42 protein-coding genes, 2 rRNA genes and 1 riboswitch (2 of these 45 running past the window's edge) are annotated in these 57,671 nt (G+C 58.2%); of the genes, 9 read left to right on the top strand and 35 right to left on the bottom strand.

The genetic code is table 11. The features are described from left to right. Both HMPREF9241_RS06610 and HMPREF9241_RS06615 read right to left on the bottom strand, forming a co-directional pair. A protein-coding gene (locus tag HMPREF9241_RS06610; RefSeq protein WP_006681513.1) for a hypothetical protein crosses the window boundary here: on the bottom strand, positions 1–4,911 show its 5' portion. It extends 882 nt beyond the left edge of the window; only the first 4,911 of its 5,793 coding nucleotides appear in the window; the start codon lies at positions 4,909–4,911; its stop codon lies beyond the left edge, outside the window. Between the two features lie 132 nt (positions 4,912–5,043). Further along, positions 5,044–6,474, bottom strand: coding sequence for a hypothetical protein (locus HMPREF9241_RS06615; RefSeq protein ID WP_006681514.1), 1,431 nt, complete (start codon positions 6,472–6,474; stop codon positions 5,044–5,046). A 124-nt stretch (positions 6,475–6,598) separates the two neighbouring features. Here HMPREF9241_RS06615 and HMPREF9241_RS06620 point away from each other — a divergent pair, with 124 nt between their 5' ends. After that, a complete protein-coding gene (locus HMPREF9241_RS06620; protein WP_006681515.1) occupies positions 6,599–7,261 on the top strand; it encodes a restriction endonuclease subunit S in 663 nt (220 codons plus the stop codon). After that, on the top strand, positions 7,242–8,168 hold the full coding sequence (locus HMPREF9241_RS06625) for a site-specific integrase (RefSeq protein ID WP_006681516.1): 927 nt from the start codon (positions 7,242–7,244) through the stop codon (positions 8,166–8,168). The genes HMPREF9241_RS06620 and HMPREF9241_RS06625 overlap by 20 nt, the downstream gene beginning before the upstream one ends. On the opposite strand, the gene HMPREF9241_RS06630 is transcribed toward HMPREF9241_RS06625, so the two are convergent. The 4 genes from HMPREF9241_RS06630 to HMPREF9241_RS06645 form a co-directional block, all read right to left on the bottom strand. Beyond that, complete coding sequence (locus HMPREF9241_RS06630) at positions 8,165–8,701, bottom strand: restriction endonuclease subunit S domain-containing protein (protein ID WP_207326476.1); 537 nt, start codon at positions 8,699–8,701, stop codon at positions 8,165–8,167. The two genes, HMPREF9241_RS06625 and HMPREF9241_RS06630, sit on opposite strands and share 4 nt — an antisense overlap. Positions 8,702–8,797: 96 nt before the next feature. Continuing rightward, on the bottom strand, positions 8,798–11,392 hold the full coding sequence (locus tag HMPREF9241_RS06635) for a type I restriction-modification system subunit M (RefSeq protein ID WP_006681518.1): 2,595 nt from the start codon (positions 11,390–11,392) through the stop codon (positions 8,798–8,800). Continuing rightward, a complete protein-coding gene (locus HMPREF9241_RS06640) occupies positions 11,393–11,965 on the bottom strand; it encodes a DUF4357 domain-containing protein (RefSeq protein WP_006681519.1) in 573 nt (190 codons plus the stop codon). Continuing rightward, positions 11,962–12,180, bottom strand: coding sequence for a hypothetical protein (locus tag HMPREF9241_RS06645; protein ID WP_006681520.1), 219 nt, complete (start codon positions 12,178–12,180; stop codon positions 11,962–11,964). The genes HMPREF9241_RS06640 and HMPREF9241_RS06645 overlap by 4 nt, the downstream gene beginning before the upstream one ends. A 478-nt stretch (positions 12,181–12,658) precedes the next feature. Here HMPREF9241_RS06645 and HMPREF9241_RS09420 point away from each other — a divergent pair, with 478 nt between their 5' ends. After that, the gene (locus HMPREF9241_RS09420) at positions 12,659–15,049 is read left to right on the top strand and encodes a serpin family protein (RefSeq protein WP_006681521.1); all 2,391 of its coding nucleotides are present in this window, start codon (positions 12,659–12,661) and stop codon (positions 15,047–15,049) included. Positions 15,050–15,227: 178 nt separating this feature from the next. Here HMPREF9241_RS09420 and HMPREF9241_RS09500 read toward each other — a convergent pair whose 3' ends face one another. From HMPREF9241_RS09500 to HMPREF9241_RS06680, 6 genes are all read right to left on the bottom strand, one after another. Beyond that, positions 15,228–15,470 carry a hypothetical protein gene (locus HMPREF9241_RS09500; RefSeq protein WP_207326477.1) on the bottom strand — a complete coding sequence of 81 codons (243 nt, stop codon included), beginning with the start codon at positions 15,468–15,470 and terminating at the stop codon, positions 15,228–15,230. Positions 15,471–15,779: 309 nt separating this feature from the next. Further along, positions 15,780–17,051, bottom strand: a complete 1,272-nt coding sequence (locus HMPREF9241_RS06660; protein ID WP_006681523.1) for a relaxase/mobilization nuclease domain-containing protein — start codon at positions 17,049–17,051, stop codon at positions 15,780–15,782. Beyond that, positions 17,039–17,485: a plasmid mobilization protein gene (locus tag HMPREF9241_RS06665; protein ID WP_006681524.1), complete on the bottom strand. Its 447-nt coding sequence runs from the start codon at positions 17,483–17,485 to the stop codon at positions 17,039–17,041. Before HMPREF9241_RS06665 ends, HMPREF9241_RS06660 begins: the two co-directional genes overlap by 13 nt. 210 nt (positions 17,486–17,695) lie before the next feature. After that, a complete protein-coding gene (locus tag HMPREF9241_RS06670; protein ID WP_006681525.1) occupies positions 17,696–18,652 on the bottom strand; it encodes a ParB/RepB/Spo0J family partition protein in 957 nt (318 codons plus the stop codon). Continuing rightward, the gene (locus HMPREF9241_RS06675; RefSeq protein WP_006681526.1) at positions 18,639–19,403 is read right to left on the bottom strand and encodes a ParA family protein; all 765 of its coding nucleotides are present in this window, start codon (positions 19,401–19,403) and stop codon (positions 18,639–18,641) included. The genes HMPREF9241_RS06670 and HMPREF9241_RS06675 overlap by 14 nt, the downstream gene beginning before the upstream one ends. 204 nt (positions 19,404–19,607) lie before the next feature. Then, positions 19,608–19,979, bottom strand: coding sequence for a YraN family protein (locus tag HMPREF9241_RS06680; RefSeq protein ID WP_006681527.1), 372 nt, complete (start codon positions 19,977–19,979; stop codon positions 19,608–19,610). Between the two features lie 548 nt (positions 19,980–20,527). Here HMPREF9241_RS06680 and HMPREF9241_RS06685 point away from each other — a divergent pair. Continuing rightward, positions 20,528–20,779: a hypothetical protein gene (locus HMPREF9241_RS06685; protein ID WP_006681528.1), complete on the top strand. Its 252-nt coding sequence runs from the start codon at positions 20,528–20,530 to the stop codon at positions 20,777–20,779. Between the two features lie 83 nt (positions 20,780–20,862). On the opposite strand, the gene HMPREF9241_RS06690 is transcribed toward HMPREF9241_RS06685, so the two are convergent. The 3 genes from HMPREF9241_RS06690 to HMPREF9241_RS06700 are packed head-to-tail and all read right to left on the bottom strand — an operon-like array spanning position 20,863 to position 22,569. Next, complete coding sequence (locus HMPREF9241_RS06690) at positions 20,863–21,288, bottom strand: plasmid mobilization protein (protein ID WP_006681529.1); 426 nt, start codon at positions 21,286–21,288, stop codon at positions 20,863–20,865. A 5-nt stretch (positions 21,289–21,293) separates the two neighbouring features. Beyond that, the gene (locus HMPREF9241_RS06695) at positions 21,294–22,364 is read right to left on the bottom strand and encodes a site-specific integrase (protein WP_006681530.1); all 1,071 of its coding nucleotides are present in this window, start codon (positions 22,362–22,364) and stop codon (positions 21,294–21,296) included. A gap of 1 nt (position 22,365) precedes the next feature. After that, positions 22,366–22,569: a hypothetical protein gene (locus HMPREF9241_RS06700; protein ID WP_006681531.1), complete on the bottom strand. Its 204-nt coding sequence runs from the start codon at positions 22,567–22,569 to the stop codon at positions 22,366–22,368. 140 nt (positions 22,570–22,709) lie between these two features. On the opposite strand from HMPREF9241_RS06700, the gene HMPREF9241_RS06705 reads away from it, so the two are divergent. Further along, the gene (locus HMPREF9241_RS06705) at positions 22,710–23,123 is read left to right on the top strand and encodes a helix-turn-helix domain-containing protein (protein ID WP_006681532.1); all 414 of its coding nucleotides are present in this window, start codon (positions 22,710–22,712) and stop codon (positions 23,121–23,123) included. A 618-nt stretch (positions 23,124–23,741) separates the two neighbouring features. Here HMPREF9241_RS06705 and guaA read toward each other — a convergent pair. Beyond that, complete coding sequence (gene guaA, locus HMPREF9241_RS06710) at positions 23,742–25,310, bottom strand: glutamine-hydrolyzing GMP synthase (protein ID WP_006681533.1); 1,569 nt, start codon at positions 25,308–25,310, stop codon at positions 23,742–23,744. Between the two features lie 311 nt (positions 25,311–25,621). Between guaA and HMPREF9241_RS06715 the strand changes: the two genes are divergently transcribed. Continuing rightward, positions 25,622–27,004: a hypothetical protein gene (locus HMPREF9241_RS06715; RefSeq protein WP_006681534.1), complete on the top strand. Its 1,383-nt coding sequence runs from the start codon at positions 25,622–25,624 to the stop codon at positions 27,002–27,004. Positions 27,005–27,230: 226 nt separating this feature from the next. Here the strand turns inward: HMPREF9241_RS06715 and purH are convergent, their stop codons facing one another. From purH to HMPREF9241_RS06755, 8 genes are all read right to left on the bottom strand, one after another. Further along, on the bottom strand, positions 27,231–29,069 hold the full coding sequence (purH, locus tag HMPREF9241_RS06720; RefSeq protein ID WP_006681535.1) for a bifunctional phosphoribosylaminoimidazolecarboxamide formyltransferase/IMP cyclohydrolase: 1,839 nt from the start codon (positions 29,067–29,069) through the stop codon (positions 27,231–27,233). A gap of 26 nt (positions 29,070–29,095) precedes the next feature. Next, a riboswitch (ZMP/ZTP riboswitch) is annotated at positions 29,096–29,181 on the bottom strand. Between the two features lie 373 nt (positions 29,182–29,554). After that, a complete protein-coding gene (locus tag HMPREF9241_RS06725) occupies positions 29,555–31,063 on the bottom strand; it encodes a cell division protein PerM (protein WP_243440789.1) in 1,509 nt (502 codons plus the stop codon). Between the two features lie 278 nt (positions 31,064–31,341). Next, complete coding sequence (gene sucD, locus HMPREF9241_RS06730; protein ID WP_006681537.1) at positions 31,342–32,262, bottom strand: succinate--CoA ligase subunit alpha; 921 nt, start codon at positions 32,260–32,262, stop codon at positions 31,342–31,344. A gap of 27 nt (positions 32,263–32,289) precedes the next feature. Further along, positions 32,290–33,489, bottom strand: a complete 1,200-nt coding sequence (gene sucC / locus HMPREF9241_RS06735; protein WP_006681538.1) for an ADP-forming succinate--CoA ligase subunit beta — start codon at positions 33,487–33,489, stop codon at positions 32,290–32,292. A gap of 91 nt (positions 33,490–33,580) precedes the next feature. Next, the gene (locus tag HMPREF9241_RS06740) at positions 33,581–36,520 is read right to left on the bottom strand and encodes a UvrD-helicase domain-containing protein (RefSeq protein WP_006681539.1); all 2,940 of its coding nucleotides are present in this window, start codon (positions 36,518–36,520) and stop codon (positions 33,581–33,583) included. Positions 36,521–36,828: 308 nt separating this feature from the next. After that, entirely contained in the window at positions 36,829–38,319 is a 1,491-nt protein-coding gene (locus HMPREF9241_RS06745; RefSeq protein ID WP_006681540.1) for a DUF1846 domain-containing protein, read from the bottom strand. Between the two features lie 174 nt (positions 38,320–38,493). Further along, on the bottom strand, positions 38,494–39,144 hold the full coding sequence (locus HMPREF9241_RS06750) for a LuxR C-terminal-related transcriptional regulator (protein WP_006681541.1): 651 nt from the start codon (positions 39,142–39,144) through the stop codon (positions 38,494–38,496). A 70-nt stretch (positions 39,145–39,214) separates the two neighbouring features. Then, positions 39,215–40,375: an ATP-binding protein gene (locus HMPREF9241_RS06755; RefSeq protein WP_040318668.1), complete on the bottom strand. Its 1,161-nt coding sequence runs from the start codon at positions 40,373–40,375 to the stop codon at positions 39,215–39,217. Between the two features lie 247 nt (positions 40,376–40,622). Here HMPREF9241_RS06755 and HMPREF9241_RS06760 point away from each other — a divergent pair, with 247 nt between their 5' ends. Then, positions 40,623–42,563 carry a PspC domain-containing protein gene (locus tag HMPREF9241_RS06760; protein WP_083856956.1) on the top strand — a complete coding sequence of 647 codons (1,941 nt, stop codon included), beginning with the start codon at positions 40,623–40,625 and terminating at the stop codon, positions 42,561–42,563. Beyond that, on the top strand, positions 42,560–42,895 hold the full coding sequence (locus HMPREF9241_RS06765) for a hypothetical protein (protein ID WP_006681544.1): 336 nt from the start codon (positions 42,560–42,562) through the stop codon (positions 42,893–42,895). The genes HMPREF9241_RS06760 and HMPREF9241_RS06765 overlap by 4 nt, the downstream gene beginning before the upstream one ends. A 162-nt stretch (positions 42,896–43,057) precedes the next feature. On the opposite strand, the gene HMPREF9241_RS06770 is transcribed toward HMPREF9241_RS06765, so the two are convergent. Next, positions 43,058–46,756 carry an alpha-L-fucosidase gene (locus HMPREF9241_RS06770; RefSeq protein ID WP_050998803.1) on the bottom strand — a complete coding sequence of 1,233 codons (3,699 nt, stop codon included), beginning with the start codon at positions 46,754–46,756 and terminating at the stop codon, positions 43,058–43,060. 481 nt (positions 46,757–47,237) lie between these two features. Next, a complete protein-coding gene (gene metG / locus HMPREF9241_RS06775) occupies positions 47,238–49,079 on the bottom strand; it encodes a methionine--tRNA ligase (protein WP_006681546.1) in 1,842 nt (613 codons plus the stop codon). A 295-nt stretch (positions 49,080–49,374) separates the two neighbouring features. Between metG and HMPREF9241_RS06780 the strand changes: the two genes are divergently transcribed. Next, positions 49,375–49,950 (top strand): isochorismatase family protein, encoded by a 576-nt coding sequence (locus HMPREF9241_RS06780; protein ID WP_006681547.1) that lies wholly within the window; start codon positions 49,375–49,377, stop codon positions 49,948–49,950. An 85-nt stretch (positions 49,951–50,035) separates the two neighbouring features. On the opposite strand, the gene rsmI is transcribed toward HMPREF9241_RS06780, so the two are convergent. The 9 genes from rsmI to HMPREF9241_RS06825 form a co-directional block, all read right to left on the bottom strand. Beyond that, complete coding sequence (rsmI, locus tag HMPREF9241_RS06785) at positions 50,036–50,893, bottom strand: 16S rRNA (cytidine(1402)-2'-O)-methyltransferase (protein ID WP_006681548.1); 858 nt, start codon at positions 50,891–50,893, stop codon at positions 50,036–50,038. A 117-nt stretch (positions 50,894–51,010) separates the two neighbouring features. Beyond that, complete coding sequence (locus tag HMPREF9241_RS06790; RefSeq protein WP_040318582.1) at positions 51,011–51,850, bottom strand: metal ABC transporter permease; 840 nt, start codon at positions 51,848–51,850, stop codon at positions 51,011–51,013. Then, on the bottom strand, positions 51,847–52,773 hold the full coding sequence (locus tag HMPREF9241_RS06795) for a metal ABC transporter permease (protein ID WP_006681550.1): 927 nt from the start codon (positions 52,771–52,773) through the stop codon (positions 51,847–51,849). The genes HMPREF9241_RS06790 and HMPREF9241_RS06795 overlap by 4 nt, the downstream gene beginning before the upstream one ends. Next, positions 52,770–53,531: a metal ABC transporter ATP-binding protein gene (locus HMPREF9241_RS06800; RefSeq protein ID WP_006681551.1), complete on the bottom strand. Its 762-nt coding sequence runs from the start codon at positions 53,529–53,531 to the stop codon at positions 52,770–52,772. Before HMPREF9241_RS06800 ends, HMPREF9241_RS06795 begins: the two co-directional genes overlap by 4 nt. Before the next feature lie 9 nt (positions 53,532–53,540). Then, entirely contained in the window at positions 53,541–54,722 is a 1,182-nt protein-coding gene (locus HMPREF9241_RS06805; RefSeq protein ID WP_006681552.1) for a metal ABC transporter substrate-binding protein, read from the bottom strand. Between the two features lie 172 nt (positions 54,723–54,894). Beyond that, a complete protein-coding gene (locus HMPREF9241_RS06810) occupies positions 54,895–55,452 on the bottom strand; it encodes an NADPH-dependent FMN reductase (protein ID WP_006681553.1) in 558 nt (185 codons plus the stop codon). A 262-nt stretch (positions 55,453–55,714) separates the two neighbouring features. Then, positions 55,715–55,915 carry an Rv0909 family putative TA system antitoxin gene (locus tag HMPREF9241_RS06815; RefSeq protein WP_006681554.1) on the bottom strand — a complete coding sequence of 67 codons (201 nt, stop codon included), beginning with the start codon at positions 55,913–55,915 and terminating at the stop codon, positions 55,715–55,717. A 323-nt stretch (positions 55,916–56,238) separates the two neighbouring features. After that, positions 56,239–56,355 (bottom strand): 5S ribosomal RNA (gene rrf / locus HMPREF9241_RS06820). A 109-nt stretch (positions 56,356–56,464) separates the two neighbouring features. Continuing rightward, a 23S ribosomal RNA gene (locus tag HMPREF9241_RS06825) occupies positions 56,465–57,671 on the bottom strand; it runs 1,914 nt beyond the window's last position.

Genomic DNA, 57,671 nt, shown 5'->3' on the forward strand with positions numbered 1-57,671 from the left:
GAAAACCTTCCTGGGTTTATTGGCAGTTCCGCCGTCACCCACAACGGGCGCGCAGAATGTGGCGCTAGTCAGGTCAGTGTCCGTCGCGCTATGGCCAGTTATCGCAACCGGGTAGCTACCCTTGCCGTCGTTGTCTTTGACATAGACGTTGTTGATAACTGTGTCGGCAGCAACCTGGCCGTTCTCGCCAAGGTAAACCTCTTGATCGTTTATCCCGTCGATATTCGGAGGCGTGGCGTCCTCAACCGTCACCGTTATCGGTAGCTTGGCGACCTTCACCACGGTGCCGTCCTGGTAGGTCCAGCGAGCAACCATCTTGTATTCGCCGACGTTATTCAGCTGACCCTTGAACACGACATCGGTTAGGTTGCCGCGGGCGTCGCGCACTTCCTCTAGCGAGAGCACCGGATATTTATTCAGCTCGGCCGCATCAGCCGGTGGCGTCTCGTATTCCAGCGTGAACCCGCTACCCTTCTTCATGTTGGCCGTGACGCCATTCATGCCAAACAGGGAGTACGACTTGTGCCCGTCTTTCGAGTTGATCGGCTTGCCAACGTAGTTGGTCTCGGTCTCCAACAAGGTGCCTGCTTCACCGGTTATTGTCTGCGCGGTAAGAACGGTCTCGTTGTTGGCGACCGTCATGTTGTACCTGGCGGTGACAGTTGCGGTCTTGCCGTCATTGTTGCGGACGGTCAACTCGACGTCAACCCAGGTTTGTTGTTCTTTAGTCGGCGTGCCGATGAAGTAGTAGCCGTACTTCTTACACGGCTCGCCTTCGCCACCTGGGATCTCGCATCTAGTGCCGAAACTGACGCCTTCGGGTAGCTGAGCAGGGTTCACCACTCTCATGGAGTCGAGCTTCTGGTCGGTGCCATCGGAGTTCTTGCCCAGGGTGTATTCAAGCGGGCCCCACGTCACCGGGTTGTTTACCGTGCCGTAGAAATCGGCAGGTTTAAGCGTCGGCTTTGCAGCGGGCTCGGCCAGTACCTCAATGTTCATGATGAACGAGATCTCTTCGTGCTCGCCGTGGTCGGACGAGTTGGTGCTGGTCGCCGTCACCTTGTACTGGTAGACGCCCAGCGTGGCATCACCCGCGACCGTGCCGTCCAGCTTGATAATGCGCTTATTGCACGTCGCCGGATCGCCAGTGGCAAGCAAAGCATCGCCCTCATCGGTGAGACACTTGCCGTTGTTAGCTTCACCGAGGTTCACGCCTTTAGGACGGTTGTCGCCCATCGGCTCGAACTTCTTGATCTGGTATGCCGCCTCGCCAGCCTTAGGCCCAGCCAAGAACTTCAGGTCGAAGTTATCTCCGCGATGCACACGATAGGTGTCACCCTGCTTCCAGACGGTGGTGCCCGAAGCAGGCTGCTCCCCATCCATAGCCGGTGAGAAAGCGCCTTCGCCGGTCCAGGCTGTAATGACGGGATCTTTCAGGTCGACGTCAGGAAGAACCTCGATGCGCCAAGGCTCGGGAAGCGTTATGCGACTATTGGGAGTGCCAAAGGCGAATTGCGGCTCGTCAATGACGTCGACCTGCAGGTCGTGGATGCCGAGCGGAGCGCCGTAGCGCAGGCGACCCGTGGGCTTATTAGCCGCGCTATGCGGATTGAAGTTGGCGGGTTTGCCGTTCCATTCGTCAGGTAGCGATTCCTCAAGATTCTTGTCGTAATTCTGGGCCTCGAAGCCTGCTCTACCACGAGTGTTTCGGTACTTATCCATGAAACTGCCCTTGGAATAGATCGGCACGCCGTCCTCGGCGTCTGTGGAGATCACACAGCCGACGCGTTCGCTGGGCAGGTTATTGTTATCGCCGTTGTACATAACCGTGACGATGTCGAGGCCAAGCTCACGCCAGAGCTTTTCCTGCTCGTATTTCGGAATGAACTTTAACTTCTGGTTGTTGTAGCCATTAGAAATGGTGCCAGCATAGTTGGTTCCGTTGTGGTAACGGAATATGTACTTGCAGAAGCTGCCTTTTGCATTCCAGTCGACAAGACTATCCGTCTTAAATACCTTATTTTGGGCGTCCCACGTCCAATCGGAGGTGTCCCACTGCTTCGAGGCCCAGTCGCCACCTTCGGTCTTGTCAGTGGATTTCGTGTTGAAGTCCTTGGTGTTGTACTGTCCGACAATCCAACGCCCGTCAAAGCCGACCGGCTCGCCCCAGTGGAACTGGTGCGGACGCGGGTTCGACCAGTTCTCGTTGTAGAACCTGCGGGCGTTGTAGGGAACCAACACAGCCTGTTTGGTCTGGGCCTTGGGTAAAGCACGCTCAGAGTTAACGCCCTTGTGGATCACCTCGTTGCCGTTTGAATCCAGCACGGGGTTGCCGTTCTTGTCCAGCACCTTCGTTTCGGACATCCACTCGCGACTGAGGTAGTCGCCGGCCTTCTGGGTCTGGTAGTCGAAGGTGAGCACCTGAACACCGACGTTCAGCTCGGACTTGTTTGGAGGAGTAACACAACCATCAGGTGTATTGAGTTTGCCGGTGATCTGGTCTACAGGAATACTGCCGTCATCATTCCTTTGCATCTTGGGGCTGCACAGGACGATGTCTTTGTTCGGCATCTTCTCGCCACCGGGACGAACCAGGAAGTAGCCGGGATCCTTGTTTGTACCGACCTCGTTTTCCCAACGTTTCTTATCACCTTGTAAGCCTCCCCAGACAGTCTTATTACTCCACCAGGTGCGGGAGTCGTCTGACCCGCCACCTGGCTGGTTTCCCCAGACAAGTGTCGGCCAACGCTCGCCCGTGTTTCCGGAGACAGCATCGTAGTATTTGCCGTTGCCACGCACGCGCCAAACTATGTCATTAAAACCATCGACTGGCTTGCCGGTGACTTTGTTGTAGAACTGCCATGCACCGTAGTCAATGTTCGAGCTACCACCGGCAGCCGATGAAAAGTCTCCCTTGGTTTGGACGCTGTTCTTCAACTTGCCGTCACTGTTCCACACGATCAACTGGCCGGAACTCTGGCTACCGCCCTTAGTACGATCACTTAATACGCTGCCGGGCTGGTAGTCTTTGCCGTCGCGCACCTCCACGCGAATCGGGCCGTTACGGTAAGCCTCTTTAGTGCCCGCAACAGCATTTTCCGTAGCAAGGGCACCACTGTTAAGGCTGCGGCGATACGGGGTCAGATAGACCGGCGTACCATACGGGGCCCCGTAGAGCTGCTGGCAAGAACCCTCGCCGGTGCCCTCCGTGCAGGGGATGTGGCAAAACGAGCTGTTATTCTTGTCTTGATCTCGATTCGCTTCACCATTAGTGTTCAGTTCGCCGACGGTCGGGTTCTCCACGCAGTTTGTTTCGAAGTCGGCTTCGGTAAGCGATTTTCCGGCATCTGCCGTTTCGGCATCGGTGCCTTTTTTGTTGTATCCGTTCTTATAGAAACCACCGTATTTAATGCGATTGAACTGAGTGTAGGTGTCGGGATCCGGTATTATCTCCGTCGCGTAATCGGCATTTTGCTTTGGCGTGTAGCCCAGGTGAATCTCGGTATAGGGCAGGACAATCTCCGGCTGATCCCACTCCCAGCCGTCACCCAGCGCCGACCCGCCGGTGGTTTCACACTGTTTCTGGGAAAGCACCCTCATCGAGTCGGTGTCTAGCTTCGTGTCACCCCGCGCCAGCGTCAACGCGCCGCGCCCGGTGTTCGCCTCGTTAGCGCGGATACCGTCCAGCTCTGCCTCAGTGAAAGTCACCTGCTGTGAGCAAATGCCGTCACCATCGCAAGACGCCGTGATCTGCTTGGAGATCTCGGTGCCGTCGCCGTTGGGCTTAAACGTGAGCGTGTAACTGGTGCCCTTGTGCAGGCCCTTTAGAGTCACGGAAACATCGCCGGCGGTCTTGCCGTCTTCGCCACACGGCTTGCTGACCGCATCGATGAACGGCTCAAGAACCGTGAACGGACGCTGATCGACGACCTCATCGCGCGGGATGGTCATGCCCTTGAGCGGGTAGTTAGTGCCTACGTCTATCGGCTTAGTAACATCAAAATCCTGCTTAGCTTTAGTGTGCACCAACCGCATCAGATAATTGCCCGCAGCAAGGTCGACCGGCACATTCCACTCGCCCATTGACTTGTGGGCGAACTGGTCTTCAATGACTTCAACTACGCCGTTGGCATTCTTCTTGGTGTCGGGGCGAATCTGCGAATCGACCTCGCGGCAGGTTGGCTTGCCTTCAGTCAGCTTCAGTTTGCCGTCGGCATCTGCATCGCACAGCTCGACGCGGTGCGTGCCCTCATCGGCGTCACGCGACTCGCCCAAATCGAGATAGCTGGTGTACACCTTCTGGCCAGGCAGTGCGGTGTAGCTGGCTTCGCCCTCCTGAGACTTGCCGTAAGCGTCGTCGCGGGCCTGCCGCGCTTTATCGTTCTCGGCGGCCTCGTCAGAACCCTTAGTTATATTGCCCGTGTAGGTGAAAACCTTGGAATCGGTGACCCGCAGTGGCGCGATATTGATGACGTCGTACTCAGTCTGGCCCTTTGAATTGCCCAAAGCATCCTTCTGCGGCTCGCGCTTGGAGACCAGCGCCATCTGGTAATCGCCGGTCGGGAATCCCTCCGGCACTTGCATCTTCATCAGGCCATTATTTTTGGTAGCCACATCCTCGGAGGTGACCCAACCCTCTTCGTTGGCGAAATACCAAGACCCTCGCTCTGAAGCAATGGAATCCCAGGAGGAACCACGCGGCACGGCGACCAAACGGTAGCTGAAGCCAGGCATCGGCACCCTGATATTCGCCCAGATAGTCTTAGCGTCTTTGCTCTCCTGCTCATCAATGGTGCTCTCGTTTGCCAGCACCGACTCGGTGGAGTGCCGCGAATAATCCACCTCGGGCAGGGTTGGGATCAGACCCAGATCGAGACCAGTTCCAGCCAACTGGTAGTTATTCTGACCCACAGCCTGCGCAACCTCCCAAACCAGGAGGTCGGGCAGACAGTAGCCTGTGCGGAACTCACAGGCGCCATCGACTGAAGAAACACCAGTGCCAAACGGGGCGCCTGCGTTACCATAAGCTGGGCGGATCGTGCCCTACCAGCCATTGGCACCAACCGCGGCGAAACCTTCGGGCAAACCACTGCCCGAAGAACTTGCCTTCAGGATGCGGCTCTTATTTTCAGGCTTCAGCAGCTCGTTATAAAGCCCTTCCGACTTGGCTTTTTCGGTGCCAGCATCCTCAGCCTGCGGGCGACGATCCTTGTTAATCAATGCCTTGATATCGGCCTCTGCCTCTTCATAGTTCGCTGGCGGCTCGATGGTCACCATGAACTTGGCAGGCGAAGCACCCGCCGAAATCGGGCGGTTATGAACTTCGGATACATCGTCCCAGCCGATGCAGAACGCGCCGTCCATATCGGTGTAGTCGTAGCGGGTCTGCAAAATGTCCGTCGGCTTGCCGAGGCCGTCCTGGGCATAAGAAGAAACCACAACTCGCACGCCAGGCACAGCCGGGTCTTTAGCTGCAGTTCGGTCTCTCTTGCCCGGCGCGCTATCCCAGCGGTCAAATCTGAACGTGCGGTCGGCATAAACGTGGCCGCACAGGAAAAGGTTAGTGTCAACGTTGCGCTTACCTGGCGCAACGTGACGCGACGAAGGCACCCACTGGTTCTTCGGCAGGTGCTTGCCCTTCTTGTCGTACTCGTCGCCCAGCGGGTCGGCGGGAGACTGACGGCTGGCAGGGTGGCCGTTCACATCATCCTTGTTCCAAGCGTCGTTCTCGTCTGCGGCGGTCTTCGTTTTGGGGCGGAAAGCCATGTTGAAGTTCGAGATCGAACCATGAATGTAGTTTGTGGTTCCCAACCATGACAGGGTTAGCGTGTCAACGACGTTGAAGCGGCCGCCGCCGTTGAGGCGCTTGGGGGTGAAATCTGCAAGCGGGCCACCAGGGTTGTAGTTGGACTCATCAACCCAGACCCGAACCCGGTCGAAGCGCTCGATACGTACGCGCGGGTTCTCTGCATCGGCAGGCAAGTTATACGCTTCGCGCAGCGCTGGACGGAAGTTGAAAGTGTAGTCACCATCCGCGTTGGTGGTGGCCTCGAACGGCACCGGGTTGTTGAACTCGTCGCGAGACATAATCACCGTGCCGTCAGACTTAATCAGCATGGCCTTCATCTTGACGCCTGCGATCGGCCAGTCCTGCGGGTCGAGACGCGTGGAAGCGTTGTAGATCTCGGGGTTGTGGCGGTGGTCATCGTAAACCTTGCCCCTAATCGTGCCGGGTTGCCCGCCCTCTAAGCCATCGTTGCCCAGGGATCGCGGTGCCGCGATCGCCTCAGCAGGTGTAAGTGTTATCAGCAGCAGGCAGCAAAGAAGGGCTGCTAAAAGCCCGCTCCCCCTCATGCGGAAGATCCCCTCCTTAGGTCGAGCTGCCCTCAAACGCATCCCAAACGCCCCTTCTTTGTTGCTTAGAACGGTTCCATAGTAAAGGTACTCTTCCAAAGAGAAGTTCGCAAACCCCATTTGCGAACACCGATAACTCTATTGAGCCGGTGAAAAATCAAATTTTCACAGAGGCTCTTCCCAAAAAACCGGGGTTAATACCCAAAACTTCAAATTCAGTGAAAGATGTTTCACTTCCCTAGCGATGGTCGCTAGTGCCTGCAAAATTATTGAAGGATTATTAGCAATTCGCGAATTCACGGTAACTCGAGATGCTGAGAGCACACAGCGACAATCGCCTTCGACGCCAGCTTGGGAACAGCGTAAGTTGGGGGATACAGTAGGATCAACTTATGGTGGTGGCACTCCAAGCACATTGCATGATGAGTACTGGGGTGGCGTCATACCATGGATTCAATCCTCGAACGTCGTAGAAAACGAACTGTTTGACATCGATATCCCAAAGGCTATAACGCCGGAAGGGCTGAACAAATCAGCAGCCTTGCTTGTCCCCAAAAACTCTATCGCTGTGGTTACTCATGTCGGTGTTGGTAAGCTCGTTTACCTGCCTTTTCCCTATACAACGAGCCAAGATTTTGTCTCGCTTTCCGAGCTGAAAGGCGACGCGTCGTTCCTTTGTTATTCGATTTACAAGAAGCTTAATTCTGAGCTTCATATGGTTCAGGGTTCGGCAATTAAAGGAATTACAAAAGAAGAATTCCTCAGTAAAGAAATCAGCCTTCCGGGTGTCGAAGAGCAGGCTGCAATCGGCGATTTCTTCTCCCGTCTCGACCGCCTCATCACCCTTCATCAGCGTGAGCCACCCCACATGATGAAAGAGGGTAAAAATGCCAATCAGTATCAATGAAGAGTCGCTTTTCTGCGATTACTACTCGCAATGGATTAGCGTCTACAAAGAAGGGGCCATCCGTGAGGTCACCATGGGAAAGTACCGTCTCACGCAGTCTTGGCTAGCCAAACTGATTCCAGACCTGAAGATAAAAGATCTGGACCGGACCTCGTACCAGCAGCTCATTAATGGTTATGCAGAGCACCACGAACGCCAGACAACCATGGACTTCCACCATCAGCTTAAGGGGGCGATCCTTGACGCAGTTGACGAAGGATTCATTCCCCGCGACCCTACGCGCAAGGCTATTATTAAAGGAAAACAGCCGCGTGCGAAAAAGATCAAGTATCTCAATCAGTTTGAGCTTCATGCCATGCTCGGCGACCTTGATTTATCAGGCGGGCCGAGTTGGGATTGGCTTATTCTCGTAGTCGCTAAAACGGGCCTTCGCTTCTCCGAAGCCCTTGGGCTTACCCCCGAAGACTTTGACTTCGCTCATCAAACGCTTTCGGTGAACAAGACCTGGGATTACAAGAACGGCGGTGGATTCGTCCCCACGAAAAACGCCTCCTCGGTGCGGAAGGTTCAACTCGACTGGCAACTCATCATGCAACTTTCTGGGCTACTCAAAGATCTTCCGCCGACTGAGCCCATATTTGCGAAGGGAAAGGTCTATAACTCGACGGCTAACAGCGTTTTAGCGCGCCACTGCAAAAATGTTGGCGTGCCTGCCATATCCGTCCACGGGTTGCGGCATACACATGCATCACTTTTGCTGTTCGCTGGCGTATCCATCGCCAGCGTATCCCGAAGGCTCGGGCATGCAAGCATGACCACCACTCAGGAAACCTATCTGCACGTCATCCAAGAGCTCGAGAACAAGGACATTGACATCGTCATGAGGGCTCTTTCGACTCTTATTTAACCTGTATCAGCAAATCGTGGCTCACGCTGATGAAGGGTGATGAGGCGGTCGATCTCACTCAACGCCGCGCCTATGGCAGTTTGCTCCGACAAGCCAGGAAATCTTACTTGTGTATCTTGCAGTGCGGCCTTTGAAACGGAAATCACCTTGATCCCCTGCATTAAGGGAAGAAGCTGTCTGTGGTATGCATCGGAATTAAGGTAGTGCCCCAGGTAACCCGCCCCAAAGGGGAACCGAGGCCGCGCCGGTATCGTATGTAACCCCGAGATAGTTGGCTCTTTGGGTAGTTTCCGCAGTTCAACACACTTGCCAGCCGCTTCGTCCTCTGCTGTGTCGGCGAAAATGACATCACCTTCGCGAAGTATCGACCCAGCAAATTTGGGAAGCACTGTATCGTCGGTAATGAACGGCAAATCGCTTCGTTCGCCATCGAGGCAATCACCGAACTTAATAAGAATATCTCCGTAATGAACATTGCGAGCAGTGCCATTCTCGCCATTCAAACCAGCGCGTGAAAGAGTGTTGTTCTTCAAGAACTCGAAGCAGTCTCCTAACTTACGCTGTTCCCAAGGGTCAGTGAAACCCTTGAACCTGATCTTTGGTTTTCTGCTCTCCACGTTACTCACCACTTACTCACCACCAAGGAGCTTCTGAAGCTCAGCCAGTCCGGCCATGTCGAACTCGTCTCCCACGAGGTTGTCGATCATGGTGGAAAGCTCCCTCTCGCTCGCCTCGATCTGCTCGCTGAGGTCTTTCAGCGTCGTTTCGTATTTGGAGCTGAGGGCGTCTACCTTCGAGGCCAGGTCATCAACGAGGACGCTTGGCATTCCGTACACGGCGTTTGCGAACGGCGCAATCCATTTCTTGGAGAGAAGCTCTTGGACTTGCTCGTCAGTCAACGCTTCAATGGTCTCCTTGCATGATGCATGAAGCTCGGCCCCGGCAGTCTTGATCTGACCCTTGAGCTTCTTCTGCTCATCGATGAGATCCTGGACGCGTTTCAGCGTTGCGACATAGCCCTTGAGCTCGGGATCTGTTTTGACCTCAGCAGCAAGAGCCTTCGCGAGTTTCTTGACCTCGGCGACCTTCCACGCCGCATTGTCGTCGTCGAGCGCCTCCGAGAGGGCCTCGCGCTCCTCTTCGGAGAGCTCCTCGGCGCTTTGGTCGATGTCGGACGTGCATGCGCTCAGCTGTTCTTCCAGTGCCTTGATCGCATCGGATTGATCCTTGAGCAGCGTCGCCTCGATCAGATAGAACGGGATGACGCGCCCCTCCCAGCCGTCTTGAACCTCGACTTCCTTGTTGTTCTTCTTCTTGATCACCATGTGCGGGTCAACCTTGGTGGCGGCGGACATACCTTCGGTTTGGAGCACCTCCAGGTCGAGAGATACATTCGCTGTCCATGTGTCGTCAAGCGCTTGGTATGCAGCATACGGATCGGCAAGCTCGATGCCTTCGAGAGCCTCGAACAGCTTGGAGGCGATCGACTGCTCCATCCTTGCGGCATCTACCGCGCACGGGTCGGAGACAAGCGCATCGTGGACCCAGTCGATGACGGGCTCCATGCATGCGTTGAACGACTCGCGGTACGCCACCACATCAGGATTTGCCTCAATCGCCGCACGGACGTCCTCCACAGCGGGCATCACGTACGCGCCGTCGCCCGCGAAGAGCTGGTCGCGCAGGCTCGGCCAAGCATTCCAATACCGCTCAAGCTCATCGACTTCACTAGCGGGAATCCCGCCAAACATGCTCGCATAGATGTCCCAGCTCTCGGGTCTATCCGACGAGTCCACATAGCGCGGGATGTTCAGGTTGTAGTCGTTGGAGCGGATCTCATCAAGAGAGACGAGACGGCTGAAGCCTTCGACGCTCTTACGTTCACACACGACGTCGGAGATTCGCTTGATGTCACATGCGCGCAGTTTGTTGTTCTTGCCGACCTTCTCAAAGCCCTTGGAGGCGTCCACGATCAGTACATCGGACTCGTCGCGCTTCTGGCGCAACACCATGATGATTGTGGGGATACCGGTTCCGAAGAAGATATTGGCCGGCAGGCCGATGATGGCTTGGATATGGCGGTTCTCCAACAGGTTGCGCCTGATCTGGCCCTCCTCACCACCGCGGAATAACACGCCATGGGGCAGAACGATGCACATGATGCCCTCGGGGCGCAGATGGTAGAGGTCATGCAGGAGGAATGCATAATCGGCCTTGCTTTTGGGAGCTAAACCGTATGCATAGCGCGGATCAACCTCCTTGTCGGTAGGGTCCCAGCGCTGGGAATACGGCGGGTTAGAGACAACCGCGTCCACATAGAGCGGGTTGTAAGTACCCGCGGGATCCGACTCGTCGAAGTAGGGCCAGTCATCTTCCAGGGTGTCGCCATTTCGCGCGGTGATGTTTGAGGGAAGGATGCCACGCATGATCAGGTTCATGCGTGTGAGGTTGTAGGTGTTCTCCTTGAGCTCCTGGGCGAAGTACTTGATGCCGTCCGAGCTGCCCACGCGCTTGGCGACGGCCTTACCAATGTTAATGAGCAAAGAGCCGGAGCCAGAGGTCGGGTCGCAGATGGAGATCTCGCTCTTCTCCTTGCAGTGCTCAGCCACAATCTCGCTCATGAGCTGGCTAACTTCGTGGGGCGTGTAGAACTCGCCGGCCTTCTTGCCGGCGTTCGCGGCGAAGTTGGAGATGAGGTATTCGTAGATGAAGCCCAGGACGTCGTAGTCAGCACGGCCACCCATGGGGATATCCTTGATAGTGTCCAGCAGGTCACGGATGGCCTTCGTTTGAGCGGCGGCGTTCTCGCCGATCTTGGACAGGCCGGTCTCAAGAGTCTCGAAGATACCCTCGAACACCTTCTTGTGAGCCGGGTTAATGTTGCGATTGAAGGCCGAGATGGAGGTTCGCACGTCGTCGACGGAGAACTTACGACTTGTGTCTGCGAACTCCTCGGACAGCCAGGTGGAGAAGAGGCTCTCGTGTCTGATGAAGTAGCCGATGTTCTTCCGGATGTACTCAACAGTCTCGCGGTCGTCCTCGGAAAGCGCTCGGATGTCCTCGTCCTCGAAGTCGTGCGCCTTGCACCAGCGAATCTCTGTTTCCGACAGGAACTTATAGAAGATGAAGCCCAGGATGTAGTCCTTGTACTCGTTAGCCTCGATCTTGGAGCGCATCTTGTTGGCTGACTCCCAGATCTTCGATGCGAGCTGATGCTTGTTCATCTACCCCATTCCCTTCCTGTAGACAGCTTCTAGTGTGTCGCCGCTAGTGTTTATCCATTCTGTCCAGCCGTTTCGCCTTCCGCCCAACGCGAATACGGCAGTGGCACTGGGAGAATTGAATTCGAGATTGTCTTCGAGGATCGAAGATTCCTCTTTATCAGGGCCTATCTGGGAGTGAGGAATGTTCGCGTTGTCCGTTTCGTATGAGCCGTGGGAAGTGATGGAAGAAATCGATGTTGCCTCAAGAGCGTCGAGGACACCTCTGTCGATGCTGGCCTCGTGGTCCAGGAATATGATGGCCCTGTTCCAGATTGATTTCCTTGCCTTGTGCGCGTCCAATCGGGTCACGCCTTGAGTTGTCTGGCCCGTGTAAACGCGGTTTAGGTTCCCGTGGTCTTCATCGAGAAGGTAGCAGATCCCTCGAGGCGGGATATCCGGCAACTGTTTGGCCTCTAGGAGATTATCCCTGGGGATAACGCTGGTCACCAGAGACTCACCCTCGACACGGCAGATGCGAATGCCGTCAAGATCGCCTCCGATGAGCTGCATTGTGCTGGTTTCGAGGCTAATCATCGCGTCACCTCCTCAGCCCAATCAGCAAGTTGTGCGATAAGCCCGGCTCGGACCATCGCACTGAAGTTCGTCCCTTGGAGTGCAGCTGCGGCCTTTGCAGCATCACGTAAGTTCTCGGGAAGCCTGATGGTAATGGCAACCTGCTCACCTTGTGCGAGGTATTGCTGTATTTCAGCAGGATCAGCACCATTCTTCACTAGCTCTATGTAACTCATCGAATGCTCCCGAAACATTACTTTTGCAATACAAGATATTTTAACTCAAAGCAAACACCGCACAACATCGTTAGCGCGACATTCGACGACGAACGCTTTCGAAGCCTTAGCGCGCCTTAGCGTGCGCCAGAGATTCGCGGTGCAACCTAGTAAACGAGCTGACGGAGCGGAGGAAGGAATTCGCGCCCTTCGGAATAGGGCTCCTCATGGGGCTCCTCACGCTCACGGCCTACGCCTGCTGCGCCGCCGGCGACGACAGGGATTGAGCACGGCGTAAACAACAAGCAGCAACCGAATTCATCGCCCAAAACCTCTCATAACGCGGAAGCATCCATGCTTTTTGGCATCTATAAGACGCCAACACCCACTGTCTGACATGCGCCCGTCACATACGGTGGAATAATCACGAACGAAGCAGGTCCCACGCGAGAATTACATCCCCTACAGAGAATGCAGTTCTCGAAACCAGGAGGCGAAGATGGACGACGAAATAGTCGATTCGGGCCATATGAAGAAAGGCGGCCTTTTAGACAGGTTGGTAGCCGGCGTTGCAGATGCCGCGGATGCGGGTGCAAAAGCCGTGAATGCCGGCGCCGAGGCGATCAAGGCCGGAGCAAAAAAGACCCACCAGGCATTCGGGGGCGAATACGGAGAGGTATTCGAGGGAAACCTCGTCGGCGAGGACGGCTCGTATATCATGCCGGACCCCGCGCTCGACGAGCGAGAGTTCAACGAGATTGAAACCCTCGCGAAACGCTACGAGAAGCTTACATCGCCCGGCACACTCGCGAAGGCTGGTAAGCAGATCGGCGAGGCGGTGCCCGCGCCCATGAAGGCCCTCGCCAATAAGGCTGGGAAGGCCGCGAAGGACGCTCTCAACGGGTTAACCGAGCAGGAACTTATGGCAAACGCCATCAAGGCGGCAGCAGAGGGATTCGGGGAACTCGAGAAGCAGGCGGCGAAGGCGAGCGTCAGCAGGGAGTACGTCATTTCCCGTATCAACGAGGGCAAGCAGGAACAGAAGGTCTCCTCGCTCTCCGAGATATGCCTGCTGCGCGCCTACGACGTCGCCGCAGTGTCCGCGAACGAAAGGCTGCACCACATGGGCATAGCCCTCGCCGAAGGCGGAGGCACGGGCGCCGCGGGCTTCTGGGGTCTGCCCGCCAACCTCGTCCTCAGCATGCTCATCTATTTCAGGGCCGTCCAGTCAGTCGCCATGTTCTACGGCTACGACGTCAAAGACGACCCGTCCGAGCTCGTCATCGCGAGCGAGGTGTTCAAGAGCGCCCTCGCTCCCAAGGCCAAAGTCGACGCCTCGAGCGAGTATATCGGCAAGGCCCTCGTCTACGCGGAAGCGGCAGTGGTCAAGCAGACCGCGAAGAAGGGCTGGTCGGCGATGGTCGAGCAGGGCGGCGCCGCCCTCGCGATAGCCCAGATCCGCGCGCTTGCCAACGGCGCTGCCCGCAAGGCGGTCGAGAACGGCGGCAAGAAGGCGCTCGAGGCTGGAGTGTTCAAGAAGGCGCTCACCCAGATCGGGCAGAAGATGACGCTCGAGACCGTCGGGAAGATGGTCCCCGTCATCGGCGCGGGCTTCGGGGCGCTGTTCGACAGCGCGCAGATGAAGAGAATCCTGGATTTCGCGGACCTCTTCTACCACAAGCGCTTCATCGTCGAGAAGGACCAGCGCGCCCGAGCCCTCGCGGAAAGGGGACCCGAGCCGTCAGTGTCCGATAGCCCCGCGGAGATGAAAGAAATCGCCTTGGCGCCCAGCCCAGAACAGGGGCTCGACTCCATAGCCGCACGGCTTCTCGAGATCGGTCTCAGAGACGGCAAGAGCTTCGTTTCCTCGCCCGCGTGCCTCCAGGTTGCGCTCGAGGCGCTCGCAAGGGGTGCGGAGGCGGAGACGCTCGCCGAGATCGATACGGTGCTCGGCGACGCGGATGCGCGAGAAGCCGCCCACGCCGCGCTCTTCGGTGAACCCTCTGAAAGCCTGCCTGACAACTACAGCTTCACCATCGGCACGTCAATCTGGGCCGATCCCGACCGAGCGCCGCTTCACGGATCGTACGCAGAGTCGATTAGCGATATGAATGGCAAGGCGGTCGAGGCGAACCCCGCCAGCGAAGAAGCTCATTCGCGGATGTCGAGCTGGCTCGCCGAGAACACTGGAGGCAAGTTCACTTCGGCTCCGCAGCTCGATGCCTCGACGACGCTCGCCCTCATGAGCGCGATGCGCTTCAAGGACACGTGGATCAACCGTCTGGACGATGAAGAAACGGATATGCTGTTCCATGCCGCCAGCTCCACTCCGACCGTCACGATGATGGGCGGGTTCAGCTTCTATGAAGACCTTATCAGGGAAGCGGGCGGCACCGCAGTGACCTGGCACATGGAGTCGGGAGCGCAAGCCGTGTTTGCCATGCCCGATGAAACGGCCAGCATCGAAGAGTTCATCGGGAGCGGTTCGGCGTGGAGCTTGATCTCCCGATGCCGTGATAGGAAGGGCGTCGAGCATCCCGAAGGAGGCATCGGGCTTGTCGTCCCCGAGCTCGACCTGAAGACGGAAGGCATGAGTCTCGATTCCACCATGAAGGCCATGGGAGTGCGGCGGCTCTTCTCGCCCGAGGCCCAGCTCGGCAGCCTCACCGAGGCGGACACAATGCTTGACAGGGCGATACAGAGCTCGATGCTCAAGCTCGACCCCAACGGGGCCGAGGGCGCAGCTTTCACGCTGTTTGCCTGCCGCGCTGGGGCTCTGCCGATGGACCCGCCCGAGCCCGTCAGGCTCGTCTTCAACCGACCCTTCGTGTTCGCGCTGTTCAACGATGCCGATGCGCCGCTGTTTGTCGGCGCGTACACGGGAGAATAAACCACCCGTTTAACGAATAAGGTCCCATGCTCGAGCATGGGACCTTATTCGTTTTCCTGCTTTCCGAGGTTGCTTCCACACGGTTTTCGTTTCCTCTTCTCACATCACCCACTTGAACACAGCGCGGAACAGTCAGACGAAAAAGCCCAGCGTGACCTTCAGCGCCGCCTTGAGGAACCTACCAAACCTCTTCATCGACGTCACCCCAATCTTCCTTGACCTTGCGGGCGCCCTCCTCGGCGCCCTCTTCCTTCTCTTCGGCGAGCAGCCTCGCCAGCTCGTCCGGCACGCCCGGGACCTCCGCTCTCCCCAGCGCGCGCTGCAGGTCCCTTATCTGCGACTTCAGCGGTTTTGAGGGAGGGCCCACGTACTCGCGGTAGCAGGCGCCGATCGCTGCCGCGTCGCACAGGAAGCCGCGCACCCGGGCGAACGCCTCGTCGCCGTCGAGCAGGATGCGGCCGGGCTTGGGCGAGCTCGGCCTCCGAGGCCAGCATGAAGCGCCAGCCGCGGGACCTGCGCGCCGCCGGGATGCCGTCCGCGGGCGCGTCGGCGCGCCAGTCGTCGCACACCTGATGCCAGTTCGCCGTGAGCCAGAGCCCCTTCTCGGGCTCCTCCCGCATCTCGAGCTCGAACTCCGTGAGCATGTTCGCGCCGGAGAACGGCGACCCCTCCGTGAACGAGAGCGTGTCGAACAGCGTCGTCCTGCCGCCCTCGTACTCTATCCTCACCATCATCTCCGGCCCCTCTCCCTGCGCTGGTCCTGCTGGGCCCGCTGCCGCTCGGCGGCGAGTATGCGCTGCTGCTCGTCCCCGCGGCGCCCGTCGCGCAAGCTCCCCTCGGCCGCACCGCGCCCGCCATCATTCCCGTATCGGGTCTTGAGCGGCATGAGCCCGTTCTCTGCCATGTAGGCGCGCGCAGCCTCGAGGCGGCGGTACCCCTCGCCGCCCGCCTGGCCGCGCCGCTCGAGCGTCGACATCCTGAGACCGAACTCCTCGATGGACTCGACGTCGAACTTCGCGCAGGTCTCGAGCGCCGAGGAGAGCCTGCTCAGCTCCGAGAGGTCGTTGAGCTCGAGGGCTCGCTCGGCGGCCTCGCGGATGCGCGCGGCGCTCGCGTCCGTGGGGCGGTAGGCCCCCTCGCGCTCGAAGCGGCGGCGCAGCATCTCCTTGCCGTAGACGAATCCCAGCCGCTCGCCGCTGACCTTCTTGGACGGCTCCTCGGCCAAGCTGAACACCCAGTCGTCCCGCCTCGCCTTGGCCGAGTTGTCGGCGACGTGCACGCCCAGGGCGTCGAGGATACCGAGGAACTCCGCCTCGTCGCGCGCCGTGGTCTTGGCGAGCGCGACTCGAGCGCGGATGTCGCCGACCCACGAGTAGCCGCCCGAGCGCATGATCTCCTTCTCGGCACGGCCCAGGTAGACGCTCCTGCGGCTCCTGGGCCCGCCCGCGCCGGCATGCCCGCGCGCCCTCGAGGGGGATTCGGGAGCTCGGTCGTTGGAGAGCCCCGACAGCCCGCGCTCGCGCGCCATGTCCTGAAGGTCGCGGTTGAGGTCCTCGGGGTGCTGGGTCTGCATGCGGTAGCCGGTGCGGAGATTCGCGTTGTTCACGACGATGTGCGCGTGCGGTATGCCGCGGGCGTTGTCGTCGTGGTACACGATGGCGATCTCGTGGTCGCCGAAGTGCTTGAGAGCCCACGAGCACGCGAGCTCGCGCAGCGCCGCCAGGTCGATGTCGTCGCCGGGGTCCGGCGAGAGCACGAAGTGCTTGAACGTCCGCGCGGGCTTTCCCCTCCAGGGGGCGTCCGTGCCGAAGGCGGCGCGCGTGGCGTCCATCTCGGCGTCCCAGGCGCAGGCCTCCTTGGCCTCGTCTCCCAGCGCTCCGCCGTCGCGCTCGTCGTAGCTCAGGTTGAACAGGTCGCGCGCCAGGGCGCGGCCTCCCTTCTCGAGGTAGCGGCGGATTCCGCCCGTCGAGCCGTGGCCGCTTATCGGCTTCAGGATCGGCATGGCGAGCCCTCCACGAGCGAGTCGGCCCCGATGCGCCCGAGCTCGGCCGCCATCTCGCGGGCCGCGGCGTTCACGTCGGCGAGCTCTCGCTCGATCGTCGGGATGCTCTCCGCGACGAGGTCCCGGTCGACGTGCCCGTGGCGCGCATGGAAGTTGATGAGGTTCATCGCGTGCACGGCCTGGTTGTAGTGGTAGCCCCACTTCGTGAGCTCGCGCGACATCGCCCACAGGGCCTTCCGGTCGACGAGTATGCGATGCTCGTCTCCCGCGTTCGCCTCCGTCGCCAGCGGTATGCGCACGAGGTAGCGCAGGTACTCCGACTTGCTTAGGCCCGCGCGCTCGCACCGCTCGCAGAGCGCGTCGTAGTCGTCTCCCTCCATGCGGAACGTGACGCGGCGCTCCTTGCCTTTGGCGGCGCCGGCTTCCTCTTCCATGGCGGATTCCTTTCCTCGGGCCCGCCGCGCGGCGGGCGCGTCTCTCTAGGGGCGCGGGGGATCCCCCGCAGGCGGCAGCCCGGCTCGGGCGCCGCCTCTGGGACCGGGCCTCGCGTAAGCGGGCTCCCCAACGGCCCGCGGCATGACGGGTCCGAGGCCGCCCGGTCCCCAAGTGCTATGGACGCCCGACGCGATGTCGGACGCCATAGGCTACTTGCTGGATTTCGAACCTGAGGCCCTTCTTCGAACCTTCTGGGCTCCTCCGCCCGCCTCCGCGTAGGGCGCGGTCATGATCGCCATCTCGCGCAGCAGCGAGAGGTCGGCCGCGCTCGGGCTCTCGGGCGGGCTCTCAAGGAAGTCGGCGACGAGCCTCGCGGCCTTCGCGATGCGCCCGTCGGGGCCGGCCTGCGTCTTGCCCTCGCTCCTCACGTAGTCGGAGAGCTCCCGCTTGGTGCGCCGCCAGGGCTCCATGGCGGCGTGCATCTCCGCCTGGCGCTCCTTCGACATGCCCGCGAGCGAGCGCACCGCCTCGGCGCTGAGGTTGCCGCGGTCGGCCTCGGCGGCCCACTCGGGCGAGAGGTCCTCGGCGATCCGGCGGGCCAGCCTCTCCTCGCGCGCGATGGTCTTGCCGGAGACCTTGCGGCCCGTCTGCCGCTCGATGATGGCGGCCTTCACGTCGTCGACGCGCATGCCGGAAAGCGACGGGTCCTCGGAGCGCAGGCGCACGGCGTCGCCCCTGAGCGCCTCCGTCGCTGCGGCGCGCTCGGTCACGGTGAGGGCGCGGGTGAAGTAGTTCGCGGCGTGGAGCAGCGTCACCGCCCGCTCGTCGTCGATGCCCTCTATCACGCGGCAGGGCATCTTCTCGTAGGCGGGGTCGTCCTTGGCGAGCAGCGCGTAGGCGGCCTTGCGCCGGTGCCCGGAGACCATCTGCCACGAGCCGTCGCCGACCTTTCGCACGAGCGGCAGGTCGGTGAGGCCGTCCTCGCGTATGGACTCGGCGAGCTCGGCTATGCCAGCCGGGTCCATGGAGTAGGCGGCGTTCGCCGGGTGGTCGGCGATGTCGGCCACCGCGATTTCGGACACCGGGTAGCGCCCGCGGGTGCGCGACGCGCCGTCGAGGAGCCCCGTGATAGTGAAGCCCGCGGCCACCTGGCTAGGCGAGCTCACGGGACACCTCGTCTGCGAGCGCCTCGTAGTCGCGCGCGGGGCGGCTCCCCGGCTCGAAGGCGGCCACCGGCTTCCACTGCCAGCTGCCCTCGCAGACCTTGCTGCTCGCGTGGATGACCGTCTCGAACTGCTCGCCAGGGAAGAAGCCGTCGAGCACGGCCGCGCCCGTGGCCTCGGCGTTGGTCATGCGGCCGGGCACGCAGGTGCGCAGTATCTTCCATCTGGGCGTGGGCATGCGCAGGGCGTCCGCGATGGAGCGCGTCGCCTCCACGGTGAGCGCCGTGCCGCGCATCACGGTGGAGTCGAGCTTGACGGGGATGACGACCATGCCGCCCTCCGCCGCGGCGAGGTAGGCGTTGAAGGCGAGCCTGCGCATCACGGGGCTGCAGTCGATGAGGCAAACGTCGTAGGAGCCCGAGGCGTCGTCGAGGGCGAACTTGAGTCGCTGCTCGCGCAGGAGCATCTCGTTCTGGTCGACGAGGTCGATGGTCGAGGCCACCACGTCGAGGCCCTCCCCGGCGGCGTAGGCGACCTCCTCCACGGGGGCGCCGCCGTAGAGCAGCTCGACCGAGGTGCGGCGCTCGGAGGCCGCCCGGTCGTAGAGGCCGAAGAAGTCCGTGGCAGACGCCTGCGGGTCGAGATCGACGAGCAGGGTCCGAAGGCCCCGGGCGGCGAAGATCGCCGCCAGGTTCACGGCGGTCGTCGTCTTGCCGACGCCGCCCTTGTAGTTGGAAATGGCTATCGTGCGCATGGGTCGCGTCCTCTCTAGTGTGGGGCGCGCCTCGCCGCATCAGGTCCGGCGCGCCCCGAGTCTCGGAGCGTCGGGACAAAACCGTACGGATTTGTCCGACAAGCGGAGTGTACCACGAAAACGTACGGATATGTACGCTTTCGTGGTACAGGGGCCGGATTCGGGAAAAGCCCGGCCCCGGGAGCCCGGGACCGGGCGCGCCGCCTAGGAGAGCGGCTCCATCTCGCCGAAGCAGTTGACGTGGTGGCGCAGGAGCGCTCGGTTCTCCTTGACGACCATCATCGCCACCTCGTCGAAGCGGACCGGGGTGTCGGCGTAGTCGTCGCCGTTGCCGGAGAGCCACGTCGCCGCCAGCGCCTCGCGCAGCCCGCGCGCCCTGTGGGCCTCGGGGAATCCGTCCGTCCCGATGCGGACCGTGGCGTCGACGAACACCAGGGTCCCGTCCTCGTCCACCGCCACGAGGTCGATCCCGCCGATGCCCTCGGGCCCCTGCCAGGCCTCGTCGACGATCTCGTAGCCCTTGCGCTCGAGGAAGGCCTTGACCGCGCCCATCGCCTTTTCCTTCATGTCGTTCATGTCTTGCTCCTTAGACTCTTAAGGCCCGCCCCTGTGGCGTGCCTTGCGTCGCGTGAGTCGCATGCAGCGCGGGCGCGCCTGCAAGGGAGGAAGCGAAGTCGGGCGTGGATATAGAAATCTCCCGACGGCAGTTTTTCGCGTTGTTCGCGCGCGGAGCGCATGGGGCGAAGAACCCGAAAAAGTGTCGCGACCCTTGCTGGCCGCCCGCCGGCGTGCGACCCTGCGCGTCCAAGGAGCGCCAGGGCGGGTATTCGGATCAAAGGGGCGCAGGCGTGCGGCATGGAATCCGGCGTGGGCGCCGAGACCCTCCGGGCGTGGGATGCGGCCCGTCGGCGGTTGCTGGGCTCCTGCGGGGATTGACGACGACGTCGTGGCGGGGACGGCGGCGTAACCTCAGGTTGAAGTGCCGCAGCATGAATCGGGACGGACGGCTTTCCCGCGCCGCTTGCGGACGATATGCGCACGAGATCGCTGGCGGCGAGATGGCTCTCCACATGGAACGGCTACGGTGCTGCGCGACACGTCCGTTGAGAGAAGGAGTCGAGCTGATGTTGGGTTACGAAGAGAAGTTGGAGCGCATGGAGCTGATTGATGCCGTGTGCGATGCCGGGAGGCTGGCGAGGGGCCTGGACCAGTTGCTCGAGTCCCTGGCACACGCCGACCAGCTGGACCCGCTCGACGTCGAGGGAATCCTGGCCCTGAGGTCGATAAGCGAGAGGTGCGCCGAGCGCATCGGCGACGCCGCGCGCATCCTGGAGGCGCAGAACGAGATCCTCTACGCCGAGGAGCGAACCGCTTAACTTCCTTTCCCGGAAGATTAACTATTTGCTTTGCGATCATCGCACTAAAGAATCGCAGCCCTAGGTCTACGTTTAGACGAGTGTTAACCGCGTCCCATTCCGAAGATGCTTGCGGTGTTGGATTCTGCATCCATTACGGCTGTCGCTGGCTCTTCCAGGGGTGCGACCCGCTGCAACTGTTCAGGCGCTGAATCGTCAACCCCCTCGCCGAGTGCCAGGAAGAACCTCATCACGAGCTCGACTCTCTGCTGCAGGGAATCGCTCAGCTCGCCGTAGGAGACCGCCAGCCGTACTTCCTTGGCCAACTCCGCCATCGAGCCCCTCAGCGCCTTCTGAACGCTCACGGAGGGCCTCATCTCGACCTGGGTATCGGTGAGCTTGGCGATGATGTAGTCCTGCCTGCTCATACCGCTCCAAGCTGCCATCTCGCATATGAGCTTGTGCTCCTCGGGCGTGCAGCGGAACGCCATCGTCTTGCTGCGCTTGCGGGCGCTGTTCTCGCACGGCATCCTTCTTACCCCCTCGCTCCGTCGAGCGCGGCGGCCATCTCGTCCTGCTTCGTGGGGAACAGGTGCGCGTATCGGTAGGTGATGTCAACCGCCTCGTGGCCCATGCGCTCGGCGATGGCCAGCGCGGAGAAGCCCATCTCGATCAGCAGGCTCACGTGGCTGTGGCGTATGTCGTGTATTCGGATGCGCTTCACGCCCGACGCCTTGCACCCGCGCTCCATCTCGTGGGCCAGGAAGTGCTTGGTCACGGCGAACAGGCGCTCGTCGGGGGCGACGTCGTCGCGGAGCTCTATGAATTCCGCCATCTCGTCGCGCAGGAAGGCGGGCATGACGATTGTGCGCACCGACTTGGGCGTCTTGGGGTCGGTAACGGTGTCCACGCCGTGGAGGCTCTGGTACGACTTGTTGATGCGCAGCCGCGAGCTCTCCAGCATGAAGTCGGACGGAGTGAGCGCCAGGAGCTCGCCGCAGCGGATGCCCGTCCAGTAGAGCAGCTCGAAGGCGTGGAACGACAGCGGCTTGTCCATGACTGCCTCGCTGAACCTCAGGTACTCGTCCTTGGTCCAGAACTGCATCTCGCCGCCCTTCTTCGAGCCTATCTTGTCGACCCTGCGCACCGGGTTGTCGGTGAGGCCGTAGTAGCGCTCTGCGTGGTTGAAGATGGCGTTCAGTTGGTTGTTCACCGTGCGCAGGTACGTCGGCGCCCAGGGCTTCCCGTCGGCGTCCCGGTGCTCGGTGAGCTCGTTTTGCCACCTGATGACGTCGATCGGCCTCACGTCGCACATGCGCATGTCCCCGAAGAACGGCACCAGCTTGTCGTTGATGATGTACTCCTTGGTGATCCACGTGTGCTCGCGTATGCGCGGCTTCACCTCTGAGGCGTACACCTCGACGAACTCGGAGAACGTCATGTCCATGGCCCCGCCGTTAAGGCTCTTGAACTGGCCTTCCCACACGGCGGCCTCCACCTCGGAGGAGAAGCCGCGCTTCGTCTTGTGGCGCTTCGAGCCGCGGGCGTCGCGGTAGTAGCACTGCACGTAGAACGTGCCGTTGCTGTCGTCCTTGTACACCGGCATGTCAGTCCACCTCCGGGAAGTACAGGGCGTCGAAGACGTCGCTCCGGACGCGCCCGCGGATCACCACGCGCCCGCGCGCCTCCTGCTCGGCGTTTATCTTCCTGATCACCTCGTAGGCGCTGCCTTTCTTGATCCTCAGCAGCTCCGCGACCTCGTCGGCGTCCAGCATGTGCGGCCTCGGCGTCTTCGCCACCTTCTCGTCCATGGCTCCTCCTATCATTAGCGTACATATACGTACGGTTTACAGATTCAGAGTAAACGTACATATCTGTACTGTCAATAGAATTGCGTACATTTGCGTACGCTGATAAGATGTGCGAATACGTAATTCCAGGAGGAGGGCGCATGTCCGTAGGCGAGAACATAAGGCGGTACCGCAAGTTACGAGGCATGACTCAGGCGCAGCTCGCCGAGGCGGTCGGCTTGACCGAGGGGGCCGTGCGCCACTACGAGAGCGGCATCCGCGCGGTGAAGCCCGAGCTGCTGGAGTCCATCTCCGCGGCGCTCGTCGTTTCCGTCAACGCCCTCAAGGATTACGGCGTCGAGACCGCGGGCGACCTCATGTCGCTTCTCGTGCGGCTCGAGGACTCCTTCGGCATCGTGCCCGCAGCCGACGGCTCGGGCCTCTCCCTGAACCCCATGGCGCCGCACGCGCCCAAAGCCGCGATGGCAATCGAGCTGTGGGCAGAGAAGCGCGCGCAGCTCGAGAACGGCGAGATCGACGACAGCGAGTACGAGGACTGGAAAGCCTCGCTGTAGCGACTCCTAGCTTTTTGCAATCAACGCAACCAAATCAGAACGCCAGACTAGGCGGTGATCGCCGCCCGCTCCTGCGTCTGCTGAGTTTTTACTCCCCATTGCATGCCAAGGCATTTCCGGCGTACATAGGGAGTAAAAAACGCGGTGGCTTACATGGCGGTACGCGGCAGTACGCAGCGGCATTTCCCCTGATTACTCCCGTTTTCCTTGAGACGGCGAGATTCTTTACTCCCCATTAACCAACTGGGGAAACGCTATACGGAGACCTTCAAAAAGCCCATTGAGTTCGATTTGAGTTTCACAGACCCCAAAACGGCCCCGATTCGTTCTCGGGGACAAAAATCGCGCGTCTACTCACTTGGGATGAATCCTTACTCCCGTTCCTCCGAATGCCGCACCGTGCCTTGCCGTCTTGAAACACGGGGGAGTAAATTGCGAAATCGCAGGTGAAAGGGAGTAAAACGACAAAGAAAAAGCCTCCGTCCCAACGCGGGAACGGAGGCTCGGTTATCGCATTTACTCACCAACATCGCTGGTGGCTTTGCCATGACTCTCGTACGAAACGAAACTCAGCGGCACAGTGCGGCACTCAAAAATGCAGGTCAGAACCCTATCGGCCTACTCCCACTCGATCGTTGCCGGCGGCTTGGACGTCACGTCCAGCACCACGCGGTTCACTTCTGCAACCGAGTTGGTAATGCGCGTCGAGATCTTCGCCAGCACGTCATACGGCAGGCGGGTCCAGTCTGCGGTCATCGCGTCTTCCGAAGAAACGGGACGCAGGACGATCGGGTGGCCATAGGTGCGACCATCACCCTGAACACCCACGGAACGAACATCTGCAAGCAGAACGACCGGGCACTGCCAGATTTCAGAATCGAGGCCAGCAGCAGTCAGCTCTTCGCGAACAATCAGGTCAGCTGCACGCAGGATGTCGAGGCGTTCCTTCGTGACCTCGCCGATGATGCGAATACCGAGGCCCGGGCCCGGAAAGGGCTGGCGCTCAACCAGGTAGTCGGGCAGACCGAGCTCGCGACCAACAGCGCGGACCTCGTCCTTGAACAGCGTGCGCAGGGGCTCAACGAGCTCGAACTTCATGTCGTCGGGCAGGCCACCAACGTTGTGGTGGCTCTTGATGTTTGCTGCGCCCTCGCCACCGCCGGATTCGACAACGTCCGGGTACAGGGTGCCTTGAACGAGGAACTTGACCTCGCCACCTTCCGCACCGATCTGTTCAATGACCTGCTTCTGAGCAGCCTCGAATGAGCGAATGAACTCACGACCGATGATCTTGCGCTTGGTTTCCGGATCGGAAACGCCCGCGAGCGCGCTGAGGAATCGTTCGGATTCATCGCAGGTCACAACGCGGATGCCCATGCCTCGCGCATAGTCGCCTTCGACCTGTTCGCGTTCGCCCGCGCGGAGCAGACCGTGGTCGATGAAGAAGCAGGTGAGCTGGTCACCGACTGCCTTGTGAACCAGCGCTGCTGCCACGGAAGAGTCAACACCGCCGGAGAGCGCGCAGATCACCTGAGCGTCGCCAACCTGCTTGCGGATCGCCTCGACCTGTTCGTCAATGATGGAGCCTGCGGTCCATGAGGGTTCCAGTCCAGCGCCTTCGTAGAGGAAGTTCTTCAGAGCGTCCTGGCCACACTGCGAGTGGCCGACCTCGGGATGCCATTGCAGACCGAACAGCTTGCGGGAGCGATCTTCGAACGCTGCAACCGGGGTTTCGGAGGTGGATGCGGTGACCTCGAACCCTTCGGGAGCCGCCTGGACTGCATCACCGTGGCTCATCCACACGACCTGGTCAGCGGGAGTGCCAGCGAAGAGGCAGGACGAGGTGCCGACGGAAGCATCCGTATGCCCGTATTCGCGGGTGCCGGTGCGACCGACGGTTCCTCCGAGGACAGCGGCCATTGTCTGGAAGCCGTAGCAGATGCCAAGCAACGGAACACCGGCATCAAAGATTGCGGGGTCAATCGACGGAGCGCCCTCTTCATACACGGAGGACGGGCCACCCGACAGGATGATCGCTGCCGGGTCCTTCGCCAGCATGTCGGCGACCGACATGGTGTGAGGAACGATCTCAGAGTAAATGGAGGCTTCACGAACGCGACGGGCGATCAGCTGCGCGTACTGTGCACCAAAATCAACGACGAGGACGGGGCGAGGAGTTGAATTCATGGCTCAATCGTACCTGTCGCTCGTCAGCGAAACGACCCGCGCGAGCGTTCAACGCGTCTCAACCCGCTCCCCACCACCGCGCTTGTTCACCAATCCCACCCCACTCACCACCCCGCTTGCTCACCAATCGCCACTCAAAAATACGAGGCTGCGCGTCCCCGTCTCGCCCCCCATCCGGTGAACAAGCGCGGCCAAAAACCCACAGATGCTTGAACAAGCGCGGTCAATGAAGCCCGTTCAAGCACCTCGTTTCTTGAACAAGCGCGGTCGGTTGAGCGCAAGAAAACCTAGAGGTACGACACAATAGACTCATGCCTGCCAACGACCACCAGATGCCAGCCTTCGGCGCTTTCATGCTCGAACGTGGCAAACACGGCAGTCATAAACGCTTCCCGGACGGTCGCAAGCTTTCCAACGCAGAGCGTCAAGCGCTCCCACTCATCGCGGAATTAAACGCTCCCCTGCAAGTGGCTCGAGACCAGATCGCCAGCATCGCTCACTCCCGAGACGTCCCATGGTTGATCGATCAGTTCCTCAGCCCCGTCGCACTCGCCTCGAAGAAGCGCGTAAAGCTTCCAAACTGGAACCTCCTCTTGAAAGCAGTTGCGCACATCGAAGGAGCATTTGATGCCCAAGACCCCACGATCGCTCCGGCCCACACCCCAGATGTTCCACGTAAGAAACTGCTGGCCGGCCTCGCGAACTGGGCCGAGGCAACCCGAACGAGAGCCAGCGACCCACGCTGGGGCGACATCGACGGCCAGCCTGTCACGCACGCGCAATTTGTTGCTTGGCGAGCGTCAACGGCACGGCAGGAGCTTGCAGTCATCCCTCACCTCGAAGTACCCGCACCATTCGCTCACGCCTTGGAAATCGTGCAGGCATGGGACACCGTGCTTGCTGAACGCGGTTATGTTGGCGAGCAGTTTTCTCTGCGTGAAGAGGTTGTTCGACTGCACAACTGGCCGGGCGATCAGTGGGTTGACGGCGACGACTATGCTTCGGCGCAAAAGCGTTTTCACCGTCGCTTGAAGAAGGCGCGCAAGCTCGCCGATGATCCGGTGCGCGACGCGGTAATGCAACGCGCTCTTTACCTGCGCGAGGGGCTCCTCCTTGATGGAGTTGACCCGTTACAATGGTTCCTTGCAGTTTGTAAGTTCCGCTGGTCGGTACCGGATATGCTCGACGTCCGCCCGGAGATTTTTACGTGGAAACTCGCCGAACAGCTCGCTCATCTTGCCGGAGCTCCGGGGCACGATGATCAGTCGGCAAGTATCGACCTGTCGACGCTGACCGTGAATGACCCGCGCGAATTGGGGCAAGGTAACCTGCGTGCAGTCAGCGGCCCGCGGATCATGATCGACTTGGATGAAGATGTCGTGACAGCGCTTCCACCAGGGTGCCGAGTACGACGTTTCATCGTTTCGGGGCAGTCTGCTCTGGGCCCGGATTGGACCGTGTATTGGGTTGATTCAGAACGCGGGGATGCGCGCGTTATCTTGGATCTCGTCGAGTCCGAGAAGCTGCACCCGAACGTCATCTTCGTCTCCGACGGACAGCCTGACGACCTGGCGAATCTACTGCGCCCATTCTTGGAAGTCGCTTTCGAGATTCCCACGAACCCTCTGACTGCGCACAGTCACATCCCGGGCGTCATGCCACTCTTCCCCGAACATCCAGACGCGGGGCTGTAGCTTCGAGCCTGATTTCAGGGTGTCAGAGGCTCAAAAAGAGGCACCACAGTCTCTCGGTTCCGCGTGCTCTAGGTGTTCCTTGCAACTCGCCACTTTACCGCGCTTGTTCACCTTTCCTTCGCACACGGCAGTGTACTCAGATGAAATTCCCCCTGCCGGAGCGCTCCAGCAGGGGGATAATCAGTGGACGATGTCGCCGTTTCCAACAACCTCGCCGAAATGCAGGTCAGTGTGCGAAGTGGCGCGTGCCCGTCATGTACATCGTGATGCCAGCAGCCTTCGCAGCTTCGATGGATTCCTCGTCGCGGACGGATCCGCCAGGCTGAACGACAGCCTTCACGCCGGCATCAATCAGGACCTGCAGGCCATCAGCGAAGGGGAAGAACGCATCGGATGCGGCAACCGCGCCGATGGAACGCTGCTCAGTTTTTGCGCCAAGAATGTCTTCTGCGCGCGCACCGCCAGCGGACTGAATATCTGCGCCCGCATCCTTGGCCGCGTCACCGGTAGAGCGACCTCCCAGCGTGTTTGCGCGTTCGACTGCAAGCTTGCAGGAATCAACGCGGTTGACCTGTCCCATACCAACGCCGACCGAAGCCTCATCCTTAACCAGCAGGATCGCGTTAGAGCGGACGGCGCGAACCGTGCGCCATGCGAACTCAAGGTCAGCTAGGGTTGCAGCATCCGCGGCTTCACCTGCGACGAGCGTCCAGTTTGCCGGATCGTCGCCGACTGCATCGACGTCATCGCGGTCCTGAACCAGCAGGCCACCAGAAATCTGCTTGAACTCTCTGGCACCGACTGCCAGCGGAGCAACTTCCAGGACACGCAGATTCTTCTTCGCAGACAGGACCTCGAGCGCACCCTCATCGTATCCGGGGGCCAGCACAACCTCGGTGAAGATCGGGACGATCTGCTTAGCCAGTTCAACGCTGACCGGGCGGTTCACGGCGATCACGCCACCGAATGCGGAGACGGGGTCACACGCGTGCGCCTTGCGATGTGCCTCCGCGACGTCGTCGGCAACGGCGATACCGCAGGGGTTCGCGTGCTTGATGATGGCGACGCAGGGGCGCTCATGGTCGTAGACAGCGCGCAGGGCAGCGTCACCGTCGGTGTAGTTGTTGTAGCTCATTGCCTTGCCATGCAGCTGGCGAGCATTGGCGATGCCGGGCAGAAGCTCGTTTTCGTCGAGGTCTTCTTCGTCGGCAATCTCGCGGTACACGGCAGCGTTCTGATGCGGATTCTCACCGTAGCGCAGGGAGTCAACGCGTTCGAAAGCATCGGCGACGAACGCCGGCATGTCGCCTTCTTCGTCGTCAGCTTCGACGATTTCTTCGGATTCCCCGTCGACGGCAAACCCGAGGGACTCAAGGAACGCAGCATCGGAAGCGTCGAGGTGGGTTTCGCAGACCTCGTCCAATTCGTCGCGGACATCGTCCAGATCGAGCTGATCGGCAAACCAGCCGGAGATGGCCAGATCGTAAGTTGCGGTATGTGCGAAGGCGCGTGCTGCCAGTTCGCGACGCTGTTTCAGCGTGAAACCTTCAGCCCGGGCAGCTTCAATAACCGCAGCGTAGGAATCGGGCGAGGTCACGACTGCAACCGACGGATGGTTCTTCGCCGCTGCACGCACCATGGACGGGCCACCGATATCAATCTGCTCGACGCATTCGTCGAAGCTACCCCCGCCGGCAACCGTCTGAGCGAACGGGTAGAGATTGCAAATAACCAGGTCAAATGCCTTCACGCCGAGTTCACTGATCTGCTCGCGGTGGTCAGCCTTGCGCTGATCAGCAAGAATGCCCGCGTGAATCATCGGGTGCAGGGTCTTCACACGACCTTCGAGGACCTCAGGGAAACCGGTGACGTCGTCAACGGGGGTAACCGGGACGCCAGCTTCTGCGATCTTCGCGGCGGTCGAGCCGGTGGAAACAATTTCAACGCCAGCGCCAGCAAGTGCGGTGGCAAGCTCAATCAGACCGGTCTTGTCATAGACGGAAATAAGAGCGCGGGTAATGGGGCGGACGTCAATAGCTTCGAGATTGTCCAGGCGAACGGACATGGGTTCCTCCAGTAATGGTTGATCATGCCCGGCGCCCAGGCGGGCGACGCCTCACGGGTACTTCGGGTTGCTCCCCGGTGGTGATCCACCCTCGCCAGTTGCAACCTACGGCGATCGTATCCCGTAGCGCGTGTGCGTTCCAAGCAGGTCCAGTGAGGGATTCGCCCCACATTCGCCTTCCGCGTGCCAGTTATCGACGAGGCCGACCGCGCTTGTTCAAGGTTCCGTCGAAGCTCAGCGTCCCAGTCTTCGCGCGTTTCAAAGTGAGAAACTAGCAAACAAAGTGCGCGAGGCCTCGTTCCTTCGCTCAGTCGATCGCTGAACACTCCCTGTCTGCACCCACCAGAACCGCCGTGGCGCCGAACGTGGGATCTTCGCACGCTTGAACAAGCGCACGCTTGTTGGAGCCTTCGCCGGACACCAGAACACAGTTAACCGCGCTTGTTCAAGCGGAGCGTGCACCGATCAATGAGTCGGTTCGGTGTTCATTCGCCCTCTTCCAAGCGCGCTTGTTCACCGGTCGAGAGCGAAGAGAGGCCAAGACGCTCAGTTGCAAGCGCATCTTCGGAGCGCGCTTGTTCAGCTTCCTGCTGAGCCGGAGACTTCACCGTCGGCTCAACAACTTGGGGAGTCGGTGTCCATGGAACAAGTTCAGGTTCCGACTGGGATTCTTTGGGGGTGTCATCGGCGCGCTTGTTCACCAAAACCTCGAGTTCTTCCTCGGTCGGGTCAGTATCAATTTCATCCGGTTCCGGAGTCTCTTCTGCTTCAACAAGCGCGGTCGAAACAGGCACGTCTGAAGCCGAAACATCGGAGGGCGATTCTTCAACAAGCGCGGTCGAAGACGGAGCCGTTTGCCCAGCGTCAAGAAGCGAAAGCTCCCATTGATCGCGCATCCACTTCAACGAGCGCGGGTGAACGATCACCCAACCAAATACAAACGCCAAACCAACTTCGCTGAGCAGAGCCGCAGTAGTCGGACCGACATGCGGCCCTAGGAATACCATGCGCGTCGCCCCCAGCTGAAGGGTTGACATGGCCATCCACATCCAGAAGCCAACACCGATCACGACAAATGCGACAGCGGAAAGAACAAACTGTTCACGAAGCGATGCTTGCCGACGCTTCCTTCCGCGCCACATACCGATGCCAAAACCGATCGCAATCGGAACGAGGATCGTCCAATAGCTTGGAGTGATATTGGGCATCGCGCCCAAGACAGGGATACCTGGGATCGGCAAAGTTGGGGCTGACGTGGGCGAATGAAGCGCATCGACTCCGACCCAGAATCCGGGTCCAGCAAACCAAGCCAACGTCCACGCCAAGATTGTTGGGGCGAAAAATAACTGACCGAGTCCAACAAGCGCGTCCTCAATTGGAGATGTCGTGAGCAGGAGCTGGTGGATCCCCGCGATTTGTGAGGTATGAGTAAGAAGGGCGATCAGAGTAAGAACCGCCGCAGATCCGACGACGACTGTGAGTGCGATTGCGGCCTCGCGAATTCCTAAACGAATGAGGCGCGGGACTCCCCACCGGCGAAGTGGATGGTCACCACAAGAAAAAAACGCCCACGCCGACGCGAGAAGCGAAACGAATAGGGCACCCGGCATCGCTTCCCACCAGCGCACATACGAAGCACCCGAACCGATCAGGAAAGCGGTCATCACAGTGAAAGCAGGAACGGCGAACCAGTTCGACGATGGCGAGAACTCTTCGCCTCCGCGCAAGAAGAGTCGGAGCAACACAACGAGGCCGATCGACACAAGAGTGGGGATGGCGTGATAGGTGACGGTTTCTGTATGAACTGATGCGCCGAAGAGGACTCCGAAGACATCCGAACTGGACGCGAACACCGTGTCCCAGCCGATTTTTGACACCCACGGGTTCGACGCGACCGTCAGGAAGGAGCCCATGACGATAAGAACGCAGGTAGCCCAACCGACGAATGCTGCTTCAACGCCCGAAAGCATGGCGCGCGCCCAACCGTCAGGCATGCTCACGCGAATAGTTTTCCGCGTCGGAGCGTACGTCGTTGTGGTGACGCTTGGTGAAGTCTCAGGCGTAACGTTCATAGCGTTATCCATCATGACGCACCGGTGGCCGGTAGGGCTTTCGCACCACCGGCCACCGTCAGATTGAGACCTACCTCAGTGTGGAAGCGAGATCAGATCGCTTTCAGAGTTTGTGTTCTGGCCACTCCGTTTGCAGAGTTTGTGTTCTGTTCGCTTCCGGCCTCTTCAGTTTGCCCTGCCAAAACCGGCATAGAGCGCAACTACTTTGAGAGGATTTCTCGAGCAAGCTGAGCGGTCTGCGACGGAGTCCGACCGACGCGAACACCAACTGCTTCTAGGGCCTCGGCCTTTGCCGCAGCAGTACCGGAAGAACCGGAAACGATCGCGCCAGCGTGCCCCATGGTCTTGCCTTCGGGGGCTGTAAAACCAGCAACGTAGGCGACGACGGGTTTCGTCATGTTTTCCTTGATCCAGGTAGCTGCTCGCTCTTCTGCGTCGCCACCGATTTCGCCGATCATCACAACCAGATCGGTGTCGGGGTCGGCTTCGAACGCCGCCAAGGCATCGATGTGGGTGGTTCCGACCACCGGGTCGCCACCGATGCCAAGGCAGGTGGTGAAACCAAAGTCGCGGAGTTCGTACATGAGCTGATACGTGAGCGTGCCGGACTTAGAAACTAGGCCGATGCGACCCGGACCGGTGATGTCTGCTGGCGTGATACCAACGTTTGACTGGTTTGGGCTAATGATGCCTGGGCAGTTCGGGCCAATCAGACGAACACCCTTCTTCAGTGCATGCGACACGAAAACGGTTGAGTCTGCGACAGGAATACCTTCGGTGATCACAACGATCGTTTCGATGCCAGCATCAATCGCTTCAAGTGCGGCTCCCTTCGCGAAGGCCGGCGGAACGAAGATGACGGAAGTGTTCGCGTTCGTTGCTTCTTTTGCTTCAGCAACAGTGGCGTACACGGGTACGGACACTGTTCCGTTTTCGACCCGGTCAGCGGCCGGGCCGTAGCCAACCACGTCAAAGTCGACACTGGTGCCGGCTTTACGCGGGTTAGTGCCAGCAACAATGGTTGTGCCGGCGCTCAGCATCCGTTGCGTGTGCTTGCGACCTTCAGCGCCCGTCATACCCTGGACGATGACACGGGAGTCAGAGTTAAGGAAAATCGACATTCTTTTCGTCCTTTGTCTTTCGTCTGGTCAGTTCTGAGCCGGCTGTGAAGCAACGGCCTCGGCAGCAAGTTCAGCTGCACGTCGCGCGGCATCGTCCATGGTCTCAACCATGTGGATCAACGGATGGTTCGCCGCCTGGAGAATCGCTCGACCTTCGGCGACCTTATTTCCATCTAGGCGAACCACCAGAGGCTTCGTCGCAGAGTCTCCAAGAACTTCGAGAGCTCCGATGATGCCTTCCGCGACCTTGTCACATGCGGTAATGCCACCGAAAACGTTAACGAAGACAGAGCGAACCTGCTCGTCGCCGAGGATGATGTCGAGGCCCTTTGCCATCACTTCAGCCGAAGCACCGCCACCGATATCGAGGAAGTTTGCCGGTTTTACGCCAAGATCTTCACCGGCCATCGCAACGACGTCGAGGGTTGACATGACCAGACCAGCACCGTTACCGATGATGCCAACTTCACCTTCGAGGCGCACGTAGTTCAGTCCGGCTTCCTTCGCCAACGCCTCGCGGGGATCTTGGGTGGCTCGGTCGACGAGTTCTTCGTGTTCCGGATGGCGGAATCGGGCGTTGTCGTCCAGGCTGACCTTGCCGTCGACTGCCCACACGGTACCGTCGGTGGCAGTGACAAGAGGATTGACCTCGACAAGGGTTGCGTCCTCGTCGCGGTAGGTTTCCCAGAGCAGGACGAGGACCGGAATGAGGGGATCCTGGCGTTCAGCGGGGAATCCCGCTTGCGTCAAGATCTCCCGTGCCACTTGATCGTTGATTCCGATGACGGGGTTCAGAGGCACGCGAGCTAGGGCTTCGGGGCGTTCCTTCGCCAGGGTTTCAATGTCCATACCGCCTTCGCGGGAGCACATTGCAAGGTAGCGACGGTTCGATCGATCAAGGAGGATCGAGAAGTAGTATTCCTCGGCGATGTCGGCACCCGATGCGATCAGCAGGGTTTTGACGATATGTCCCTTGATATCGAGTCCAAGAATTGCCTCTGCTTTTTCAGCGGCTTCTGCGGCAGTGTAAGCAAGTTTGACGCCACCTGCCTTTCCGCGGCCACCGGTTTTCACCTGCGCTTTGACGACGAGAAGCTCGGCGCCATCTGAGAGCAGACGAGTTGCCGCTGTGCGCGCCTCTTCGACAGTCGTTGCGGTAAGCCCGGGCAGTACGGGAACGCCGTGCTTTCGGAACATGTCACGTGCTTGGTATTCATACAGGTCCACGGGTGGACTCCTTTGTCATCTATGGCTTGTCATTGAACAGACTAACGACCATTTAGGCCGTTCGTCCTAAGAACGCCAATTTATGTTCGATTCAGATTTTTTCTAGGGGTGCAACTCGAAGAAGCAGGCGCTTCTCCGCTTCGCTGAATTTGACCCGAGCAACCGTTGTTTTCCCCTGACCTTCGAGGCCAACAACAGTTCCCTCCCCCAGACTCGCGTGTTTAACCCTATCGCCAACCTTCAAGTCAAGGAGTGGTCGGCGCGTATTGCGTGACGTTTGTTGCGCACCCATGCGTATGGTTTTCCCGGTTCGAATACCTGTGACTCGAGAGGCAGTTTCTGCTTTACCGGAGCCAAAAACTGGCCCATCATCATCCAAGGCACGACCGGTGCGCGAAGAGTAGGAGCCCGACCCCCATCCGCTCCCCCAGGAGCTTTCGCGCGAACGCAGTCGTTCACTTGCAGTTGAGGATCGGCGAATATCGCATAGCTCCGGCGGAATATCTGCGAGGAACTGGGACGGCAACATCTCTTGCGGACTACCCCAAGCTGAGCGAATAGAGGCTCGAGTCAGATACAGTCGCTCACGCGCACGCGTAATTGCCACGTACGCAAGGCGACGCTCTTCCGCAAGCTCAGACTCATCCCCAAGCGACCTTTGATGCGGGAAGGTCCCATCTTCCATGCCGGTGACAAACACGATGGGGAATTCCAGCCCCTTCGCTGTATGCACCGTCATCAACGTCACCTGACCACTTCGCTGGTCTTCAGATGGAATTTGATCCGAATCTGCAACGAGTGCGACTCGCTCAAGGAAGTCGACCACACTACCGCGCGGGTTCACGTGCGCGAAATCAATCGCTACTGAGTGCAATTCTGCAAGGTTTTCCACGCGCGAAGCATCCTGAGGATCCTCCGACTTTCGTAGCGTAGCGAGGTATCCCGTCTTATCCAGGATCTCCTCGAGAATATCGGCAGTCGACACCCCCTTTTCACTTGCTTGCCGAGTAGATTCGATAAGACCCCAGAACGCCGCAATCGACTTTCGCGCTCGCGGAGAAAGGCCAAGGACCTCGCGCTGTTCACCACTGGGGGGCAACTGCCGGCTGGGCAAATTTCCGATCGACGAGGCCGAGTTTACATCTTGAGCATCCGGCGGATTTTGCTCGAATGTACGTACCTCTACGTCTGCCCACGCACTGAGCGCATTGTCTACGATGGCCCCCGGTGTTTCAGACTCAACAAGGGAAGGCTCGCTTGTTTGTTTCCCTAAGTCTGTGGCGTTCGATGGGAAAGGTTTACCCGAAGGAGAATCAGAAGAGGTGGCAACATCGACGAGCGATGTCGCATCGCTTTGACTGACCGTCGGATATTGCCATTCAATACCTTCACTTTCACCCAGCGGGCATCCTTCGCTTTCCCAGACGTCTCGGACAGCTTGGCCGAAGGAAATACCGTATCGAGAAGCATGGACTGCGATAGCGTCTTCAGCTTTTGCGCCGATCCCACGACGCGGAACGTTGATAATTCTGCGGACGGCAACGCTGTCATCAGGATTGGAGATCGCTTGCAGGTAGGCCAGCGCATCTTTGATTTCTTTGCGCTCGTAGAATCGTGTTCCGCCGACCACGCGGTAGGGAATTCCTTGACGCACAAGGAGTTCTTCAATGGCACGTGACTGGGCGTTTGTACGGTAAAAGACTGCAACATCACCATATGAAGCACCCTGATCAGCCAGGCGATCAACTTCAGACACGACAAAACGTGCTTCATCATGTTCAGAATCAGCTGCGTCAAGAGTGATGAGCGCACCATCGCCTGAAGCTGTCCACAGGTTTTTTGGTCGACGCCCTTGGTTGCGCGCGATCACTGCATTCGCGGCAGAGAGAATATTCTGTGTCGACCGATAATTCTGCTCCAGAAGAATCGTGCGAGCACCCGGAAAATCGCGCTCAAACTGCTCAATATTGCGGATTGTTGCACCGCGGAAGGCGTAAATCGACTGGTCTGAGTCACCAACCACGGTGAGCTCACCGGGTTCTACTCCGTCATCGCCATCGCCGACAAGTAGGCGAACCAGGACATACTGCGCATGGTTCGTGTCTTGATACTCATCCACCAGAATGTGGCGGAAGCGCCGATGATACTGTTGAGCAATCAGTGGCTTGTCTTTCAGCAACTGCACCGTTGCCATGATCAGATCATCGAAGTCCAGCGCATTCGATTCGCGCATTCTCTTTGAGTATTCGCGATAGGTGTTTGCGACGATCTTTGAAATTGGGTCGTTTGCGCAGGTTTCCTCGTATTTGGCGGGAGTAATCAGTTCATTTTTTAGATCTGAAATCTTGGCCGCGATCATTTTGGGTGAGTATCGCTTCACGTCGACATCCATCGATTTCAGGATCATTTGAATGAGTCGCTGAGCATCCTGCGCGTCATAAATGGTGAACGACGAAGTCAGACCGGCGGCCTCGTGCTCACGTCGCAGGATTCGCACGCAGGCCGAATGGAACGTCGAAACCCACATATACTCCGCGCCATGACCGACCAGCCCGCCAACCCTTTCACGCATTTCTGCGGCGGCTTTGTTGGTGAACGTGATCGCAAGAATCTGCCCTTGTGTGGCTCGCCCCGTAGCAAGAAGGTAGGCAATTCGGTGAGTAAGCACGCGCGTTTTCCCGGATCCCGCGCCCGCCATAATCAGTAGCGGTCCACCGTCGTGGACGACAGCTTCGCGTTGCTGATCGTTGAGTTCTCTAATGAGTTCGTCCGGTTCAGAAAAACGAGGCCGGGACTGCCAGTCTGAAGGTTCTTCACTTCCATTGCCCGAATAGCCGAACGCAGATTTCGAACTGGTCCTATTCGCCTGAGAGAAGTACTCAGATTCATCCAAAACGGGCACAACATCCTCACCTGGAACGGATCCGCCGGGGAAGTCATACACCGGCGACTCAGGCCCAGGTTCTGGCGCACCGCCCCATTCTGAGAATGAAGCGGAGCCAAGATCGGGAAGAGAAGTGAAATCAGTCATCGCTCTCCTAGCCTAAAACAGACCATGTAGAAACCAATCTGCAAAACGTCCGACAGGTGTTCATCCTGAGAAGTAGCCGGGGCTTCGGGTGAACAAGCACGACCATGACAGCGCGCAATCACGCCCGCAACAGTGAACAAGCGCAGCCCCACGGTGAACAAGCACGCTACCCTTCGCGTGAACAAGCACCGTAAAAACGCAGATCACACACGTTTGCTTCTACGAAGACGGTGAACAAGCACGGCAAACGCTGAACAAGCACGGCACCTCGGTACAAGCGCGCCCACGCCCGCTCAACCCAACCAGTTCTACTTCTTGCGATACAGCGACTTGGTTGCGTAGACGGGTTCGTTCGTCACCTGAACGCCAAGCGAACGGAAGATGCCTTCATCCACTGAGCCGAGAATCGTCGAAGTATGAACGTCACAGCCCTTCAACTCGCCTAAGCATTCAAGAGCTCGGCGGGCGTTGCCATCAGTGGAAGCAGAGACGGCCAGCGCGATCAGGACCTCGTCGGTGTGCAGACGCGGGTTCGCGGAACCCAGATGCTGAGTCTTCAAAGTCTGGATCGGCGTGATCGCGTCGGGCGACAGCAGCTTCACCTCAGAATCGATACCCGCCAGGATCTTCAGGGCGTTCAACAACATGGCCGATGAACAGCCAAGCAGAGCCGACGTCTTACCCGTGACGATCTGACCGTCAGCCAGTTCAATCGCAGCAGCCGGAGCGCCAGTTGATTGAGCGAGCGCAACCGTCGGCGGGACAACTGGGCGATCGGTCGGCGTGATTGACAGCTTTGACATCGCCAGAGCGATGCGTTCCGATTGAACCGGCTCAGACAGTTCTTTCTTTTCGGTCACCAATGCCTTGTAGTAGCGACGGATCACTTCCTGCTTGGACGCTTCGCGGCACGCGTCGTCGTCGCAGATCGACTTGCCCGCCATATTGACACCCATGTCGGTCGGGCTCTGATACGGGGATTCGCCCAGGATCTGCGTGAACAAGCGCTGTAACACGGGGAAGATTTCGACGTCGCGGTTGTAGTTAACGGTCTTTTCGCCGTGGGCTTCCAGGTGGAAGGGGTCGATCATGTTGATGTCGTCAAGGTCAGCAGTTGCCGCCTCGTAGGCGATGTTAACCGGGTGGTCTAGAGGCAGGTTCCAGATCGGGAACGTCTCCCACTTCGCGTAGCCGGAGCGGATGCCACGCTTGTGGTCGTGGTACAGCTGGGACAGGCAGGTTGCCATCTTGCCGGAGCCCGGGCCGGGGGCGGTGACGACGATCAGGTCGTGGGCGGTCTCGATGTATTCATTTGCGCCGTAGCCTTCATCCGAGACGATGCGCGCAACATCGTTCGGATAGCCGGGGATCGGGAAGTGGCGGTAAACGGTAATACCGAGGCGCTCGAACTTCTGCTTCACGGCCTGCGCTTCGCGATTATCGTCAGTCCACTGAGTAATAACAACAGAGCCGACGTACAGTCCGTAGTCGCGGAATTCGTCGATGTGGCGCAGGACCTCGTCGTCGTAGGTGGTGCCGAGGTCTGCGCGCACTTTATGACGTTGGAAGTCCTTGGCATTCACGGCGACGATGATTTCGACGTCGTCAGCAAGTTCCTTCAGCATGACGACCTTGTTATCCGGGGTGAAGCCGGGCAATACGCGCGATGCGTGCATATCGTCGATGAGTTTGCCGCCGAACTCCAAGTAGAGCTTTCCACCGAAGTCAGCGCGCCTTTGGGCGATGTGCTGAGACTGGAGTCGCAGGTAGGTGTCGCGGTCAAATCCGATACGGTGCATGGTCTCCCCTACTGAAAGCTCTGAATGCCAAAGCAATATTCGTAACGAATGGAGATTACCGCGTCAGCCGGCTCAGGGGGCGCCTCTTCGGTCGCCTTTCGCGCCTCAGGGTCGAAATGCGTTCGGGTTCACAGCAGACTTTCGGCTTCGCGATTTTTATTCACGAGGCTGACCTCACACGATGTGACGTTGCATTGCCCAGCGGGTCAGTTCGTGACGGTTCGACAGCTGAAGTTTGCGCAACACAGCCGATACGTGTGTTTCTACTGTTTTCACCGAGATGAAGAGCTCGGAGGCTACTTCCTTGTACGTGTAACCGCGAGCAATCAGACGCATGACTTCCTGTTCGCGAGCGGAGAGAAGATCGAGTTCGTCGTCACCGATGGCAACCTGCCCAGTGCCGAATGCGTCAAGCACAAAGCCGGCAAGGCGAGGACTGAACGCCGCGTCTCCGGCAGCAATACGACCGATAGCTTCAAGGAGTTCGGGGGTAGAAATCGACTTGGTGACATACCCGCGAGCGCCACTTCGGATGACCTGAACGACATCTTCGGGTGAGTCTGAGACAGAGAGGGCTAGGAAGCGTAGACCCTCAATATCTTGGCATCGAGCGGAAACCTCTGCTCCACCGCCACCGCGACCTCCGGGCAGGTGAACGTCGAGCAGGGCGACATCGGGGCGAAGTTCATGGCATGCCGCGATTGCTCCATCAACGTCTGCTGCTTCGCCGACGATTTCGAGGTCTGCGCCGGAGTTTTCAAGTTCTGCGCGAACACCAGCGCGAACCATTGCGTGGTCGTCAATCACGATGAGTCGAATTGTCATAGGTCTATTCTCTTCGCTTTTCTTCACTGCCGTGGTTGCGGATAAGTGTTTCTTGTTATTGAGCGTTTGCTTACTCTCTTGGGAGGCTGAGTTCTACTTCTGTTCCGCTCTGAAGCATTCTGATTCTGGCTTTTCCTCCTACGCGTTCCATACGACCGATGATTGAGTCACGAACGCCGTGCCGATCGCTCGGGATTGAAGCCAGATCAAATCCTGAACCGGAGTCTTTGATGAACGCTTCGATAACGTTCGGTCGAACTTCAACATATACAGAAACGGGAGGTTCGCCGTGCCTGACGGCATTCGCTACAGCTTCTCCGATTGCGGCGACCATCGCTAGCTCACCAGGACCCGGGACAGTATCTCCGACCGCAACAACATCAACGGGGATACCGTGACGGCTTTCCACCTGTTCGACGGTGTTTCGGATTGCTTGCGACAATGACTCATTTGCCTGCGTACGACCGGTGTAGAGCCAGGATCGTAGCTCTCGTTCTTCTGCAAGCGCTAGTGCTCGTACGCGAGCGGGGTCGGAAGCGGCCGAACGAATCAGTGTGAGTGTTTGAAGAACCGAGTCATGCAAGTGCGCTGCGATGTCGGCGCGCTCGGCCTCGCGAACTTCTCGTTCACGGCTTACTGAAAGGTCTTTCGACGTGCGTAACCAAAGCGGAAGTAATGCGAACAGCACGCCGGCGACCACGACCGCACCGATCAGGCCGCCGCGAAGCAAGATGATTGGCGGGTCTCCGCGTCCGGCAAGGAAGAGCACGCCAGTGAAGAGGAGCCCGATTCCCGCGCCGATGATTGCCAGAAATTTGGATGATCGCCACTGCTGAATATGTGCCCCTTGGCTCCACACCAGTCCCAAGCCGGCGATGATCAAACCTGCCGATGCTACGTCGAACAGACGGGCGACATTCGTCCAAGCAAACAGTGTTGCAACGAGGGCCGCAAGCAGAATCAGCACTCCAGCAAGCAGGAGCTGTCCCCTACTTGCATCGTGCGGATTGCCCTGTTTTTTCGTTGCTAGGTTGGCTCCGATCGGAGCGCCCCCAACACGGATGCGTTGCCCATCATCTTCGGGGACCATTGCCCACAGCCAGACGTAGAGGATCATGCCCGTTCCACCGAAGAGTCCAGCAAGGACCATCAGCACGCGAACAAGCGTGACTGACACTCCGAGGTGAACAGATAGGCCGGAGCAAACCCCAGCGATGCGGGCGCTCGGCATATCTGCTGATATTTCGCGCGCACGTTTCAGCGGAGCACGGTAGGTAGAAGGCATGGGAGGACGCCAGCCACCGACAGTATTGGCCATGCCGGGCTGAACGGGAATATACCCTTTGTTTTCGCCTTCATTCACACGACCTATCTTCACATCTTTCGAACAGCGACCGCGACTTTAAGGGGCTAAATCAGGGACAGTTAAGGGATAACCCCACTGTCGCCGGTTCAGCGAAGCGACCACACTGTTGAGTATGGACATGAACTCTTCGCACCCGTACGGTCAGGACACGACCGGGGACACCCCTTCCGGCAGTGGCTTCAACCCGAACGACGCAAATGCGTCGAATGCTGCTTTCAACGGCAACGCTCAATACCCAGGTGGACCAGGTTTCAGTGGGCCAGGTTTCACTCCGAATAATGGAACGTTCCCACCGGGCCAGGGTGGATACAACACGGGTGGCGGATTCTTCGCCTCCATCCGACGTTCCGGATGGTACCGCCCATCAGTGAGGACCATTGGTGGCGTGTGCGCAGCGATTTCCGCCCGAACCGGTTGGGACTTAGCGCTTGTCCGCGGGCTCAGCATTGTGGCAATGCTGGTCTTCCCGCCACTGTTGGCAGCCTACGGTCTTGGGTGGGGTCTCCTTCCCGATCAGATGACTGGACGAATCCACGCTCAAGAACTCGTAAATGGTCGATTTGAATCAGGACAGGCGGGCGCAATCCTGTTCATCCTGATGGGAAGCACCTCAGCTTTCCCATTCTCAGTCGTGATCGAAGAATTACCCCTCGTCCCACTCGGCACACTGCTTGTCTTAGTGGCGATCATCGTCATCGCCGTTATTCTGGTCCGCCACGACCGCCAGTCAGCAACCCCGACATTTCTAGGAAATCCGCCAATAAACATGGATCCGAATAGTCAGCCTGGGCACTCCTCTTCAGCTTTCGCTTCAACCTCCATGAACGAGGCCGGTCAGCCCACTTCAGACGCAACGAACGTTTCAGGGACCGGTGCCACATACTCCACCCCCCATCCGGGCATGATGCCGACTCCTGCGTGGGCGGCCTCGTCCCCAAATCCCACACAGCCAGCAACCCCATACACCGGAGGTTTTTCGCAGGTTCCAAACGGCGCGTATCACAATAATGCCGGAACACCATACCAGCCGGCATATCCGAATGCTCCTATGAATTCGGCACCTTATCAGGCTCCCAACACGCCGATGAACAATGGAGCGAACAACTGGATTCCACCGCTGACTCCGTTCGTCCGTAGCGTCGGGCGCCGGACAAACTTGGTCGTCACCGGTCTTGTTCTTCTGGCAATGGCGACGACATTTGGACTCATGTACTACTACATGGACAATGGCTCCGCCGAGATGCTGATTTTCGGCACGAAGATCGGTCTGATCGGTGGTGGCATCTGCATGCTTATCACAGGTCTTGCCCTCGCGATCGCATCAATGCGTGGACGGAAAGCCGACTGGTTGGTCGCCCTGTCAATAATCGGCGCGTTCTTGTCCTTGCCGACTGTCTTGTTCGGCATCGCAACGGCCTCCGAATACACCGCTTCCTTCGATTATTCGAGCGAAACGCTAGTCAGCGATTGGACCGAATCGACGGTCTATTCTTCTCGGGGGAGAGCGTTGCTTGACATCTCGCAGGCTCCCGCGGGAACTTCCAAAGAAATCGTCGTTGACCCTAGCGTGAGTGACCTAGAGATTTCTGCGCGCACCGATCAGCCGGTCCGCATCATCTGCGAAATGGGAATTCAAGAGGTCGAGTATTCTTTCGATAACACTCACCCTTCAAAGAACAGGACGTGGGTGAACGCCCTGCGTGGATGCAACGATTCAGTTGACGCAGAAAATCCGGTATCGGTTCAATCCCCGACCTTCAACAACAGTGACGGGATCACGGTTCGCATCACTTCATGGATGTGGAGCTTCAACTACGAGGAAGACTGGTACGGCAATACTCCAGCTCCTTCTTCAGCGCCCGAATCCGGCGAGGGCCAGTCTGGTTCGACTGGCCAGTCGGGAGCGCTTGATCAGGGACAATCAGGTTCTTCCTCCTCACAGTCCGGGGCTAGCACGCCTGGCGCATCCACTTCTTCCACTACTTCAGGAGCCGACGTTTCCCCCGTATCGTGGGTTCTCTCGGCTGACTCAACGCTAAGGAGCGCAGCATGACCACCTCTCATATGCCTGATGAAGCAACGACCGAGTTCAACGTAGCCGACGAGACAACCACCATGCCCACCTCCGAGGAGCAGCCGACTAAGGTTTGGACCGCAGCAGACGCCGCAGCACATGCTCCAGAACCCGTCGTGGAAGTTTCAACGAAACCTCGGGTAGGGCAGCTCATCTGGGCGCTGATCGTTATTGCCATCGGAGTGTTCCTGATTGTTCTGCCGTTCTTGAACGTCGTACAGTTGCCGTTTGTTTTCATCGGCCTGATTGCAGCGCTCGGCCTAGTGCTGATCATTTCCGCGTTCTTCGTCGGCAAGCCGAAAGAACGTTAGCCCGCTTTTTCAGTCGAGCACAGTGCATCTTTGACCGCGCTTGTTCACCATCCGCCCTGCACACAACCGCGCTTGTTCACCATCGGGCGCACACAACATAAAGAAGGTGCCTCGGGAACAACCCCGAGGCACCTTCATCTATGCCAGGCCGACACTCAACGATCAGTCACGCACACGCCTGCGCGCAGCAAACCCAGCCACACCAGTAGCGAGGAAGAGAGCCGAAAGCTCTGCAAGCAAAACCGCATCAGCACCCGTTGAAGAAAGCTTCTTCACCGAGGCTTTCTTCACAGGCTGAGAATCACCAACAGGCTTATCGGCATTCGACTGATCCGGAACAGGCACAGCATCCGCGGGAAGAACCTCGAACTTAATGATGCTCTCACCCGACTTGCTCACCACCTTCACAGTGTGCTCGCCAACTTCAAAGCCAGCCGGAACCTTCCAATCAGCCTGAGCAGTCCCCTGCTCGTCGTCATACTTGATATCGCTTTCAGGGATTACAACTGGCTCCGAGTGAACGGTGAGCTTAATACGCTCGCCCTTCTTCAGACCCTTCACACGAATCGACAGAGTATCTCCAACCTTCACCTGAGCAGCACCCAACTCAAGAGTCGGAACATCCGCCTGACCAGGCTCATCACCACCAGGGTTCGGAGTCGGAGTCTGCTGGTGCAGAACAACACGAAGCGGAGCCGTTACTGCTTCACCTTGCGAGTTGGTTGCAACCGCACGATAGAGATGCGACTGGACGTCCTTCGATGCCTTCAGGCTCAACTTGTCAGTTGTTGCTCCTTCGATTGGAGTCCACGAATCTTCAGCACCGCTGACCTCACGTGACTGCCATGCAATCGTCGGAACGGGCATACCTGAAGCCGTCGTGGACAGGACGACGGTTTCGCCCTCGTTCACTGTGACTTTCTGCCACGCACCATCGTCAGCCGGTTCAAGAACCGAGTCGTTCAAGCTAGCGGACAGCGGGGTGAGGGCCGGCTTTTCGACGATATTGATCGTGAGTGGCTCAGAGTACGCTGTCTCGACGCTATTCGTCGCAGCAACTCGCACCTTCAAACCGTGGTGCTTCGCGTCGATCTCAAACGAGTAGCCCTGCTGCGTCTGGCCTTCCACATCGTTCCATGTCTGACCATCAGCCGAAGTCTGCCACTGAAGCTTAGGGGCGGGGAAGCCGCTTGTTTTAGCAGTAAAGGTCAGGATTGATCCGGGAACAGCGTTCAGCTGGTCGCCCGAAACGCTGAAGCCTTCTTCAGGGTCAGCAACTGCGCTAATAACCGCGGTGGGAGCAGTGTTCTGCCCGTAGACCTCAACCTCAGCAAGGTTGAGTTCCTTCCAGTTTCCTGGCAACATCACACGAATGTAGCGAGCCTGGTAGCCATCGAAATTCAGACTGGTCGGGAAATCAGCCTTCTCTTCGACCTTGAAGTACTTGAGTTCTCCTGCTTCACCCTTCTTCTCAATTTCTTCGCTGGATAGCTTGTCGTCAAGCTTGTCCTTCGAAGCAATAACGTAGAAGCCCTTCAGGCGCTCCGCACACGACTGGTTTCCGTTGCACTGATCGTCAGCAGAACGGTTGTAGATGTTAACCTGTCCGACCGGAACTGTTTTCTCAAGGTCAACCTCCCACCAGGGATCATTCTGCGTAGCCGTTGCGCTAACCGAACCGTTGTCCCACTTTCCATCCGTGTTGCCGTCGACGGCTCGGGATGCTGGGCCGTTCCAGGCGCTGTCAGAAGACTGGCGTGCAGGCTTCTTGAGGGCCAGGTTCAACGAGGGATCGACAACCGTCAGGGTTGCGATTTCCGACGTGGCTGTTCCAGCTTCGTTGGTGGCAACGACAAAGAAATCTGCTTCATTGTCATCCTTTGTTGTGACGAAGGTGTACGAGGAATTCGTTGCACCCTCAATCAGTATGGCCTCGTCCTCGTCCTCGGCACCATCCTCGTCCTCGGCACCGTCCTCATCCTCGTCCTCGTCGTCGGCATCAATGCGGTACCACTGGTAGGTCGGAGCTGGGCGACCCGAGGCGCCGGCAGTGAAAGTGACGGATTCACCTTCGACGACCTGTGCGTCGCTCGGTTGAGACGTGAAGGTCGGAGCAACCGAGGCAGCGTGATCCTTGTATGCTGCCACCTTGATCGATTCAACCTTGACGTTGAGAGCATCGGTGTAATAGCTCGGGTTTGCCAGCTGGATGCGAAGGCGAGAGACCTCATTCGGGTTCATCGTGTACCCGGAGATGGGACGGGTCTTCAGGTCAATTCCTTTGAACAGGTGAGTGACGCCGTTGAAGCTCACGTTGTATTCAACGTCGTCTTGGAAACCCGACGATTGGGTGAGATCAAATTCGACATCGCCGTACTTTTCGCCAGAGCGATCAACGATGTAGGCGTCCAGGATGGCCGCGTCGCGCGAGGCGCCAACGGTGCGTTCGACAATATCGCGCGTCGGGATGGTGCCACTTCCGTGGTCGAGGTTCACGGTCTGAGTGGGGACGTAGCGTGCTTCACCGTCAAGGGCAACCTTGATGACAGGACGGTACTTGTCAGGGGATTCTCCGGACATCGTCACTGTCAGGTCAAGGCCGTTGCGGGCAAATTGAACGGGGGTTCCCTTGCCATCAACCGTGACTGAGGTGACCTTGTTTGCCAGTCCAGGAACGGTGATTGATTCTCCGGACTTCCACTGGTTCGGGAAGATGTACAGGTCTGAACCATTCACTGTCAGAAGAGCGTTAGACGGTGCGGGGATCCATGTTGCACTTGCTCCGTCGATGGCGTGCGGGTGGTCAGTGTGCCATGTTCCTAGTTCCTTCAGAACATATTCGTCGTATTCAGGGAAGGAACCGTCACCCATCGGACCGACGTTGAAGGCGAAGTTTCCGCCGTTGGCTACGACACCGACGAGGTTCGAGATCGTCTCGCTAATTACTCTGTTAGCTGTGCCCGCTGCGCGATTTGCTCGGGAGTCTGAACAGTAGGACCAGCATTGGGGGAAGATGGATCGGATGGATTCCCACGGACCGATACTGAAGGATGAGTGGACCGCGTTGTCACCACCAACGTTGAAGTCACCTTTGTTGTTCCACACGCGAGAGTTCACGACCGTTGTATTCGGCTGCAGTTCATGGACCTTGTCGGCCATCTTCTGAGATTGTTCCGCGGTCGGGCGACCCATGTCGAACCAGAACTCGGCGATTGGACCGTAGTTGGTGAGTAGCTCGGTAATCTGGTCGAGGTTGTATTGAAGGTGTTCTTCAGTGATGGGGTTGAGGTTGGAGTAGGGCTCGGGCTCATGCTTCTCCCAGTCGATGATGGAGAAGTAGAAGGCGAGCTTCATGTCGATCTTGCCGCATTCGTCAGCGAGCTGTTTCATCGGGTCTTTCCCGAATGCTGTCTGCTTGACGACGTTGTAGTCCGTCGTCTTGGTGTCCCACATGGCAAAACCGTCATGGTGCTTCGAAGTCACCATGACGTACTTCATGCCTGCGTTCTTTGCGGTCTGGCAGATCTTCGCAGCATCCCATTTGTCTGCAGTCATCTTCTTGGCTTCTTTGAGGTATTCCTCGCGAGGAATGTTCATCCAAGCCTTGATTTGTTCCGGGTAGCCGATGCGCTGGCGTTGTCCTTTGTAGCTTCCTTCGAACATTGAGTAGACACCCCAGTGCATGAAGAGACCGAATTGCAGTTTCTGCCATGCAGCGATGCGTTCATTCGTGGACTTTTCCACTGCTGCGGGCGCACCAAGGATATCTCCAACGTTTTCCTGCGATGTTTGCACCGAGGCAAATGCTGGCGATAGTGCGCCACCCCCGATGAGCAACGCGGCGGTGGCCAGGCTACTCACGATCCGTCGTCGTAACATACGGCGGTTCCCCTTTCGAGTGTGTTAATGGGACAGACATCGTTGTCTTTTCCTCTTCGTTGAGGTTTCCCATTAGGGAATCGTAATGACGAAATAGAAGCGATTTCTTTCACTTGATGATCGAAAATATTAAATTCGATAGTTTTTCGACGGTTCGATTAATCCTTACTCCAAAAGGTCCTAGGTAAAGTAGTTTCTGAGAAAACTAAAAAATATCCTTATGCCTTTTCCTATTGCCGAGGCCACGCTCCCCAAAATCACCGCGCTTGTTCACCATCCACCCTGCACACAACCGCGCTTGTTCACCGTCTACCCCCGCACACAACCGCGCTTGTTCACGGCGCGGGCGGGCATAAGCCAGGGGCAAGTGAAGAAGGCGTGCCTTGCCGTAGACAGACGAAAGGTGGGAAGCGGACGAGCTTCCCACCTTTCGCGGTGTTGAATGAGTTGAGCTTACAAAGGCTCAGGCTCCGGTCACATCATCGGGAGCTGAATCCGCGTAGCGTGCGAGTTCTTCTTCGACGATGGCTTCGTCGAGCTTGGTGAAGACAGGCGTCGGCTTCGCGATCGGGGTACCCACCGTGATGAGGTGGCGTTCCCACGTTGGAGCTGAGGTGTAGTCACCCGTAATAATCGGGTATCCGTTGCGGCCGTCGAATGCTTCGGGCAGAACCTGCGGGTCGAGTTCTTCGACCTCTTCGATGCGTGGCATCGGAGCGATGTTGCCCGCACCGCCCATGACGCGGTCAATGTCGTTCGCTGCGTGAGGGAGGAACGGCGAGAGCATCAGGTTGAGATCAGTGACAGCCTGGGCGAGGGTATGCAGAACCGTTGCAAGTCGTTCACGCTGTTCGGGTGCCTTGAGCTTGAAGGGCTCGGTGTCGGTGACGTACTTGTTGGCTTCGCTGACCAGTCGCATCGCTTCAGAGAGTGCGGCCTTCTGACGGTGGTGACGGATCAGGTCACCGATAGTTTCGAAGCCTTTGTTGATTTCGTCCAATAGCGCACGGTCGATATCTTCAAGCTCGCCGGGAGCAGGAATTTCGCCGAACTTCTTGGCGATCATCGATGCCGTTCGGTTGACCAGGTTGCCCCAGCCGGCGACGAGTTCGCCGTTGGTGCGGCGGACGAATTCTGCCCATGTGAAGTCGGAGTCGGAGGTTTCCGGGCCTGCTGCGCTGATGAAGTAACGCAGGGCATCTGCCTGGTAGCGAGCCAGGAAATCACGGACGTAGATGACGATGCCGTGGGAGGAAGAGAATTTCTTGCCTTCCATGGTGAGGAATTCGCTGGACACAACTTCGGTCGGCATGTTGAGGACGCCGAGCGTTCCAGGCTTTCCACCCTTGGTACCCTGACCGTTGTAGCCGAGCATTTCGGCAGGCCAAATCTGGGAGTGGAAGACGATGTTGTCCTTGCCCATGAAGTAGTAGGACAGGGCCTCGGGATCATTCCACCACTGGCGCCACGCTTCGGGGTCGCCGGTGCGACGTGCCCACTCGATTGATGCTGAGAGGTAGCCGATGACGGCGTCGAACCAGACGTAGAGGCGCTTGGTCGGCTGGTCTTCCCACCCGGGAACTGGGATGCCCCAGTCGATGTCGCGCGTCATGGCACGCGGGCGGATGTCTTCGAGGAAGTTCTTGGAGAACTTGATAACGTTCGGACGCCAAGTGCCGGACTGTTCACGATCGTCGAGCCATGCGGACAGGGCTTCGGCGAGTGCAGGTAGGTCGAGGAAGTAGTGGGTGGACTCAACGAACTTGGGGGTCTCGCCGTTGATGCGCGAGTGCGGATCAATCAGGTCGGTGGGATCCAGCTGGTTACCGCAGGCGTCACATTGGTCGCCACGAGCGCCTTCAGTACCACAGATCGGGCAGGTGCCTTCGATGTAACGGTCGGGCAACGTGCGTCCAGTTGAGGGTGAAATTGCTGCGCGAGTGACCTGTTCGATCATGTATCCGTTGTCGCGGACAGTGCGGAACATTTCTTGGACGACTGCGTAGTGGTTGCCGGCGGTCGTGCGAGTGAAGAGGTCGTAGGACAGGCCGAGCGCGACGAGGTCTTCGACGATCAGTCGGTTGTTGCGGTCTGCAAGTTCGCGAGCGGTCACGCCTTCGCCGTCTGCTGCGACGAGGATCGGAGTACCGTGTTCGTCGGTTCCGGACACCATCAATACGTCGTGTCCTGCCATTCGCATGTATCGCGAGAAGACGTCGGAGGGCACGCCGAATCCGGCAACGTGTCCAATGTGACGGGGACCGTTGGCGTAAGGCCAAGCTACTGCAGACAAAATACGGCTCATGGTTCTAAGGATAGTGCCCCGTCGGGTATATTCCGAACTCGCGTCTCCCCGTTCCCCCACCGCGCTTGTTCACCACACCCGCCTCCCCACACACCGCGCTTGTTCACCATTTCAGTGGGCACGTATGACCCGAATTCACTGATGCATTTCTTCAACAAGCGCGCTCAAAGGGCTTAATCACGGCACTGCAGGCTTCTTGTTTCCACGAGCGTTTGCCCAAAAGCTTGAACAAGCGCGGTCAAAACGGTGAACAAGCGCAGTAGAGTTGAGGGCAACATACATAAGAGGAGCTCAGATGAAACGCGCACTCATCATCGTCGATGTCCAGCCCACTTTCTGTGAAGGCGGGGCTTTACCCGTTGAAGGAGGAAATGCGTGTGCAGAGCGTATCCGCACGTATGTGGATGATCATCGCCAAGAGTACGGCTTTATTGCGACGACGCAGGATTGGCATATTGATCCGGGAGCTCATTTCTCTGCGACCCCGGATTATGTGGACACGTGGCCACCGCATGGCGTGGCCGGTAGTGCCGAAGCGGAGTTGCATCCTGCCATTTGGGACCTCGACGTTGATGCCCACGTGAAGAAGGGCCAGTTTGCGGCTGCCTACTCTGGGTTCGAAGGGATGGACGAGGCCGGGACTTTGCTCGGCGATTTACTGGATGGTGCCGGAGTGAATGAGGTTGATGTCATCGGTTTGGCGCAGTCTCATTGCGTGTGCGACACCGCGTTGGATGCGAAGAAGGCCGGTTTTACCGTGCGAGTGCTCTCCGACCTGACGGAGCCGGTATCACCGGAAACTGGGGCTGTTGCGTCGAAGAAGTTGGCAGACGCTGGGATCCTGGAGGTTCCTTCAACCGAGATTAGCTAAGAGGATTCTGGTTCCCTACCAAGACGCCGGGGCGGTGCTACTGACACGTAGCACCGCCCCCCATTTCAGGTCATCTGCTCACATATCACTGTTCTTTGTAAGCGAGAGCAGCTTTATAAAGTTCGTTCTTCCGCAAGCCTGTTGCTGAAGCAACTTCGGCTGCCGCGTCTTTGAGTCGCATTCCTTCCGAAGCTAACGCAAGCACTGTTTTCACATGGTCTTCAGCGCTCTTCTTGCCTTTGAAACCGGCGATAACAATCGTGATTTCGCCGAGTACTTCCCCCTCCGTCTGGGTAATCAGGTCCGATAGGGAGCCTCGTAAAACTTCTTCATATTTCTTTGTCAGTTCTCGACACACGACTGCTTGACGCTCCCCGCCGAAAGCACTGGCCATACGTTGCAGGGTGCCATGAACGCGTTTGGCTGATTCAAAGAAAATGAGAGTGTGCGGGTCGTCCGCAAGCGCTTCGAGGTAGGCGCTTGCTTCACCGTCTTTACGGGGTAGGAAGCCCTCGAAGCTGAAGCGGTCAGAAGGCAGGCCTGAAACAGCAAGCGCAGTAACAGGGGCCGACGGACCAGGCAATGCAGAGACGTGAACACCACGTTCGACCGCTGCTCGCACCACGCGGAACCCGGGGTCTGAAACGGTTGGCATTCCGGCGTCAGAGACCAGCAGGACCCGCGCTCCGCTTTCGGCACAGTCGACGAGGCCCTCTGCCCGGTCGCCTTCATTGTGATCGTGCAAACTGAGAACTTTACCGTTTACTCGAACGTTCAAACGGCTAGCCAGGGCCAGCATGCGCCGGGTGTCTTCCGCTGCGACAACCTCAGCTTCTTGCAGGGCCCTGATAAACCGTGGTGAAGCGTCGTCCACATCACCGATCGGGGTTGCTGCAAGCAGGATGGACGCAGGGCGTTGTACAGGTTCACGTTGTTCTGGCACGGTCTCATCGTCTCATCGAGCTGGGAGGCAGTACAAGCCACGATTGGCCTCGTCGTTGAATTCACGAAACCCACATGGCTCGCGTTCGGGCGAACCGCAACCGACCGCCCGGCCTCGTCACCCTTGCGCGCAACGAGCCCACACGATCAGACGAGTCGTGGCAAAGAAAATACCGGCGAAAATCGCGATCATGCCACCAACCGAAAGGTTGAACACCACACCGCACGCGAAACCGACCACTCCGATTCCCAGCCCCGCGAGCGGAGCAGCAACCATGAAGTGTGGCCATGACTTCACCAGCGGGGCAAGTCCCGCCGCGGGAGCAGCGAAAAGCGCAATCGACAATACGGTGCCGACGGCGGGAATCAACAGGACGATTGCACCGATGACCATTGCGATACTCAGGCTCTCAAGAAGACGCGTGTTCATCCCGCGCGTCAATGAATCAATGGGGTCGTAGCTCTTAAAGACCAGCTCTTTCCCCCACACGGCAACGATGATGAGCACCACCACTAGACCCGCGCCGGCCGACGCAACATCCCAGGAGTTAACCGTCAGAATCGAGCCGGTCAGAAACGACTGGATTTGAATCGGCAACGGCGAAAACCAGCGGTACAGGAAGTAGCCCATCGCGAACCCAAAGGTCAGCACAATGCCGGCGCTTGCCTGTGATGAAATCCCCGGAATTCCACCGATGAACCGCATCAGCCCACCTAGGGGAAGACAGAAAAGGAAGGCGCCAACAAACAGGGCAAGCGACATCTGCTCATGACTCGCCCCAAGCGTGGCGGCGATGACTACGCCCAGAATGCCTCCTGGGAATGTTCCGTGCGTGACTGACTCGGCAAAGAAGATTTTCCGGTCGAGGAAGGCGAAAGCGCCGACCAGCCCGGCGAGTAAACACACGGCAACGAGCTCCATGACAGGAAGGAGAAGAACATCCAGATGAGAAATCAACAGCGCACCTTTCCCCTTCGTTTCCCGATCGCAGCGATACCGACAGCGATGAAGAACAGTGCAACAAGGACAAGGACGACACCCGCTTGCGGAGAGATGGGGCGCGGGCTGGGGGTCAGGAGAAGTTGCATGCCTAGCCAGCTGGCAAGAAGGCTCACGCTCACTCCAATAATGCTCGCTTGTCGTACTGTTCGCCCAAGCAGACGCCCTGTCGCCCCTGGAACGATCAAGAACGCGATGACAAGAAGCACGCCGATTGCCGACGATGCTGCGACAACGACCGCGGCAATACACGCGTTCAGCGCGTAATCGATGCCTCTGAGGTTGATGCGTGATGCCAGCGCTCCCTGCCGGTCAAACGCAACGTAGAGGTGTTCCTTCCACGTTAGCGCAAGCACGATTCCTGTCAGGATAAAGACGACCAGCGACTGAGCAAGCCCAGAGTCGGTCGTTTCCAACAAGCGCCCGAACATGAGGGCTTCCAGTTGCCCTGACATATCACCGACTTTGAGGGAAATCGTCATGCCGAGTGCGAAGAAGGCAGTCAGAATGACCGCTGTTGCACCTTCATGCGCTGATTCGTTGTCGCTTTCTCGCTTGGAAGACTGGCTTGCCACTAGTGCAATGACAACTGCGATGCCAGCACAACCGGCACCAATAATGATGGCGTCGCTCCCGCCAACGATGAACCCGACGACGATTCCGGGGAACACCGAGTGCACCATGACTTCGGCGTTAAATTCGGCTTTTCGTAGGTTCACTAGCGTACCGACGAGGCCGGCCACAACTGATAGAAGGACAAGAAATATAAAGGGCCGGAATAGGAAGGGATAGGCCGCAAGACCCCTGAGCCCCACGATTGATTCGGAGAGCGCTCGCAGGTGTTCAACGAGCGTTGCAACGCCATCGGACAGCGTGTTCATGCGACTTCTCCACTTTGATTGTGGGAGTCGGAACAGGTCGCAAGTTCACACGCCTCAGTTTCAAGGCTTTCGGATCCGTATGCCTGTTTCATTAGCTTTGGGGTGAGGACTTCGCGGACGGGACCGAAGGCGATCTGGCGCCCAGCGACAAGGATTGCTTGATCGCAGACGTCATAGGCTAATGAGAGATCGTGTGTTGAAACGACGACGCTTGTTCCATCATTTTTTGCGCGTCGAATGATTCCGAGTAGGGCATCACGATTGGGCTGGTCCAAACCGTTGAAGGGTTCGTCCAGCAGAATCAGTTTCGGTTGGGCGATAAGTGCGCGCGCTACGAGTACACGCTGGCGTTGCCCGCCTGATAGTTCACCGAAACGGTCCTTGGCTCGGCTGAGAAGACCAACATTTGTCAGAGTGCTGGCGACTTTTTCTCGGTGGGCTTTCCTGGGGAAACGGGCAAGTCCGATCTGTTTGTAGAGACCCATCATGACGACTTGTTCAACAGTGATGGGGAATGTCAGGTCGAGGTCAGCCGATTGAGGGACGTATCCGATGGTGTCGGGAATGCCGTCAATGTGTCCTTCGAGGATAGGGACGCTTCGGGCTAGGGCTTTGAGTAGCGTCGTTTTTCCAGATCCGTTTGGGCCGACTAGGGCGAGCGCCTCACCGGGGTTCATGCGCCCTTGAACCCCGGTGAGGACGACGCGCGTCCCGTAGCCAACTCCAGCGTCGTGAAAGGTGATGCCGTTCGTGGTCACGGGTATTGCCTACTTCAAGTTGTCTGGAAGCTCGGCCGGAGTGCCATCCCAAGCAGTGACGATGGTCGTGACGTTGTGGATGATTGAGCCGGTGTAGGTTTCTCCCGCGGATCCTGCCGGTCCCAAGGAATCGCCGTATAGGGCGTCGTCGCCAATGATGGCTTTCACACCGGCTAGTTCAGCGATCTTCTCGATTGACTTTGAATTGTTCGAGTTTTCGGCGAAGAGCGCTTTTGCTCCAGAGTCGATGACGGTCTGGGCGGCTTCCTGAATGTGTTCAGCGGTCGCGTCCTGCTGTTCATTGAAGTCAGATAGGGCCGAGCCGATGAAGTCGATCCCGTAGTCCTTGGAGAAGTAGCCGAACGCATCATGTGACGAGAAGAGAATGCGCGAGTCTGCCGGAACGCTATTGATCGAGTCTTGGACCCACTGGTCAAGGTCGCGCAGTTTGTCGGCGTAAACGCTGACACTTTCTTCAATTCCTGCGGCGGAGTCGGGGGCTACTTCTTTGAGGAATTCACCAATGTTGGCAACTTGAACAGCTGCATTCTTTGGGCTTGTCCACACGTGGGGATCGTAGACAAATTCAGGTTCCGTTTCGCCTTCTGCTGGCGGGAAGGGCCACTTGCGCACCTCGACCTTTTGGGTGCCTCGTTCGATCGTGTAGGGCAACGAATCGTCTTCGGTGATGGCTTGCGGGTCGGTTACTTCTTTGCTGGTCAGAATGCCACTGGTGACGCCCATCGTTCCTTTGAAGCCGGATGCTTCAATTGCACGATCGAGGAAATGCTCGAGGTCAACTCCGGATACAAGGAGCACGTCTGCTTTGGCAAGTGCTGTCGCTTGCGAGGGAGTGAGCTCATGTTCGTGAGCTGATGCGTTGGGGGCAAGAAGGCAGGTGAGTTCGAGTCGCGTTTGGTTCGTGGCATCTTCACTACCAATTGTGGTCTTTTGTCCGTCTGCGCCTGTTTTCTCGAGGACGAGGCCTGCCGTCGCTGGCGCGCCGGCAGCGATCTGCGTGACATAGTCACAGATTTGGGTTGTGGTGGCAACGATGCCGACTTTTCCATGCTCCGTTCCGCTATTCGCGCTGGCGTTGGATGCGTCGTGGTTGGCGCAACCGGCAAGAGCCAGACCGAGCACACTGGTAAGTGCCGCTCCTTGGAAAATACGGGTATTTGAGCGATGCATTGATTAAGACTCCATTTTCATGTACAGTTTCGGGCACCCGAAACTGTACATGAGAACACCTTAACTTGCAACATCCCAAGTTTATTGAGGTACTCCTATAGCACCTTGCTCTAGAAAACCATGTGGGGGGTGGACCATTCGACCCATCCCCCACAAAGCTAAGAGCTATTGGTCAGCGAAGAGGTGCGAGAGCGTCCGTGCGCGCAACCATTGCCGCAACCATGTCCTGAACCTCGTTGTCATGATGCGCGCCCGGCTTGAATTCCGACATGTTTTCAAAGTCGGTAATGAGCGAAAGCGAAACCTGCTGAGTGACCATCGTAGCTTCGAAGTTCGCCAGAATCTGACGCAGGTGTTCAACCTGACGGACACCACCGCTGAAGGAGTAGCCGACGAAGCCGACACCCTTATTCGCGAGAGCCTTGGGCTCAAGGAAGTCGATAGCGTTCTTCAGAGCGCCAGGAATTGAGTGGTTGTACTCCGGAGAAACAAAGATCAGTGCATCGTAAGACGAAACCGTTTCGCTGAACTTTGCGCCACCAGGATCCTGCGGGGTAGCCATTGCAGGCGGCATCGGCTCAGCGAAAAGGGACATATTGAAGGAAGCAATGTCAATAACATCAGCGTTGACACCTTCAACAGTATTCGCTTTGTCGACAACCCACTGAGCAACAGATGCGCCAAGGCGGTTCGGACGGACGGTGCCAAGAATAACGCCAAGACGGGTCATGATAAACTCCCTAAGACTATTTGAACTCTCAACTACTATATACTTATTTCAATCTTCAATCAACGTCACGTGAGGTACGTTCAGACACTGCAAGAACCTTCTGGATCCCTCAGTGATTCAATGCGCCTACGAACTAATGACAGAATGGTCGACGCGGTAGCCAAAACCAACGAACGTACGCATTGAGTGAGCCAACATTCAAGGGACGGTCGTAGACAAAAGGTGGGCTAGAGTTTCCTCTAGCCCACCTTTTAACGTTGAATCATTCACCGATCTTGTCGTCAACAACGTCGCGAGCTGCGTCAATCTTGTCGTCAAACTTACCGCCGGTAGCTGTCTTGGCTACATCTGCAACCTTATCCAGGATGCCGTCGGTGTTTTCTTCGGTCATCATACCTTTGGCAGCGTCGGTGGCCTGGTCCTTGAGTTCTTCGGCCTTGCCCTTGAGATCGTCGAGGTTCATTGTTTCTCCTTGTATTAAGAACGATGTCGTGTTCAGTCTACGAGAACCTTGAAGGTTGCGCAGCATATAACGACGACTCACTGCTTACAATGAGCGACAATACGAGAGATACTAGGGGCCAACAGAGCACACTGGGAGAACGCTCAATTGCAGAAGGGGCCCATCAACACCGCCTTCTCAGATGGGCACGTGCAACAGTGGCGCCCCGACAAGTACCCGCAGGCGAACATCTTGAAAGAGCGACAGCGCAAACCATCTTCGCGCTTTGTGCACAGTAGTAAACCCCTTGGAGGGGTGCTCCAAGGGGTTTACGTGAGTTAAAATTGCGGCGGTGTCCTACTCTCCCACACTCTGTCGGGTGCAGTACCATTGGCGTTTGTGGGCTTAGCTTCCGGGTTCGGAATGTTTCCGGGCGTTTCCCCACTACTATGACCACCGCAAAAATGGTCACTCGCTTGTGTTGTCCACTCCCCCTTGCTGGGGGTGTGGGTTGAGTGTGATTCGTATAGTGGTTGTAAGCAGTCTTACTTTTGGTTGCCTTTTTGTGGTTTCGTGTAGTGTCGGCCAATTAGTACCAGTCGGCTCGCGAGCACATTGCTGTGCTTCCACCTCTGGCCTATCAACCCGCTAGTCTGGCGGGGGCCTTCACACCATTACTGGTGTTGGAAACCTCATCTTGGAGCAGGCTTCCCGCTTAGATGCTTTCAGCGGTTATCCCTTCCGAACGTAGCCAACCAGCCGTGCACCTGGCGGTACAACTGGCACACCAGAGGTTCGTCCATCCCGGTCCTCTCGTACTAGGGACGGGCCTCCGCAAGTTTCCTACGCGCACAGAGGATAGGGACCGAACTGTCTCACGACGTTCTGAACCCAGCTCGCGTACCGCTTTAATGGGCGAACAGCCCAACCCTTGGGACCAACTCCAGCCCCAGGATGCGACGAGCCGACATCGAGGTGCCAAACCATGCCGTCGATATGGACTCTTGGGCAAGATCAGCCTGTTATCCCCGGGGTACCTTTTATCCGTTGAGCGACCACGCACCCACGTGCCATGGCCGGATCACTAGTTCCTGCTTTCGCACCTGCTCGACCCGTCGGTCTCACAGTCAAGCTCCCTTGTACACTTGCACTCGCCACCTGATTACCAACCAGGCTGAGGGAACCTTTGAGCGCCTCCGTTACTTTTTGGGAGGCAACCGCCCCAGTTAAACTACCCACCAGGCACTGTCCCCAACCCGGATTACGGGCCGAGGTTAGATGACCGCGTGAACCAGAATGGTATTTCAACGACGACTCGACAAGAGCTGGCGCCCCTGCTTCACAGTCTCCCACCTATCCTACACAAGTCCAAGCGAACACCAATACCAAGCTATAGTAAAGGTCCCGGGGTCTTTCCGTCCTTCTGCGCGTAACGAGCATCTTTACTCGTAATGCAATTTCACCGAGTTCATGGTCGAGACAGCGGAGAAGTCGTTACGCCATTCGTGCAGGTCGGAACTTACCCGACAAGGAATTTCGCTACCTTAGGATGGTTATAGTTACCACCGCCGTTTACTGGGGCTTAAATTCAAGCCTTCACCACCCGAGGGTGGTTGAGCCTTCCTCTTAACCTTCCAGCACCGGGCAGGCGTCAGTGCGTATACATCGTCTTACGACTTCGCACGCACCTGTGTTTTTGATAAACAGTCGCTTCTCCCTATTCTCTGCGACCCCACAACGCACACACCCAGAAAAAGGGGGGACGTCACAGGGTCCT

The organism is Schaalia turicensis ACS-279-V-Col4 (assembly GCF_000296505.1).
GTDB lineage: Bacteria > Actinomycetota > Actinomycetes > Actinomycetales > Actinomycetaceae > Pauljensenia > Pauljensenia turicensis_A.

Coding starts and splice junctions, on each gene's coding strand:
- HMPREF9241_RS06615 (WP_006681514.1), bottom strand. CDS start 6,474: ATGGGGTTTGCGAACTTCTCTTTGGAAGAGTACCTTTACTATGGAACC.
- HMPREF9241_RS06620 (WP_006681515.1), top strand. CDS start 6,599: ATGGTCGCTAGTGCCTGCAAAATTATTGAAGGATTATTAGCAATTCGC.
- HMPREF9241_RS06625 (WP_006681516.1), top strand. CDS start 7,242: ATGCCAATCAGTATCAATGAAGAGTCGCTTTTCTGCGATTACTACTCG.
- HMPREF9241_RS06635 (WP_006681518.1), bottom strand. CDS start 11,392: ATGAACAAGCATCAGCTCGCATCGAAGATCTGGGAGTCAGCCAACAAG.
- HMPREF9241_RS06640 (WP_006681519.1), bottom strand. CDS start 11,965: ATGATTAGCCTCGAAACCAGCACAATGCAGCTCATCGGAGGCGATCTT.
- HMPREF9241_RS06645 (WP_006681520.1), bottom strand. CDS start 12,180: ATGAGTTACATAGAGCTAGTGAAGAATGGTGCTGATCCTGCTGAAATA.
- HMPREF9241_RS09420 (WP_006681521.1), top strand. CDS start 12,659: ATGGACGACGAAATAGTCGATTCGGGCCATATGAAGAAAGGCGGCCTT.
- HMPREF9241_RS06660 (WP_006681523.1), bottom strand. CDS start 17,051: ATGCCGATCCTGAAGCCGATAAGCGGCCACGGCTCGACGGGCGGAATC.
- HMPREF9241_RS06665 (WP_006681524.1), bottom strand. CDS start 17,485: ATGGAAGAGGAAGCCGGCGCCGCCAAAGGCAAGGAGCGCCGCGTCACG.
- HMPREF9241_RS06675 (WP_006681526.1), bottom strand. CDS start 19,403: ATGCGCACGATAGCCATTTCCAACTACAAGGGCGGCGTCGGCAAGACG.
- HMPREF9241_RS06680 (WP_006681527.1), bottom strand. CDS start 19,979: ATGAACGACATGAAGGAAAAGGCGATGGGCGCGGTCAAGGCCTTCCTC.
- HMPREF9241_RS06685 (WP_006681528.1), top strand. CDS start 20,528: ATGTTGGGTTACGAAGAGAAGTTGGAGCGCATGGAGCTGATTGATGCC.
- HMPREF9241_RS06690 (WP_006681529.1), bottom strand. CDS start 21,288: ATGCCGTGCGAGAACAGCGCCCGCAAGCGCAGCAAGACGATGGCGTTC.
- HMPREF9241_RS06695 (WP_006681530.1), bottom strand. CDS start 22,364: ATGCCGGTGTACAAGGACGACAGCAACGGCACGTTCTACGTGCAGTGC.
- HMPREF9241_RS06700 (WP_006681531.1), bottom strand. CDS start 22,569: ATGGACGAGAAGGTGGCGAAGACGCCGAGGCCGCACATGCTGGACGCC.
- HMPREF9241_RS06705 (WP_006681532.1), top strand. CDS start 22,710: ATGTCCGTAGGCGAGAACATAAGGCGGTACCGCAAGTTACGAGGCATG.
- guaA (WP_006681533.1), bottom strand. CDS start 25,310: ATGAATTCAACTCCTCGCCCCGTCCTCGTCGTTGATTTTGGTGCACAG.
- HMPREF9241_RS06715 (WP_006681534.1), top strand. CDS start 25,622: ATGCCTGCCAACGACCACCAGATGCCAGCCTTCGGCGCTTTCATGCTC.
- purH (WP_006681535.1), bottom strand. CDS start 29,069: ATGTCCGTTCGCCTGGACAATCTCGAAGCTATTGACGTCCGCCCCATT.
- HMPREF9241_RS06725 (WP_243440789.1), bottom strand. CDS start 31,063: ATGCCTGACGGTTGGGCGCGCGCCATGCTTTCGGGCGTTGAAGCAGCA.
- sucD (WP_006681537.1), bottom strand. CDS start 32,262: ATGTCGATTTTCCTTAACTCTGACTCCCGTGTCATCGTCCAGGGTATG.
- HMPREF9241_RS06740 (WP_006681539.1), bottom strand. CDS start 36,520: ATGACTGATTTCACTTCTCTTCCCGATCTTGGCTCCGCTTCATTCTCA.
- HMPREF9241_RS06745 (WP_006681540.1), bottom strand. CDS start 38,319: ATGCACCGTATCGGATTTGACCGCGACACCTACCTGCGACTCCAGTCT.
- HMPREF9241_RS06750 (WP_006681541.1), bottom strand. CDS start 39,144: ATGACAATTCGACTCATCGTGATTGACGACCACGCAATGGTTCGCGCT.
- HMPREF9241_RS06755 (WP_040318668.1), bottom strand. CDS start 40,375: ATGCCGAGCGCCCGCATCGCTGGGGTTTGCTCCGGCCTATCTGTTCAC.
- HMPREF9241_RS06760 (WP_083856956.1), top strand. CDS start 40,623: ATGGACATGAACTCTTCGCACCCGTACGGTCAGGACACGACCGGGGAC.
- HMPREF9241_RS06765 (WP_006681544.1), top strand. CDS start 42,560: ATGACCACCTCTCATATGCCTGATGAAGCAACGACCGAGTTCAACGTA.
- metG (WP_006681546.1), bottom strand. CDS start 49,079: ATGAGCCGTATTTTGTCTGCAGTAGCTTGGCCTTACGCCAACGGTCCC.
- HMPREF9241_RS06780 (WP_006681547.1), top strand. CDS start 49,375: ATGAAACGCGCACTCATCATCGTCGATGTCCAGCCCACTTTCTGTGAA.
- HMPREF9241_RS06795 (WP_006681550.1), bottom strand. CDS start 52,773: ATGAACACGCTGTCCGATGGCGTTGCAACGCTCGTTGAACACCTGCGA.
- HMPREF9241_RS06805 (WP_006681552.1), bottom strand. CDS start 54,722: ATGCATCGCTCAAATACCCGTATTTTCCAAGGAGCGGCACTTACCAGT.
- HMPREF9241_RS06810 (WP_006681553.1), bottom strand. CDS start 55,452: ATGACCCGTCTTGGCGTTATTCTTGGCACCGTCCGTCCGAACCGCCTT.
- HMPREF9241_RS06815 (WP_006681554.1), bottom strand. CDS start 55,915: ATGAACCTCGACGATCTCAAGGGCAAGGCCGAAGAACTCAAGGACCAG.